Annotated in this window: 51 protein-coding genes and 1 tRNA gene (2 of these 52 cut by a window edge); 13 read left to right on the top strand and 39 right to left on the bottom strand. The window is 66.7% G+C overall.

Annotated elements, in window-relative coordinates:
- From nuoL to KVS69_RS04410, 16 genes are all read right to left on the bottom strand, one after another.
- On the bottom strand, positions 1-596 hold the beginning of the coding sequence (gene nuoL / locus KVS69_RS04485; protein WP_217537241.1) for an NADH-quinone oxidoreductase subunit L. 1615 nt of this gene lie to the left of the window's left edge; 596 of the gene's 2211 nt are visible here — the first part of the coding sequence; it begins with the start codon at positions 594-596; the stop codon falls past the left edge of the window.
- Between the two features lie 7 nt (positions 597-603).
- A complete protein-coding gene (gene nuoK, locus KVS69_RS04480; RefSeq protein WP_068853402.1) occupies positions 604-909 on the bottom strand; it encodes an NADH-quinone oxidoreductase subunit NuoK in 306 nt (101 codons plus the stop codon).
- The gene (locus tag KVS69_RS04475) at positions 906-1565 is read right to left on the bottom strand and encodes an NADH-quinone oxidoreductase subunit J (RefSeq protein ID WP_217537239.1); all 660 of its coding nucleotides are present in this window, start codon (positions 1563-1565) and stop codon (positions 906-908) included. Before KVS69_RS04475 ends, nuoK begins: the two co-directional genes overlap by 4 nt.
- Before the next feature lie 6 nt (positions 1566-1571).
- Positions 1572-2060: an NADH-quinone oxidoreductase subunit NuoI gene (gene nuoI / locus KVS69_RS04470; RefSeq protein WP_068853404.1), complete on the bottom strand. Its 489-nt coding sequence runs from the start codon at positions 2058-2060 to the stop codon at positions 1572-1574.
- A gap of 3 nt (positions 2061-2063) precedes the next feature.
- On the bottom strand, positions 2064-3155 hold the full coding sequence (gene nuoH, locus KVS69_RS04465) for an NADH-quinone oxidoreductase subunit NuoH (RefSeq protein WP_093532776.1): 1092 nt from the start codon (positions 3153-3155) through the stop codon (positions 2064-2066).
- Positions 3152-5395, bottom strand: coding sequence for an NADH-quinone oxidoreductase subunit NuoG (gene nuoG / locus KVS69_RS04460; protein ID WP_217537236.1), 2244 nt, complete (start codon positions 5393-5395; stop codon positions 3152-3154). The genes nuoH and nuoG overlap by 4 nt, the downstream gene beginning before the upstream one ends.
- Positions 5392-6732: an NADH-quinone oxidoreductase subunit NuoF gene (gene nuoF / locus KVS69_RS04455; RefSeq protein ID WP_093532774.1), complete on the bottom strand. Its 1341-nt coding sequence runs from the start codon at positions 6730-6732 to the stop codon at positions 5392-5394. The genes nuoG and nuoF overlap by 4 nt, the downstream gene beginning before the upstream one ends.
- A gap of 3 nt (positions 6733-6735) precedes the next feature.
- Positions 6736-7263, bottom strand: a complete 528-nt coding sequence (gene nuoE / locus KVS69_RS04450) for an NADH-quinone oxidoreductase subunit NuoE (protein WP_042614963.1) — start codon at positions 7261-7263, stop codon at positions 6736-6738.
- Between the two features lie 94 nt (positions 7264-7357).
- On the bottom strand, positions 7358-8665 hold the full coding sequence (locus KVS69_RS04445) for an NADH-quinone oxidoreductase subunit D (RefSeq protein ID WP_068853412.1): 1308 nt from the start codon (positions 8663-8665) through the stop codon (positions 7358-7360).
- On the bottom strand, positions 8662-9411 hold the full coding sequence (locus KVS69_RS04440) for an NADH-quinone oxidoreductase subunit C (RefSeq protein ID WP_068853414.1): 750 nt from the start codon (positions 9409-9411) through the stop codon (positions 8662-8664). Before KVS69_RS04440 ends, KVS69_RS04445 begins: the two co-directional genes overlap by 4 nt.
- Positions 9412-9443: 32 nt before the next feature.
- Positions 9444-9998, bottom strand: coding sequence for an NADH-quinone oxidoreductase subunit B (locus tag KVS69_RS04435; RefSeq protein ID WP_017354657.1), 555 nt, complete (start codon positions 9996-9998; stop codon positions 9444-9446).
- On the bottom strand, positions 9989-10345 hold the full coding sequence (locus KVS69_RS04430; RefSeq protein WP_026069699.1) for an NADH-quinone oxidoreductase subunit A: 357 nt from the start codon (positions 10343-10345) through the stop codon (positions 9989-9991). The genes KVS69_RS04435 and KVS69_RS04430 overlap by 10 nt, the downstream gene beginning before the upstream one ends.
- Before the next feature lie 112 nt (positions 10346-10457).
- Positions 10458-10542: transfer RNA gene (locus tag KVS69_RS04425), tRNA-Leu, on the bottom strand.
- Between the two features lie 61 nt (positions 10543-10603).
- A complete protein-coding gene (gene secG, locus KVS69_RS04420; protein WP_095363552.1) occupies positions 10604-11047 on the bottom strand; it encodes a preprotein translocase subunit SecG in 444 nt (147 codons plus the stop codon).
- A 22-nt stretch (positions 11048-11069) separates the two neighbouring features.
- The gene (gene tpiA / locus KVS69_RS04415) at positions 11070-11825 is read right to left on the bottom strand and encodes a triose-phosphate isomerase (RefSeq protein ID WP_217537233.1); all 756 of its coding nucleotides are present in this window, start codon (positions 11823-11825) and stop codon (positions 11070-11072) included.
- A gap of 484 nt (positions 11826-12309) precedes the next feature.
- Entirely contained in the window at positions 12310-13245 is a 936-nt protein-coding gene (locus KVS69_RS04410; protein WP_068853418.1) for a 2-oxoglutarate and iron-dependent oxygenase domain-containing protein, read from the bottom strand.
- 200 nt (positions 13246-13445) lie between these two features.
- On the opposite strand from KVS69_RS04410, the gene KVS69_RS04405 reads away from it, so the two are divergent.
- From KVS69_RS04405 to KVS69_RS04395, 3 genes are read left to right on the top strand one after another with little or no spacing between them, the layout of a single operon-like run.
- A complete protein-coding gene (locus KVS69_RS04405; RefSeq protein ID WP_217537230.1) occupies positions 13446-15311 on the top strand; it encodes a sulfatase-like hydrolase/transferase in 1866 nt (621 codons plus the stop codon).
- A 32-nt stretch (positions 15312-15343) separates the two neighbouring features.
- Positions 15344-16495, top strand: coding sequence for a glycosyltransferase family 4 protein (locus KVS69_RS04400; protein ID WP_217537227.1), 1152 nt, complete (start codon positions 15344-15346; stop codon positions 16493-16495).
- The gene (locus KVS69_RS04395) at positions 16482-17336 is read left to right on the top strand and encodes a polysaccharide deacetylase family protein (protein WP_217537224.1); all 855 of its coding nucleotides are present in this window, start codon (positions 16482-16484) and stop codon (positions 17334-17336) included. The genes KVS69_RS04400 and KVS69_RS04395 overlap by 14 nt, the downstream gene beginning before the upstream one ends.
- Before the next feature lie 33 nt (positions 17337-17369).
- On the opposite strand, the gene glmM is transcribed toward KVS69_RS04395, so the two are convergent.
- The 5 genes from glmM to trpB all read right to left on the bottom strand — a co-directional run bounded on the left by glmM (position 17370) and on the right by trpB (position 22457).
- Positions 17370-18725 (bottom strand): phosphoglucosamine mutase, encoded by a 1356-nt coding sequence (gene glmM / locus KVS69_RS04390; protein WP_217537221.1) that lies wholly within the window; start codon positions 18723-18725, stop codon positions 17370-17372.
- Positions 18725-19603: an acetyl-CoA carboxylase, carboxyltransferase subunit beta gene (gene accD, locus KVS69_RS04385; RefSeq protein WP_217537218.1), complete on the bottom strand. Its 879-nt coding sequence runs from the start codon at positions 19601-19603 to the stop codon at positions 18725-18727. Before accD ends, glmM begins: the two co-directional genes overlap by 1 nt.
- A gap of 139 nt (positions 19604-19742) precedes the next feature.
- Positions 19743-20552, bottom strand: coding sequence for a tryptophan synthase subunit alpha (trpA, locus tag KVS69_RS04380; protein ID WP_217537215.1), 810 nt, complete (start codon positions 20550-20552; stop codon positions 19743-19745).
- Between the two features lies 1 nt (position 20553).
- Positions 20554-21234, bottom strand: a complete 681-nt coding sequence (locus tag KVS69_RS04375; RefSeq protein WP_217537212.1) for a hypothetical protein — start codon at positions 21232-21234, stop codon at positions 20554-20556.
- A complete protein-coding gene (trpB, locus tag KVS69_RS04370) occupies positions 21231-22457 on the bottom strand; it encodes a tryptophan synthase subunit beta (protein ID WP_068853434.1) in 1227 nt (408 codons plus the stop codon). The genes KVS69_RS04375 and trpB overlap by 4 nt, the downstream gene beginning before the upstream one ends.
- Before the next feature lie 95 nt (positions 22458-22552).
- Here trpB and KVS69_RS04365 point away from each other — a divergent pair, with 95 nt between their 5' ends.
- A complete protein-coding gene (locus tag KVS69_RS04365) occupies positions 22553-23440 on the top strand; it encodes a LysR family transcriptional regulator (protein WP_095363462.1) in 888 nt (295 codons plus the stop codon).
- A 14-nt stretch (positions 23441-23454) separates the two neighbouring features.
- On the opposite strand, the gene KVS69_RS04360 is transcribed toward KVS69_RS04365, so the two are convergent.
- From KVS69_RS04360 to prmB, 12 genes are all read right to left on the bottom strand, one after another.
- Positions 23455-24555 (bottom strand): toxic anion resistance protein, encoded by a 1101-nt coding sequence (locus KVS69_RS04360; protein WP_217537209.1) that lies wholly within the window; start codon positions 24553-24555, stop codon positions 23455-23457.
- Between the two features lie 39 nt (positions 24556-24594).
- On the bottom strand, positions 24595-25299 hold the full coding sequence (locus KVS69_RS04355) for a hypothetical protein (RefSeq protein WP_217537206.1): 705 nt from the start codon (positions 25297-25299) through the stop codon (positions 24595-24597).
- Positions 25296-30653 (bottom strand): DNA repair ATPase, encoded by a 5358-nt coding sequence (locus KVS69_RS04350; RefSeq protein ID WP_217537203.1) that lies wholly within the window; start codon positions 30651-30653, stop codon positions 25296-25298. The genes KVS69_RS04355 and KVS69_RS04350 overlap by 4 nt, the downstream gene beginning before the upstream one ends.
- An 89-nt stretch (positions 30654-30742) precedes the next feature.
- Complete coding sequence (locus KVS69_RS04345) at positions 30743-32761, bottom strand: hypothetical protein (protein ID WP_217537200.1); 2019 nt, start codon at positions 32759-32761, stop codon at positions 30743-30745.
- Complete coding sequence (locus KVS69_RS04340) at positions 32758-33438, bottom strand: hypothetical protein (protein WP_217537197.1); 681 nt, start codon at positions 33436-33438, stop codon at positions 32758-32760. Before KVS69_RS04340 ends, KVS69_RS04345 begins: the two co-directional genes overlap by 4 nt.
- Positions 33439-33635: 197 nt before the next feature.
- Positions 33636-34292, bottom strand: a complete 657-nt coding sequence (locus KVS69_RS04335) for a phosphoribosylanthranilate isomerase (RefSeq protein WP_068853448.1) — start codon at positions 34290-34292, stop codon at positions 33636-33638.
- Positions 34289-35062, bottom strand: a complete 774-nt coding sequence (truA, locus tag KVS69_RS04330; RefSeq protein WP_068853450.1) for a tRNA pseudouridine(38-40) synthase TruA — start codon at positions 35060-35062, stop codon at positions 34289-34291. The genes KVS69_RS04335 and truA overlap by 4 nt, the downstream gene beginning before the upstream one ends.
- A 43-nt stretch (positions 35063-35105) precedes the next feature.
- Positions 35106-37007: a FimV/HubP family polar landmark protein gene (locus tag KVS69_RS04325; protein ID WP_217537194.1), complete on the bottom strand. Its 1902-nt coding sequence runs from the start codon at positions 37005-37007 to the stop codon at positions 35106-35108.
- 78 nt (positions 37008-37085) lie between these two features.
- On the bottom strand, positions 37086-38111 hold the full coding sequence (locus tag KVS69_RS04320) for an aspartate-semialdehyde dehydrogenase (protein WP_068853455.1): 1026 nt from the start codon (positions 38109-38111) through the stop codon (positions 37086-37088).
- A gap of 112 nt (positions 38112-38223) precedes the next feature.
- On the bottom strand, positions 38224-39279 hold the full coding sequence (locus tag KVS69_RS04315; protein WP_217537192.1) for a D-glycerate dehydrogenase: 1056 nt from the start codon (positions 39277-39279) through the stop codon (positions 38224-38226).
- The gene (gene aroC / locus KVS69_RS04310; RefSeq protein ID WP_184126516.1) at positions 39272-40375 is read right to left on the bottom strand and encodes a chorismate synthase; all 1104 of its coding nucleotides are present in this window, start codon (positions 40373-40375) and stop codon (positions 39272-39274) included. Before aroC ends, KVS69_RS04315 begins: the two co-directional genes overlap by 8 nt.
- On the bottom strand, positions 40372-41301 hold the full coding sequence (prmB, locus tag KVS69_RS04305; protein WP_217537190.1) for a 50S ribosomal protein L3 N(5)-glutamine methyltransferase: 930 nt from the start codon (positions 41299-41301) through the stop codon (positions 40372-40374). The genes aroC and prmB overlap by 4 nt, the downstream gene beginning before the upstream one ends.
- A 128-nt stretch (positions 41302-41429) precedes the next feature.
- Here prmB and KVS69_RS04300 point away from each other — a divergent pair, with 128 nt between their 5' ends.
- Entirely contained in the window at positions 41430-42080 is a 651-nt protein-coding gene (locus KVS69_RS04300; protein WP_068853463.1) for an SCO family protein, read from the top strand.
- Positions 42077-42919, top strand: a complete 843-nt coding sequence (gene asd / locus KVS69_RS04295; protein WP_145479861.1) for an archaetidylserine decarboxylase — start codon at positions 42077-42079, stop codon at positions 42917-42919. The genes KVS69_RS04300 and asd overlap by 4 nt, the downstream gene beginning before the upstream one ends.
- A 168-nt stretch (positions 42920-43087) precedes the next feature.
- Here the strand turns inward: asd and KVS69_RS04290 are convergent, their stop codons facing one another.
- Entirely contained in the window at positions 43088-43450 is a 363-nt protein-coding gene (locus KVS69_RS04290; RefSeq protein ID WP_184126513.1) for a ribonuclease E inhibitor RraB, read from the bottom strand.
- Between the two features lie 16 nt (positions 43451-43466).
- Entirely contained in the window at positions 43467-45077 is a 1611-nt protein-coding gene (locus KVS69_RS04285) for a transglycosylase SLT domain-containing protein (protein ID WP_093533390.1), read from the bottom strand.
- A 135-nt stretch (positions 45078-45212) separates the two neighbouring features.
- Between KVS69_RS04285 and KVS69_RS04280 the strand changes: the two genes are divergently transcribed.
- Positions 45213-46718 (top strand): helicase HerA-like domain-containing protein, encoded by a 1506-nt coding sequence (locus tag KVS69_RS04280; protein WP_184126511.1) that lies wholly within the window; start codon positions 45213-45215, stop codon positions 46716-46718.
- Positions 46719-46721: 3 nt separating this feature from the next.
- Positions 46722-47228 carry a transcription elongation factor GreB gene (gene greB, locus KVS69_RS04275; protein ID WP_217537187.1) on the top strand — a complete coding sequence of 169 codons (507 nt, stop codon included), beginning with the start codon at positions 46722-46724 and terminating at the stop codon, positions 47226-47228.
- A 195-nt stretch (positions 47229-47423) separates the two neighbouring features.
- On the opposite strand, the gene KVS69_RS04270 is transcribed toward greB, so the two are convergent.
- Both KVS69_RS04270 and rimO read right to left on the bottom strand, forming a co-directional pair.
- Positions 47424-48251, bottom strand: a complete 828-nt coding sequence (locus KVS69_RS04270) for a DUF3025 domain-containing protein (RefSeq protein WP_217537184.1) — start codon at positions 48249-48251, stop codon at positions 47424-47426.
- Complete coding sequence (gene rimO, locus KVS69_RS04265; protein ID WP_217537181.1) at positions 48248-49615, bottom strand: 30S ribosomal protein S12 methylthiotransferase RimO; 1368 nt, start codon at positions 49613-49615, stop codon at positions 48248-48250. The genes KVS69_RS04270 and rimO overlap by 4 nt, the downstream gene beginning before the upstream one ends.
- A gap of 210 nt (positions 49616-49825) precedes the next feature.
- Between rimO and KVS69_RS04260 the strand changes: the two genes are divergently transcribed.
- Genes KVS69_RS04260 through KVS69_RS04250 form a run of 3 tightly spaced genes read left to right on the top strand, consistent with a single transcriptional unit; the run spans position 49826 to position 51100 of the window.
- Entirely contained in the window at positions 49826-50497 is a 672-nt protein-coding gene (locus KVS69_RS04260) for a dienelactone hydrolase family protein (protein WP_217537178.1), read from the top strand.
- A complete protein-coding gene (locus KVS69_RS04255; protein ID WP_068853482.1) occupies positions 50494-50916 on the top strand; it encodes an HIT family protein in 423 nt (140 codons plus the stop codon). Before KVS69_RS04260 ends, KVS69_RS04255 begins: the two co-directional genes overlap by 4 nt.
- 16 nt (positions 50917-50932) lie before the next feature.
- On the top strand, positions 50933-51100 hold the full coding sequence (locus KVS69_RS04250) for a DUF5668 domain-containing protein (RefSeq protein ID WP_093533394.1): 168 nt from the start codon (positions 50933-50935) through the stop codon (positions 51098-51100).
- A gap of 48 nt (positions 51101-51148) precedes the next feature.
- Here the strand turns inward: KVS69_RS04250 and dcd are convergent, their stop codons facing one another.
- Both dcd and apbC read right to left on the bottom strand, forming a co-directional pair.
- Positions 51149-51721 carry a dCTP deaminase gene (gene dcd / locus KVS69_RS04245; RefSeq protein ID WP_068853484.1) on the bottom strand — a complete coding sequence of 191 codons (573 nt, stop codon included), beginning with the start codon at positions 51719-51721 and terminating at the stop codon, positions 51149-51151.
- A gap of 38 nt (positions 51722-51759) precedes the next feature.
- On the bottom strand, positions 51760-52578 hold the full coding sequence (apbC, locus tag KVS69_RS04240) for an iron-sulfur cluster carrier protein ApbC (protein ID WP_184126669.1): 819 nt from the start codon (positions 52576-52578) through the stop codon (positions 51760-51762).
- Positions 52579-53087: 509 nt separating this feature from the next.
- Between apbC and KVS69_RS04235 the strand changes: the two genes are divergently transcribed.
- Both KVS69_RS04235 and KVS69_RS04230 read left to right on the top strand, forming a co-directional pair.
- A complete protein-coding gene (locus KVS69_RS04235; RefSeq protein WP_217537175.1) occupies positions 53088-56066 on the top strand; it encodes a TonB-dependent receptor in 2979 nt (992 codons plus the stop codon).
- 94 nt (positions 56067-56160) lie between these two features.
- Positions 56161-57671, top strand: partial view of a prolyl oligopeptidase family serine peptidase gene (locus tag KVS69_RS04230; RefSeq protein ID WP_217537172.1) — the 5' portion only. 520 nt of this gene lie beyond the right edge of the window; the window shows 1511 of its 2031 coding nt (coding positions 1-1511); the start codon lies at positions 56161-56163; its stop codon lies beyond the right edge, outside the window.

The following is a 57671-nucleotide window of genomic DNA, read 5'->3' as shown; positions in this document are numbered from 1 at the left end:
CCGAACACCCACAGCACGCCGGCAATACCCAGGATGAAGCCGAAATCACCCACGCGGTTGACCAGGAACGCCTTCATGTTGGCGAAGATCGCGGTCGGGCGCTTGAACCAGAAGCCGATCAGCAGGTACGACACCAGGCCCACCGCTTCCCAGCCGAAGAACAGCTGCAGGAAGTTGTTGCTCATCACCAGGGTGAGCATCGAGAAGGTGAACAGCGAGATGTAGCTGAAGAAGCGCTGGTAGCCCGGGTCATCCTGCATGTACCCGATGGTGTACACGTGGACCAGGAAGGACACGAAGGTGACCACGACCATCATCATCGCGGTCAGCTTGTCGATCATGAAACCGACATGCGCCGAATACTGGCCGACCTCGAAGAAGGTGTAGACGTTCTGGTTGAACGGCTGCGCGCCGCCCCACAGCAGCTGGTAGAACACGTAGCTGGACAGCACGCAGCTGACCGCGACACCCAGGATGGTCACGGTCTGCGCGCCGATGCGCCCTACCTGACGACCGAACAGGCCAGCGATGATGCTGCCGACCAGCGGTGCAAGCACCACTGCGATCAACAGACTCTTGGAGAGAGTAATTTCCATCTACGGATCAGCCCTTCAGCGAATCGACTTCGCCGACATTGATGGTGCGGCGGGTACGGAACAGGGTTACCAGGATCGCGAGGCCGATCGCGGCCTCGGCCGCGGCCACGGTGAGGATGAAGAACACGAACAGCTGCCCGGCCGTGTCGCCCATTTCGCGCGAGAACCCGACGAAGTTGATGTTCACCGACAGCAGCATCAGTTCGATGGACATCAACAGCACGATGATGTTCTTGCGGTTGAGGAAGATGCCGGCGAGGCTGATGCAGAACAGCAGCGCGCCGAGTGCCAGGATATGACCGAGGGTGATCACGGGGCAGCCTCCTCGTTGCCGGACGGCTTGGTGTTGGTGTGGACCACCGGGGTTTCCGACGCCATCTTGACCACGCGCAGGCGGTCGCGGCCCTTGACCATGGTCTGCTCGGTCGGGTTCTGGGTCTTCAGGCCGGTGCGGCGACGCAGGGTCAGCATCACGGCAGCGACCACGGCCACGGTCAGGATGACGGCGGCGAACTCGAACGGCAGCAGGTATTCGGTGAACAGGCTGCGTGCCAGCCAGGTGATGTTGGAGCTGTCGGCGGCCAGAGCGGCGGCGTTGTCGGCCGGCAGCGGGTTGACCGCCCTGCCCTTCACGCCGATCAGGATCAGCATCTGCACCAGCATGGTGACCGCGACCACCAGGCCGAGCGGCAGGTAACGGACCCAGCCTTCGCGCAGGTTGGAGGCGTCGATGTCGAGCATCATCACCACGAACAGGAACAGCACCATCACCGCGCCGACGTAGACCAGCACCAGTGCCACGCCGAGGAACTCAGCCCCGACCAGGATCCAGATGCAGGCCACGGAGAAGAAGGTCAGGATCAGGCACAGCACGGCGTAGACCGGATTGCGCACGCTGATCACCGCCGCAGCGGAAATGCCCGCCACGATGGAGAAGACCCAGAAGAAGATATTTACCCAATCCATCATTCAACCTCAGCGGAAAGCGGCATCGGCGGCACGACGCTCGGCGATTTCGGCTTCAAGCCGATCACCGATGGCCAGCAGCTGCGGCTTGGTAACGATGTTTTCGCCACGGTTCTCGAAGTGGTACTCGAGAATATGGGTCTCGACGATCGAGTCCACCGGGCAGCTTTCTTCGCAGAAGCCGCAGAAGATGCACTTGAACAGATCGATGTCGTAGCGGGTGGTACGGCGGGTGCCGTCTTCGCGCTTGGCCGAATCGATGGTGATGGCCAGCGCCGGGCACACCGCTTCGCACAGCTTGCAGGCGATGCAGCGCTCTTCCCCGTTGGGGTAGCGGCGCAGCGCATGCAGGCCACGGAAACGCGGCGACTGCGGGAACTTCTCCATCGGGTACATCAGCGTGTACTTGGGCTTGAACGTGTACTTCAGGGTCAGCCACAGACCGCCGAGCAGCTCGAGCAGGAGCAGGCTTTTGAAGTAATGGGTAATTCGATTCATCACTTAGACGCCCTTCTGGATCACGCCGTAGAACACCATCACAGCCGTTACCGCAATCCACGCGATGGTGAGCGGGATGAAGACCTTCCAGCCCAGACGCATGATCTGGTCATAACGGAAACGCGGGAAGCTGGCACGGAACCAGATGTAGGCGCTGGCGAAGAAGAACACCTTCAACAGCAGCCACGGGGCACCGCCCTTCCAGATCCAGTCGATCCACGGCGAGATGTCCGCCGTGATCCAGCCCTGGAACGGGCTCAGCCAACCGCCGAGGAAGAAGATCGAGATCAGGAAGCTGATCAGGATCATGTTGGCGTATTCGGCCAGGAAGAACAGCGCGAACGCACCACCGGAGTACTCGACCATGTGGCCGGCGACGATTTCCGATTCACCTTCCACCACGTCGAACGGCGCGCGGTTGGTTTCGGCAACGCCGGACACCCAGTACACGATGAACAGCGGGAACAGCGGAATCAGGAACCAGTCGAAGAAGCCGGAGTTGCCGGCCTGCGCCATCACGATGTTGCTCAGGTTCAGGCTGCCGGCCGCGATCATCACGCCGACCAGGGCAAAGCCCATGGCGATTTCGTAACTGATCATCTGCGCCGAGGCGCGCATGGCACCCAGGAAGGCGTACTTGGAGTTGGACGCCCAACCGGCCAGGATGATGCCGTACACGCCCAGCGAGGTCATCGCCAGCAGGTACAGCAGGCCGGCGTTGGCGTTGGACAGCACCACCTGCGCATCGAACGGCACCACCGACCAAGCCGCGAAGGCCGGTGCCAGGGTGATCAGCGGCGCCAGCACGAACATCGCCTTGTGCGAGCTCGCCGGCTGGATGATCTCCTTGAACAGCAGCTTGAAGACGTCGGCGAAGGCCTGGAAGATGCCCATGCCCACGTACATCGGGCCGTGGCGGACGTGCATCCAGCCGATCAGCTTGCGTTCCCAGACCACGAAGAATGCCACCGCGATGATCACCGGCATGGCGATCACCAGGATCTTCAGCACGATCCACAGCAGCGCGCCGATCTCACCCAGGCCCAGGAGCCATTGGTGGAGCGGGTCGACCGCGTTCAACAGCAATTCGTTCATGCAGCCACCACCGTTACGCGTGCGGCACCCAGCGGTGCGGTTGCACCGTGGCCCGATTCAATCCAGACCGAGCCCGCGGCGACGCGGGCGTCGACCACCACCGGCAGCGTGGCGCGACCGGCATCGGTGCCGACCTTGGCCATCTGCCCTTCGACCAGCTGCAGGCGGGCGGCGTCATCGGCATTGAGCACGATGCGCGGCGCGGCGTTGAGCGGGTGCGACTGCAGCGCCTGGGCGCGGCGGACCACCGCATCGGTGCGGTAGATCGCAGCGGTGGACGCCACTTCCAGGCCGTCGCCGGTCACTGGCGTTGCCGCCGAGGTGGACACGGTGACGCTGACCGGAGCCAGGCTGGCCCGCAGGCCGGCCAGGTCGGTGAACTCGAAACCGGCCAGGGCCAGTTCGCCGCCCAGTGCGCGCAGCACGCGCCAGCCTTCACGGGCCTCGCCCGGCAGCTTGCCGCCGGCACGGGCCGACTGCTCGCGACCATCGAGGTTGGTCAGGGTGGCGTCGATTTCCGGCAGCGCGCCAATCGGCAGGATCACATCGGCCACATCGCGGGTCGAGGCGCAGGCGAACTGGCTGAACGCCACCACCTGGGCACCGGCCAGCGCCTTGCGGGCGGCGGCGGTATCGGCGAAATCCAGGCCCGGCTCGATGCCGTACAGGGCATAGGCCTTGCGCGGCTGGGCCAGCATGGCGCTGACGTCCTTGCCGGCCGGCAGCACGCCGGCGCGGGACAGGCCCACGGCATTGGCGCCCTGCGGAATGCGGCACAGCTTGGCGCCGGTGGCGGCGGCGAAGTCACGCGCGGCAGCGCGGATCGCGGCAGCCTGCGGGTGGTTTTCGGCGATGCCACCGACGATCAGCACGGCGGTGCCGGTCACGGCCTGGCGCAGGTCGGCGTTGCCCAGGGCCTCGACGAACTTCGACGGGGCCACGATCTGCTTGCCGGCCAGCTTGAAGGCGAAATCGAAATCGACCGGGTTGATCGCGTGGATCTTCGCGTTGCGCGTGGTCTGCGCCTTGCGCAGGCGGGCGTGCAGCAGCGGCAGCTCGTGGCGGATGTTGCTGCCGAGCACGACGATGCTGTCGGCGCCTTCGATCTCGGCCAGCGACAGGCCGAAGATCTCGGCAGTGGCGGCGTCGGAGAAGTCGCGGTTGTTGATGCGGTGGTCGATGTTGCCGGTGCCCAGGCCGCTGGCGAGACGGGCCAGCAGGGCACCCTCCTCGTTCGAGGCCGACGGGTGCACCAGCACGCCGAGGTCGTCGCCCTTGTTGGCCGACAGGATCTCGCGGGCAGCGGCCAGGCCTTCAGCCCAGCTCACTTCCTGCCATTCGCCATTGACCTTGCGCAGCGGCTTGACGGCGCGGTCGGCGCTGTACAGGCCCTGGTGCGAATAACGGTCGCGGTCGGACAGCCAGCATTCGTTGACCAGTTCATTGTCGCGCGGCACCGAACGCAGCACTTCGCCGCGGCGAACGTGCAGGAACAGGTTCGAGCCCATCGCGTCGTGGTAACCCAGCGATTCGCGCGCGGTCAGTTCCCACGGACGGGCGCGGAACTGGAACACCTTGTTGGTCAGCGCGCCGACCGGGCACACGTCGACGACGTTGCCGGACAGCTCGGTGGTCAGCGGCTTGCCGTCGTAGGTGCCGATCTGCAGGTTTTCACCACGATACATGCCACCCAGTTCATAGGTACCGGCGACGTCGGCGGTGAAGCGGACGCAGCGGGTGCACTGGATGCAGCGGGTCATTTCGGTGGCGACCAGCGGACCGATGTCCTCGTCGGGCACCACGCGCTTGCGCTCATTGAAGCGGCTCACCGAACGGCCGTAGCCGAGCGAGACGTCCTGCAGCTCGCACTCGCCGCCCTGGTCGCAGATCGGGCAGTCCAGCGGGTGGTTGATGAGCAGGAACTCCATCACCGAACGCTGGAACTTCAGGGCCTTTTCGCTGCGGGTGGCAACCTTCATGCCATCCATCACCGGGGTGGCGCAGGCCGGCGCAGGCTTGGGCGACTTTTCAACGTCGACCAGGCACATGCGGCAGTTGGCCGCGATCGGCAGCTTCTCGTGGTAGCAGAAGCGCGGGATCGAAATGCCCGCCTTGTCGGCGGCCTGGATGATCATCGAGCCCTTGGGCACGACCAGGGACTGGCCGTCGATTTCGACGGTCACATGCCCTTCCGGCACGATCGCCGGGGTGCCACCAGGATTGTTGGGTTGCGCGCTCATGCGGCGGCTGCCTCCACCTTCTTGCCGTCAACCATCGAATGACCGTTGACGATGTAGTACTCGAATTCGTCCCAGAACTGGCGCAGGAAGCCCTGGATGGGCCATGCCGCCGCTTCACCGAACGCGCAGATGGTGTGGCCTTCGATCTGGCCGGCCACTGCCTTCAACTGGTGCAGGTCTTCCATGGTGGCCTTGCCGGCGACGATGCGCTCGAGCACGCGGTGCATCCAGCCGGTGCCTTCACGGCACGGGGTGCACTGGCCACAGGATTCCTTGTGGAAGAACTGGCTGATGCGGCAGGCGAACTTGACGCAGCACACGCTGTCGTCGAGTACCACGATGGCACCCGACCCCAGGCCGGTGCCCAGGGCACGCAGGGTGTCGTAGTCCATCTGCAGGCCCTTGAGCTCTTCGGCCTTCAGCACCGGCATCGAGACGCCGCCCGGCACCGCGCCCTTGAGGGTGCGGCCCGGCTTGAGCCCGCCGGCCATTTCCAGCAGTTCGTCGAAGGTGGTGCCCAGCGGCACTTCGAAGTTGCCGCCCTTCTGCACGCAACCGGAGACCGAGAAGATCTTCGGGCCGCCGTTCTTGGTCAGGCTCAGGCCCTGGAACCACTCCGGGCCGTTGCGGATGATCGCCGGCACCGAGGCATAGGTCTCGGTGTTGTTGATCGTCGACGGCTTGCCGTACAGGCCGAAGTTGGCCGGGAACGGCGGCTTGTAGCGCGGCTGGCCCTTCTTGCCTTCCAGCGACTCCATCAGCGCGGTTTCTTCGCCGCAGATGTAGGCACCTGCGCCGAGCGCGCCATAGATGTCGATGTCCACGCCGCTGCCGAGGATGTCCTTGCCCAGCCAGCCGTTCGCATACGCGTCGGCCAGGGCCTGCTCGAAGTTCTCGAACGGCTCGTGGTGGAATTCACCACGCAGGTAGTTGTAGCCCACGGTGCTGCCGGTGGCGTAGCAGGCGATCGCCATGCCTTCCACCACCGAATGCGGGTTGTAACGCAGGATGTCGCGGTCCTTGCAGGTACCCGGCTCGGATTCGTCCGAGTTGCACAGGATGTACTTCTGCATGGTGCCCTTGGGCATGAAGGACCACTTCAGGCCGGTCGGGAAGCCGGCGCCACCGCGGCCACGCAGGTTCGACTGCTTGACCATCTCGATGACCTGCTCCGGCGAGATCTTCTCTTCGAGGATCTTGCGCAGGGCGGCATAGCCACCGGTCTTGAGGTAGTTCTCGTACGACCACGGGGTGTCGTAGTGCAAGGTGGTGTAGACCACCTGGTGCGGCAGCGGTGCGGGACCGACCGGACCCTGGGGTGCGTGATGATGTGCCATGTCTTACTCCAACCCGTCCAGCAGCTCGTCGACTTTCTCGACGGTCAGGCGCTCGTGGTAATGGCCGTTGATGACCATCATCGGCGCACCGGCGCAACCGGCCAGGCATTCTTCTTCACGCTTGAGGTAGATGCGGCCATCGGCGGTGGACTGGCCGGTCCTGCAGCCGAGCTTCTTTTCGGCATGCGCGACCAGGTCTTCGGCGCCGTTCAACCAGCAGCTGATGTTGGTGCAGAAGGCAACGTTGTGGCGGCCGACCTTTTCCAGCTCGAACATCGAGTAGAAACTGGCCACTTCGTAGGCCCACACCGGCGGCAGGTCCAGGTACTTGGCCACGCCGGCGATCAGCTCGTCGGTCAACCAACCGGCGTTCTGTTCCTGGGCGGCGTGCAGGCCCTGCAGCACCGCCGAACGCTTGCGGTCCGGCGGGAACTTGGACAGCCAGTGATCGATGTGCGCGCGCGTCTTGTCGCTCAACACCACCATCGGGTCGACGTCGCGCGCCGCCTCGAAATTACCCGTCGCCTTCATCGGCCGACCTCAGCGAATACCAAATCGTTAAAAACCAGAACCTGCAGCGCCGGCAGCAGCCGGCGGGTGTCAGGCATCGTGCATGCGGTGGCCATTACCGGTCCACCTCGCCGAACACCAGGTCGTAGGTGCCGATCATGGCCACCACGTCGGCGAGCATGTGCCCGCGCACGACCGAGTCGATCGAGGACAGATGGGCGAAGCCCGGCGCGCGCAGGTGCACGCGGAACGGCTTGTTGGCGCCATCGGACATCAGGTAGCAGCCGAACTCGCCCTTGGGCGCTTCAACCGCGGCGTAGGTTTCGCCGGCCGGGACGCAGTAGCCTTCACTGAACAGCTTGAAGTGATGGATCAGCGCTTCCATGTCGTCCTTCATGTCCTCGCGGCTGGGCGGGGCGACCTTGAAGTTCTTGACCATGACCGGGCCGGGGTTGGCACGCAGCCACTGCACGCACTGCTTGATGATGCGGTTGGATTCGCGCATCTCGGCCACGCGGACCAGGTAACGGTCGTAGCAGTCGCCTTCCTTGCCCAGCGGGATGTCGAAATCCACGGCATCGTACTTGGCGTACGGCTGCTTCTTGCGCAGGTCCCAGGCCACGCCCGAGCCACGCAGCATCACGCCGGTCATGCCCCAGGCATGCGCCAGTTCCGGGCTGACCACGCCGATGCCCACCGTACGCTGCTTCCAGATACGGTTGTCGGTGAGCAGGGTTTCGTATTCGTCGACGCGGCCGGGGAACTCGACCGTGAAGTTTTCCAGGAAGTCCAGCAGCGAACCTTCGCGCGAGGCGTTGAGGTTCTTCAGGGCCTTGCCCTTGTGCCAGCGCGATTCCTTGTACTTGGGCATCTGGTCCGGCAGGTCGCGGTAAACGCCGCCCGGACGGTAGTACGCCGCGTGCATGCGCGCGCCGCTGACCGCTTCGTAGCAGTCCATCAGCTCTTCGCGTTCGCGGAAGGCGTACAGCATCACCGCCATCGCGCCCAGGTCGAGCGCGTTGGAACCCAGCCACATCAGGTGGTTCAGGATGCGGGTGATTTCATCGAACATGGTGCGGATGTACTGGGCACGCTCGGGCGCTTCGATCCCCATCAGGGTTTCGATGGCGCGCACGTAGGCATGCTCGTTGCACATCATGGACACGTAATCCAGGCGGTCCATGTAACCGATGGACTGGTTGAACGGCTTGGATTCGGCCAGCTTTTCGGTACCACGGTGCAGCAGGCCGACGTGCGGGTCGGCGCGCATGATGGTTTCGCCGTCCATTTCCAGGATCAGGCGCAGCACACCGTGCGCGGCCGGATGCTGGGGACCGAAGTTCATGGTGTAGTTGCGGATTTCCTGGCGCAGTTCGGCCGGGTTGCTCGCAAACGCCTGGTGGGCTTGGTGGATCTGGCTCACTTGCTTGCCTCCGTCTGCGCGCTTTCGCCGGCAGCGGTCTGGAAACGGGCGTCGTCACGGATCACGCGCGGCACGCCGACACGCGGCTCGACCGAGGTGACCGGCTCATAGACAACGCGCTTCTTTTCTTCGTCGTAGCGGACTTCGACGTTGCCGATCAGCGGGAAGTCCTTGCGGAACGGATGCCCCACGAAGCCGTAGTCGGTCAGGATGCGGCGCAGGTCCGGGTGGCCTTCGAAGATCACGCCGAACAGGTCGAACGCTTCGCGCTCGAACCAGTTCAGGCCCGGCCACACGCTGGTCAGCGAGGCGACCACCGGCAGTTCCTCGTTCGGCGCAAAGCAGCGGATGCGCATGGTGAGGTTGTGCTGGTAGGAACGCAGCTGGGCGACCACGGCGTAGCGCTGCAGCGGCACCGGCTGTGGCTGGGCGCCATCGCTGGTTTCGCGGGTGGGGAACTCGCCCCAGGCGAAACGGCCGACGGACTTGCCCTCGACGCCACGGCTGAAGCCCTGCGAGGAGACATCGGAGGTGTCCCACTCGTCGCTGCCGTAGCCGAGGTAGTCCAGGCCGCACAGGTCAACGGCCTGCTCGAAACCGAATTCGTCGCGCAGCGCCAGAGCGGTGGCATGCCAGTCAGCGGCGGGCACTTCCAGCGTCACTTCGCCGCGGGGTTCGACCACGAAGACCTGCGCACCAGCGAAACGTGCGGAAAGTCGGTCGATGAAGGATGCTTGCTCTGCCATGGGGGCTTGGCGTGCTCTTGTCAGGAGGAATGTCAGCGGGCGATGGTCTGCGTACGCCAGATCTTCTTCTGCAGCTGCAGGATCCCGTACACCAGCGCTTCGGCGGTAGGCGGACAACCGGGGACGTACACGTCCACCGGCACCACGCGGTCGCAACCACGCACCACTGCATACGAGTAGTGGTAGTAGCCGCCACCGTTGGCGCAGCTGCCCATGGAGATGACCCACTTCGGGTCCGGCATCTGGTCGTAGACCTTGCGCAGGGCCGGGGCCATCTTGTTGACCAGGGTACCGGCCACGATCATCACGTCGGACTGGCGCGGCGACGGGCGGAACACCACGCCGTAGCGGTCAAGGTCCAGGCGCGCGGCACCGGCATGCATCATTTCAACCGCGCAGCAGGCCAGACCGAAGGTCATGGGCCACATCGAGCCGGTACGTGCCCAGTTCAGCAGCGCGTCGACGCTGGTGGTCACATAGCCCTTCTCGAGCAGCGGGTTGTCGCCTTCGGGGCGCAGGATGTCATCGACCCGCCCTTCCGGGACCGGGTTGTTCATCAGGCCATCGAGAGTCTGAATTACTCCCATTCCAGCGCTCCCTTCTTCCAGACGTAAATGAAACCGAGGAAAAGCATGCCCACGAACAGGCCCATCGTGACCAGCGAACGTGCGCCCAGCTCCATGAAGACCTGGGTCCACGGCACGATGAAGATGATTTCCAAGTCAAATACGATGAACTGGATGGCGATCAGGTAGTAGCGCACATCGAACTTCATGCGCGCGTCCTCGAAAGCCTCGAAGCCGCATTCGTACGGCGAGAGCTTTTTCAGATCGGGACGCCGGGGACCGAGGAACCGGCCGACCAGCATCAGCGCAACGCCGATACCGGTGGCAACAATCAGAAACAGCAGAGACGGCAAATATTCGGCCAGCACAGCGATTCTCTCTTGCCTCTGCCGCCACGCCTGCAGGCGTCTTGGCATGGGGGAGTGGACGGAAAACGCTACTGGCGCTTTGCGCGCCAGACGTATCCGCTTACAAACAAAATGGTGCCCAAGAGGGGACTCGAACCCCTACGACCTAAGTCGCTACCACCTCAAGGTAGTGCGTCTACCAATTCCGCCACCTGGGCTTACGTATCGCGCCGGGAGTTCCAATCGAATCCCCCAACGCGCCGCATATTGTAACCGTCTTCAGGGAGTCTGGGAGCCTTCCGAAGGCTTTTCTTCACCCGATTTCGGCGTTTCCGCCTGAGCCGGCACAGTAGCCTGCGGAACCGGCTGCTGGACAGCGGCTTCCGGGGCCTTCGGCACGGCCGGCAGCTCACCTGCGGGGACCGCCGGGGCGCTGGGCGCAACCGGGGCAGACATCACGCCGAGGTCCTGCTGGACCGCCGGGCGCGCGCCATGGCTGGCGTACCAGGCCATGAACAGGCTGATGCCGAAGAACACCACGGCCAGCCACTTGGTCGACTTGGACAGGAAGTTGGACGCGCCGCGCGCGCCGAACACCGTGCCCGAAGCGCCGGCACCGAAACCCGAGCCTGCGGCCGCGCCGGAACCACGCTGCATCAGGATGAGCGCGATCATGGACACCGCGACCAGCACGTAGACCACATTGAGGATCAACATCAGCATTTCGAATCCGCCCTCGGGCATGTCAAATAGCGGCCGCCGCATGGGCGATGGCCAGGAAATCCGCGGCCACCAGCGAGGCGCCGCCCACCAGCCCACCATCGACATCGGGCTGCGCGAACAGTTCCGCTGCGTTGTCGGGCTTCACGCTGCCGCCGTACAGGATGGGCAACGAATCGGCAATTCTAGCATCGAGCTTGGCCACTTCGCCACGGATGAACGCGTGGACCTGCTGGGCCTGCTCCTTGGTGGCGGTGCGGCCGGTGCCAATGGCCCAGACCGGCTCATAGGCCACCACGGCATGCTGGAACCCGGCCGGGCCAACCAGCTCCAGCACGGGCGCCAGCTGGCTGGCGATGACGTCTTCGGTCTGGCCAGCCTCACGCTGCTCCAGGGTTTCGCCCACGCACAGCACCGGCACCAGGCCGGCATGCACGGCGGCGGCGAACTTGCGGGCCACCAGCTCGCTGCTTTCATTGTGGTACTGGCGGCGCTCGGAATGGCCGACCAGCCCATAGCGGGCACCGACGTCGGCCAGCATGGCGGCGCAGACTTCGCCGGTGTAGGCGCCCTTTTCGTTGGAGCTGACGTCCTGTGAGCCAAAAGCGACGGCACGGCCCTCGAAGGCCTCGACCAGCTCGCCCAGGTACGGCAGCGGCGGCAGGATGACGACCTCTACCCCACCCTTCGGCAGGCTGGCGACGATATCGCTGACCAGGTCGGTCGCGAATTGACGGCTGCCGTGCAGCTTCCAGTTACCGGCGACGATCTTGCGGCGCATGGCGGGGCTCCTTTGGGGTATCAGCCGGCAATGATACCGGATGTAACGAATGCGCGTTTCCCGAAAACGCTTACATTTCAAATGGATATTGCAGGAGCCAGAGCCAGAGCAGATCTAGGTTACCGGCTCGTATGGGTTGCGGGGCCGGGCCGGGTGGGGTTACGGGACACGCCGTGAACCCATCCATGGGGGCTTGGCAAAAACATCCATGTTTTTGACAGTCCCTACACCCCACCCGCCCCGACCCCGCCCACGCATGGTCGGCGCGCACGCATTAGAGCGGTAAGGCGTACCGACCAACGGTCGGCACCTACCGGAATGATCGATCACCCATTGGTAGGCCACGACCGTTGGTCGTGGCGCTGTTTCCGTCCGGCATCGACCCACCTTCGGGGGCGAGGGCCGGTAGCAACCAATAGCCAGGCTGTTCGCGTATGAAACAAGCCACTAATAGAAAAGGCCACCTGATGGTGGCCTTTCCCAATCACTTCAGCTTGATCTCACGCAGCCGCTCTTCGAGGAAGCCATGCGCGGTGATCGGCTCCGGGTAACGGCTCGGGTTTTCCGGGGTGATGCAGGTCGGCAGCACGTCGATCAGGAAGTCCGGGTTGGGGTGCAGGAAGAACGGCACCGAGTAACGCGGCTGGCGGGCCTGCTCGCCCGGGGGGTTGACCACGCGGTGGATCGTGGACGGGTACACGTGGTTGGTCAGGCGCTGCAGCATGTCGCCGATGTTGACCACGATGGTGTCCGCGTCCGAGGTGAACGGCACCCACTTGCCCTCGTGCGACTGCACTTCCAGGCCGGCCGCGCTGGCGCCCACCAGCAGCGTGATGAAGTTGATGTCGCCATGCGCGCCCGCGCGCACGTTCGGGATGTCGTCGGCGGTGATCGGCGGGTAGTGGATCGGGCGCAGGATCGAATTGCCGTTGTTGGTCTTGTCCGCGAAGAAGTCGATCGGCAGGCCGATGTGCAGCGCCAGGGCCGACAGCACGCGCGAGCCCAGCTTGTCCAGTTCCTGGTACAGGCCGTAGCCCTTCTCCTTGAAGCCCGGGACCTCGGTCGGCCACAGGTTGGGGGCCATCACGTCACGGTACTTCGAGTCGTCCGGGATCTCACGGCCGATATGCCAGAACTCCTTCAGGTCGAAGTGCTTGGAGCCCTTCGCCGTTTCCACGCCGAACGGCGTGTAGCCACGCGCACCGCCGGTGCCCGGCAGGTGGTATTGCAGCTTGGTGGCTTCCGGCAGCGCGAAGAAGGCTTTGAATACGTCGTAGGCCGCGTCGATGTCCGCCTGCGGGATGCCGTGGTTGCGGATGCCCGCGAAACCCCATTCACGGTAGGCCGCCCCCAGCTCGGCGACGAAGGCATCGCGGTCACTGTCGAAACGGGTGATGTCGAGGGTGGGGATCTGGCTCACAGCGATTCCTGGCTTGTTCGTGGTGGGTATGCGGGGCCACGCCTGTGGCCCGGCTGAACATTGTGCCAGATCGGACAATCGACGCCGCCGATGCATTGATACAAACCGATACAATGCGCCCGCCCACCGCGTCGACGCGGCCGGGCGGCACAGGACGCCGCCGCCACGTCTTCCGATTCACCCTATCTGACCGACCCTGCATGGACGTATCGCGCCCCGCCTCCCCTTCGCCCGCACCCACGCGCTGGACGCGACTGGGTTGGCTGAGCCTGTTCACCGCCATCAACGCCTGCGTGGCCATTGCCATCGCCTTGGGCAACACGCCCCTGCACGACAACCCCGGTGGCGCATTGGGGCTGGGCTACCTGGCCCTTGCCCTTCCGGGTCATTTCCTTGCCTTCGGCAGCCTGGTGTCGCTGCTGCCACTGGCCGTGGGGCTGTGGCCGCGCTCGCCGCGGCCGCTGGTGGTCAGCGCCGTGCTGCTGCAGGGCCTGTGGCTGTGCCTGCTGCTGGTGGATGCAAAGGTCTTCGCGCTGTACCGCTTCCACCTCAATGCCATGGTGATGAACATGGTGTTCGGGGGCGCGCTGCAGGACCAGGTGGCCCTGTCCTGGCAGAGCTGGCTGCAGTCGCTGGGCGTGCTGGCGGCCGTGGCCACCGCCGAAGTCCTGCTGGCCTGGGCCTGCTGGAAACTGGTGCCCGACCGCACCCGGCGTCGCCCGGTGCTGTTGGCCTGGGCCGCCGGGCTGGCGCTGATGGCTACCGGCCAGATCGCCACGGCCTATTACGACGCCCTGGGCGAGCGTGCCGTGACCGGCCAGTGGGCCTACCTGCCGTGGGCGCAGCCGATCACCGCCAAGCGCCACATGCACCGCCTTGGCGTACGCAGCCTGCCGCAGGCCAACCTGCCCGATCCGCGCCACAGCCAGCTGCAGTACCCGCTGCAGCCGCTGCGCTGCCAGAGCCACACCCGACCCAATGTGCTGGTGGTGGTGCTCGAATCGCTGCGGCACGACGCGCTGGATGCCACCACCATGCCCAACACCTGGGCGCTGGCGCAGCAATCGGAGGTGTTCGACCACCACTACAGCAGCGGCAATGCCACCCGTTATGGCCTGTTCGGCCTGCTCTACGGCCTGCCCGGCGGCTATTGGTCCAGCATGCTCAGCGAGCAGCGCGGCTCGATCCTGTTCGACGTGCTGCAGCAACAGGGCTACGACCTGCACCTGTACGGCAGTGCACCGCTGTACAGCCCCGAATTCGACCGCACCGTGTTCGCCCAGGTACGCGACCAGCTGCATACCGCGCCGTCGTCGTTGGCGGTCGCCGCGCGTGACCAGCACATCGTCGATGCGCTCGGTACGGACATCCGCCAGCCCGGCGGCGGCCACTGGTTCGGCATGGTGTTCCTGGACAGCACCCACGCGCCGTACCACCTGCCGGAGGCCTACCCTGCGCTGGCCACGCCGATGGCCACGGAAGTGAACTTCCTTGCCTTCGACGACGAGCACGACGCCACGCCCGAGCGCAACCGCTATCGCACCGCCGTGCATTACACCGATGCCTTGATCGGCCAGCTGCTGGCGACCCTTCGCGAGAGTGGCCAGGCCGACAACACCATCGTGCTGGTCACCGGCGACCACGCCGAAGAATTCAACGACCTGGGCCTGAACTACTGGGGCCACAATGGCAACTTCTCGGACTACCAGATGCAGGTGCCGTTCGTGCTGCACTGGCCCGGGCGTGACCCGGCACGGCACGACGCCGCCAGCAGCCACGAAGACTGGGTGCCGACCCTGATGCGTCACGGGCTGGGCTGCGAGAACGCACTGGCCGATTTCAGCACCGGCCAGGACCTGTTCGACGCCACCCGCCCGGCGCGTCCCCTGCTGGTGGAAAGCTGGTCGCAGCGCGGCATCCGTGAAGGCAACCGCACCTACGTGTTCGACAAGTTCGGCAACGCCACCACCCTGGACGCCCACTACCTGCCCCTGCACGACCAGCCGCCGGACCCGGCGGCAGTGCGGACTGCCTGGAACGCGTTGACCCACTTCCGCAAGCAATGACGTTGATTGTCTAGACCCCTGGAACGTTCATGATGAACAAGCCCCTTAAAATCCTGCACACGGAAGCCGCCAAGGGATTCGGCGGCCAGGAGATCTACATCTACCGGCACATGCTGGCCATGCGCGAGCGCGGCCACGACGTGTCGCTGCTGTGCCAGCCCGGTGCACGGCTGGGCGAAGTGGCGCGCGAAGCGGGCTTCACCGTGCATGCGCTGAAGATGGGTGGGCCGCTGCGGTTGCTGCGCGGCATCTGGTCGGTGAAACGGCTGGTGCGCCGGCACACCTATGACGTGGTCAACACCACCAGCCGCCGCGACGCACTCATTGCCGCCGCCGGTGCGCGCCTGGCCGGCGCGCCGCTGGTGGTGCGCTCACGGCACCTGATGAGCCCGGTCAACTCCCTGCTCACCTACACCGGCCTGCCGCACCGGGTGCTGACCGTGAGCAGCTTCGTGAAGCAGCTGCTGGTCCACCGCGGCGTGGCCGACGGCCACATCGGCATCGTTCCGCCCATCGCCGTGCCACCGCAGTGGTCGCAGGCGCACAGCGATGATGCCTGGCAATGCCTGCAGGAAACCCGTGCCGAGGTTCGCCGCGAACTTGGCTTCACCGATGACCAGATCGTGGTCGGCTGCGTCGCGGTGCTGCGCGAAGCCAAGGGCCACGCCGACCTGCTGCGCGCCATGGCCCCGCTATGCCGCCAGCAGCCGAACCTGCAGCTGGTGATCGTGGGCGACGGCCAGCCCGTGCTGGATCAACTCAAGGCGCTGCGCGAAGCGCTCGGCATCGCCGCGCAGGTCCACCTGCTCGGCTACCGCCACGGCGCCTGCCGGTTGATGACCGGCTTCGACATCTTTGCCCTGGCCACCCACAAGGAGGCCGCCGGCACGGTATTCCTCGAAGCCGCCTACGTCGGCGTGCCGATCGTCGCCACCCGGGTCGGCGGCGTGCCGGAGATGCTTTTGGAAGGCAGCAATGCCCTGCTCGCCCCGCTCGGCGACCAGGCCGCGCTCACCCGCGCGCTGCAGACCCTGGTCGAGCAGCCAGAGCGACGCCGGCAGATGGGCCAGGCCGGGTGGGACTGGATGCGCAGCGCGCACCGCTTCACCCCGACCGGGCACACTGAAGCCACTGAACACTACTACCACCAGTGGTTGAAGGAACTGGGCCATGGCCAACGCTAGAACCGTGCCGGTGCTGATGCACCACCACGTGTCGCCCTCGCCGGGCATGATCACGGTGTCGCCGGAAAACTTTGAAAGCCAGATCGCCTGGCTGGCCGGCAACGGCTGGACCTCGCTCACGCTCGAGCAGTACGCCGGCTTCCTGGCCGGCAAGCCCGTCCCACGGAAGTCCATCGTGATCACCTTCGATGACGGTTACCTGGACAACTGGGTGTACGCGCACCCGATCCTGCAGAAGTACGGCATGCACGCCGTGGTGTTCGTGGTCACCGGCTGGATGGGCGAAGGCCCGGTACGGCCGCACGCCGGCCAGCCCGGCGCGGCACTGCCCCCCACGCCCGACCATCGCGGCTGTGAGGCGGCGATCCTGCGCGAGAACCGCCACGACGACGTGATGATGCGCTGGAGCGAAGCGCGCGCCATGATCGACGCCGGCACCTTCGAAGTGCACTGCCACACCCACACCCACACGCGCTGGATGAAGCAGGACATCAGCCGCGAACAGAAGCGCGAAGGCATCACCCGCGACCTGGAAATGGCGCGCAGCGTGCTGCAGGAACAGCTGGGCGAAGTGTCCGACACGCTGTGCTGGCCCTACGGCGATTTCGACGAGGACTACCTGCCCATCGCACGCGCGCAGGGCTTCCGCTACCTGCACACCACCCACCCGTTCGGCCGCAACGTGGTCGGCGGCGATCCGGAACACATCTACCGTTTCGCCATCCGCAACCGCCCTGCCAGCTGGCTGCGCAAGCGCATCGCGTGGAGTTACCACCCGTTGATCGCGCCGGTGTTCAACCGGTTCAAGGCCAGGCAGAAAAAAATGGTGCCGGGACCGTAACGCAAAAAAACCCGGCCGAAGCCGGGTTTTTCATTACGCTGCGGCTGCTGCTTTCACCGCGCTGGACAGGCTGTCCAGTGTGGCCTGCATCAGCTCGGCGGTATCTGCTTCAACCGTGACGCGCACCACGGGCTCGGTGCCGGAGGGGCGCAGGAACGCGCGGCCGCGGCCCTTGACCGCCTGCTGCGCAGCGGCAAGTGCCGACTGCACGCCTTCGGACTGCACGATCACCTTTGCTGAAACACCCGCCAGGCGCACGTTGACCGTCTTCTGCGGTACCCGGGTCAGCCCGACCAGCGATTCGCGCAGGCTCTTGCCTTCGCGACGCAGCACTTCCAGCACCTGCAGCGCACTGACGATCGCATCGCCCGTGGTGGCGCGATCCAGGCATAGCAGGTGCCCCGACGCTTCACCACCGAGTACCCCGCCACCTTCCACCAGCGCCTGGTGCACGTAGCGGTCGCCCACGTTGCTGCGCTGGAACGGCAGGCCCAGGCGTTCAAGCGCCTGCTCCAGCCCGAAGTTCGTCATCAGCGTGCCCACCACCGGACCGCGCAGGCGCCCGCTGCGCTGCCACGACGGGGCCAGCACATACAGCAGGTCGTCCCCGTCGACCGGGTTGCCCTGGTCATCGGCCATCAACACGCGGTCACCGTCACCATCGAACGCGATGCCCAGGTCTGCACCCACCTCACGCACCTTGGCCGCCAGGTTGTCGATGTGCATCGAACCGACGCCATCGTTGATGTTGACCCCGTTCGGCTCTGCACCGATGGCCACCACCTCCGCGCCCAGTTCCCGGAACAGCAGCGGCGCGATGTGGTACGTGGCGCCGTGCGCGCAGTCCAGCACGATCTTCAACCCGCGCAGGTCAAACCCGCGCGGCACGCTGGCCTTGCAGAACTCGATATAGCGGCCCACCGCATCACGACCGCGTGCCGCCTTGCCCAGCCGATCCGAATCTGCCGTGGTGAACTCGGTATCCAGCGCCGCTTCCAGCGCCAGCTCCGTTGCATCGTCGAGCTTCTCGCCATCGGCGGAGAAGAACTTGATGCCGTTGTCGTAATGTGGGTTGTGCGAGGCACTGATCACGATCCCGGCGTCTGCGCCCAGCGTACGGGTCAGGAACGCGACCGCCGGGGTCGGCATCGGCCCGAGCAGCTGCACGTCGGCCCCCGCCGCAACCAGCCCGGCTTCCAGCGCCGCTTCGAACATGTAGCCCGAAATGCGCGTGTCCTTGCCGATCACCACCACCGGCCGATGACCGTTACGCTCGGTCAGCACGCGGCCCAGCGCATTGCCCAGGCGCAGCACGAAGTCCGCCGAGATGACGCCCTGCCCGACCCGACCGCGGATGCCGTCGGTGCCGAAATACCTGCGCGCGCCCATCAAGCAGCAGCCTCCGGGGCGGGCTGGCGGCCCAGCATGGCCAGCAGGTCGGCCAGGCGGTCACGCATCTCGCGGCGGTCGCAGATCTGGTCGATGGCGCCGTGCTCGAGCAGGAACTCCGAGCGCTGGAAACCTTCCGGCAGCTTCTCCCGCACCGTCTGCTCGATCACGCGCGGGCCGGCGAAGCCGATCAGCGCCTGCGGCTCGGCGATGTTGATGTCGCCCAGCATCGCGAACGATGCCGACACGCCACCGGTGGTGGGATGGGTCAGCACCGAGATGTACGGCAGCCCCGCCGCGCGCAGGCGACCGAGCGCCGCCGAGGTCTTGGCCATCTGCATCAACGAGAACAGGCCTTCCTGCATGCGCGCACCGCCACTGGCGGAGAAGCACACGTACGGCGCGCCGATTTCCAGCGCCTTTTCCGCGGCCAGCGAGAAGCGCTCGCCGACCACCGAGCCCATCGAGCCGCCCATGAAGGCGAAATCGAAGGCCGAGGCCACCAGCGGCCGCCCCTTGAGCAGACCCTGCATGGCGATCAGTGCATCGTATTCGCCGGTGTTCTTCTGCGAGGCCTTGATGCGCTCGCTGTACTTTTTCTGGTCCTTGAACTTGAGCAGGTCGGTCGGCCCCAGGCGCGCGGCGATTTCAGTGGTGCTGTCAGCGTCGAACAACGACGCCAGGCGCGCCCGCGCGCGGATGGCCATGTGGTGGCCACACTTGGGGCAGACTTCCAGGTTCTCTTCCAGCTCAGGACCGTAAAGCGCGCTGCCGCAGCTGCTGCACTTCTCCCACAGGCCCTCGGGGACGCTGCGCTTCTTGCTGGGGACGTTGTCGGTGCGGATGCCCGACGGCATCAACTTGCTGAGCCAACTCATGCGGGATGACACTTCCGTTCAGGGCGGCCCGGGGGCCGCAAAGGCGGACAGTCTAGCTCACCCGTTCCACGGCCGGGACCCCCTGCCAGTGGGGTTATCCCGGCGTGAAAACCATGCTGGGCCGTACGTTGCGGCCTTCTCAGGCGTCCAGCGCGGCGCGCAGCGGCTGCAGGAAGGTACGCGCCACCTGGGCAGCGCCGGCGGCATCGACCGTCTCGGCCAGGGCCGCCACCAGCGCGCTGCCGACCACCACGCCATCGGCCTCTACGGCCATGGCGGCGGCGCTCTCTGCGTCCTTGATGCCGAACCCTGCTACCACCGGCACGGTCGAGCGGCTGCGCAGGTCACGCAGGCGGGTACCGGCAGCGCTGCTGTCGAGACGTTCCGACGCACCGGTGACACCGGCAAAACTTACGTAGTAGAGGTAACCCTTGGCCATCGACGAAACCAGATCCAGCCGGGCGTCCGCCGTGGTCGGCGATGCCAGCAGGATCAGGGCCAGGCCGGCAGCGGTGAAGATCTCCAGGGTTTCGGCCGCCTCTTCCGGCGGCAGGTCCACCAGCAGCACACCGTCCACGCCCGCCGCGATCGCCGCCTCGGCAAAGCGCGCCGTACCGTGGATCTCCACCGGGTTCAGATACCCCATCAGCACCACCGGGGTGGTGGTGTCGTCACGCCGGAACGCCTGCACCGTGTCCAGCACGTAACGCAGGCCAGCGCCGCGCGACAGCGCGCGTTCGGAGCTGCGCTGGATGGTCGGGCCGTCGGCCATCGGGTCGGAGAACGGCACCCCGAGTTCGATCACGTCCGCACCGGCAGCGGCCAGCGCATGCATCACCGGCACGGTTGCATCCAGGCCCGGATCGCCGGCGGTGATGAACGGAATCAGCGCCTTGCGGCGACTGGCACGCAGGCGGGCGAAACAGGCGTCGATACGGGCAACAGGCATTTCAGGCACATCCTTCTTTCAATTCAACGGCGCCACTGGCGCCCCAGTACAGCTTCGATATCACCCCGCCGAAGATCTCCAGCCGGATCGCCAGATCCGAACCGGGGTCCTGCCAGGTCAGGTACTCACCCACGTCCGGGTCGTAGGCATGCGGTGTGCGGGTGCTGCCAGGGGGCAGGCGTTTGAGCGCGTCGTCCAGCGACATGCCCAGGCGCAGGCCGAACGGCCCCGGCTGGACAATCGCCTCGTAGGAACCGTCGATGGTGTCGAGGTCGAAGCGCTGCACGTGGCCGTCATCGACCATCATCGACACCCCTTCGGGCAGGCTGCCACGCTCGTAGTACTCACAGGCGCGCGCACCATCGCCTTCGCTCAGGCCGGCCGAATGCCATGCGCCGTCCGCTTCGACTTCGCTGAAACGCTGGCCGATCAGCACGTCGCCGGCATGATCCAGCGCGACCGAGACCACGGCCGGCGCATCGGTTTGGTCCGCAGGCGGTGCGTCCTGTGGTGCATCCTCGAACGGGCGATCTGCCACATCATCATTGCTCGCCGGCAGCCGGGCCGGCGCAATGGCCGCCGGCGTCGCCGCAGGGGCCAGCACCGGCGGCTCGGGCGGCTTGCAACCAGCCAGACCGACCACGATCAGCAGCGCACGTCCCTGGCGCAGCACTGGATTCACAGAACCAGGCCCTCACGCGCGGCAATGGTGTGCACGTCCTTGTCGCCACGTCCGGACAGATTGCACAGCACCAGCTTGTCGCTGGGTAGCTCGCGCGCGATCTTGATCGCCTGGGCCACCGCGTGGCTGGATTCCAGCGCGGCCAGGATGCCTTCGCTGTGCGCCAGCTGGTGGAACGCAGCCAGCGCTTCATCATCGGTGATGCCCACGTATTCGGCGCGACCGGCGTCGGCCAGGAACGCGTGTTCCGGGCCTACGCCGGGGTAATCCAGCCCGGCCGAGACCGAGTGGGTTTCAATGATCTGGCCGTCGTCGTCGCAGATCACATAGGTGCGGTTGCCATGCAGCACGCCCGGGCGGCCTGCCGCGATGGAGGCCGCGTGGCGCCCGGTCTCGATGCCGTCACCGGCTGCTTCGGCGCCGACGATGCGCACGTCGCGATCGTTGAGGAAGGCATGGAACAGGCCGATGGCATTGCTGCCGCCGCCGACGCAGGCAGTGATCGCATCGGGCAGGCGACCGTAATCGGTGAGCATCTGAGCGCGTGCTTCGCGGCCGACGATGGCGTTGAAGTCACGCACCATGCGCGGGTACGGATCCGGGCCGGCGACGGTGCCGATGATGTAGAAGGTATCGCGCACGTTGGTGACCCAGTCGCGCATGGCTTCGTTGAGCGCATCCTTGAGCGTGGCCGAGCCCGATGTGACCGGCACCACCGTCGCCCCCAGCAGCTTCATGCGGTAGACGTTGATCTTCTGCCGCTCGATGTCGGTGGCACCCATGTACACCACGCATTCCAGGCCCAGCCGTGCGGCCACGGTGGCGCTGGCCACGCCGTGCTGGCCGGCACCGGTCTCGGCGATGATGCGCTTCTTGCCCATCCGCGCGGCCAGCAGGGCCTGGCCGATGGTATTGTTGATCTTGTGCGCGCCGGTGTGGTTCAGGTCTTCGCGCTTGAGCAGGATCTGCGCGCCGCCGACCTGCCGGCTCAGCCGCTCGGCGTGGTAGATCGGGCTGGGCCGGCCCACGTAATGGGTGAGGTCCTTGTCATACGCGGCGATGAAGGCGGGGTCACGGCGCGCTTCGTCATAGGCCGCCGCCAGCTCCTGCAGTGGCCCGATCAGCGTTTCGGCAACGAAACTGCCGCCGTAGCGGCCGAAGTGGCCGTTGGCGTCGGGATAGGCGTGGAAATCGGTGATGGGGGGGACGGGCGATACGGACATGACGCGACAGCCGTTGGAGACAGGCTGACAATTTAGCGCACATGTAGTGACCGGAATATCGATATTATCTGCACAGACCCGTCAGGAAAACTCACATGAGCCAGACGCCGTTGCCGCCCCTCAACGCGTTGCGCAGCTTCGAGGCCACCGCCCGGCTGGGCGGCGTGGCACGCGCCGCAGAAGCGCTGCATGTGACCCACGGGGCGATCAGCCGCCAACTGCGGCTGCTCGAGGAGCACCTGGGGCTGGCGCTGTTCGAGCGTGCCGGCCGCGGCCTGCGCCTGACCGCCGCCGGCCAGGCGCTGCAGGTTGCCTGCGCCGGGGCGTTCACCCAGATCCGCGAGGCGGTGGACACCCTGCAGCGTCGGCAGCGGCCGGAGGCGCTGGTCCTGGGCTGCAGCGGCAGCATCCTGGCGCGTTGGATGATTCCCCGCCTGCCCGCGCTGCAGGCCGACCTGCCGCAGGTGCCGCTGCACTGGTCGGCGCAGGACGGCAGCTTCACCGAACAGCAGCAGGCGCTGGATGCGGTGCTGCTGCTGGCGCAGCCGCCGTGGCCGCGTGGCTGGCAGGTGCGCGAACTGGCCCCGGAACGGGTCGGCGTGGTGGTCAGCCCGCAGCATCCGGCTGCGGTGCGCCTGCGCCAGCAGCCACCGCACGCACTGCTGCGCGAACCGCTGCTGCACACCACCTCGCGCCCGCAGGCGTGGCCGGACTGGGCGTTGTCGCATCAGCTGGATCCGGCGCAGCTGCAGCTGGGCACCGGGTTCGAGCACCTGTACTACCTGCTGGAGGCGGCGGTGGCAGGACTCGGCGTGGCGATCGCGCCGGAGCCCCTGGTGGCCGATGAGCTGGCGGCCGGGCGCCTGCTGGCGCCGTGGGGTTTTGCCGCAACCGGTGGCTTCTGGGTGCTGGCCACCCCGGAGGGTGGCCAGGATCCGCGGGTGGAATCCTTGGCCGGGTGGTTGGCCAAACAGCTGCGGTAGGGTCGTTCCCCCACTTACACAGCAGTGGGGGCCGCCAGGCGCTGCTGAACGTCGTCGCGCAGCTTGGCCAGTTCCACCTCGGCCTGCTGGCGTTGCTGCATGCCTTCGCGGTGGATGGTGCGGACTTCTTCCACGGTGGCGATGAGCTGCTCGTGGGTGTGGCGCAGGGTCGCCACGTCGATCACCGCACGCTGGTTCGCCTTGGCGGTGTCCACCGAGGTCTGCCGCATCAGGTCTGCGTTGCGCCGCATGAGCTCGTTGGTGGCGTCATCGATCGTGTTGGACAGTTCCGCCGCACGCTTCTGCTCGCTCAACGAGAGCTGGATCGCGAACTGGCGCTTCCACGACGGAATGGTGATGTCGCGGACGGTGTTGAATTTCTCGATCAGCTGGATCGCATTGGCCTGGATCAGGCGGATCATCGGCAGCGACTGATCGGCCGCATGCTGCATCACCACCAGGTCGCCCACCCGCTTGTCGAGCAGCCGGATCGCGTTGTCCAGCTCGCCCTGGCGGATGCGCACCTGCGGATCTTCACTGCCGGCACCGGCCAGCTGTTCACTGCGCAGGCCGGCCAGCCGCTGCTTGCCGGCGGCGATGTGCAGGCCCAGTGCATGACGTTCGTCGCGCACGATCTCGTGCATGCGGTCGAACTCGCCCACACGCTGGCCCATCAGTGCCTGCTGGCTGCCGACATCGCCGAGCAGCTGCTCGATCTGGCGGTTGGTGTCGCTGAACTTCTGCACCAGCTCGCCCTTGGAGGCGCGCAGCTTGTCGATCAGTCCCCCGATCACCGGCACCTTCGAACGCGGGGTGAGGCCATCCAGGTTGAGCGTGCGCGCGATGCGCACCACTTCGCCCAGCTTGTCGCCACTGGCGTCCAGGTCGCGGTTGCGCACCTGGTCAAGCAGCTGGCTGGAAAACGCCGCGGTCCTGGCCGCCGCTTCGCGCCCGAACACCTGCAGGTTGCCCGGACGGATGTCCTCCAGGCTGCGGCCGATTTCCGCGATGCGCGGCAGGTCATCAGCTACCAGCCCGAGGGCCTGCAGGGTGGCGTCGTCGACGGCGGCCGGTGCCACGGCAAGCGCGGTGCTGTCCTGCGGGTCCTGGGTCATGGCGTGATCTCCTTGAAGGGGGTCAATCGGGTATGAGGGTCAGTCGAGTCTAGCCTGCGCCGAGGCCAGCTCGGCGGTGATCTGTGCCTGCAGCTGCGCGGCCTGCTGGTTGCGCTGCTGCTGGTCACCGGCGCGGCGCGCCAGTACCGCCTGCCGCCAGGCCGGCAACAACGTTTCGGTGATGCGCTGGCTGCGCGCCAGCAGGGCGCGGTCCTGTTCGAACAACAGCTGCCACTGCCCCGCTTCGAGCTGCCGCACGGCGGCCAGCCGGCGCAGGTGGTCCACGCGCTGGGCCAGTACCGGTTGCAGCTGTGCGGGCAGCGTGGACAGCTGTGCGGCGCCGGCATCCGCCCACCGCTGGATGGCCCGTGCCGCATCGAGCGCGTTGGCCTGCGCGGTGGGATAGCTGCTGCTCTGTTCCCGCAGCGCCTGCGCTGCCACGTCGGTCTGGGCCAACAAGACGCCAAGGCGCGACTGCCAGTCGCGCGCGTCCAGCTCGCCTTCAACGTCGCGGCCAAGCAGACGCCCCCACCAGCCGGTCTGCCGGCGCACGCCACCGGGCGCGGTCGATTGCAGCACCAGTGCCAGTTGCCCCAACAGGTCCAGCAATGGGTGTGCTGCCCGTGCGGCTGCCGGGGTCGCTGCATCCCGCTGTCCCACGGCGGCCACCACCGCTTCTCCCCAATGCGCCAGATCGGCGGCATCGGGAGCCGGTGCTGTCGGCAGGGGCCAGCCCGCGCTCATGCGTGCGCGTCGTCCGCAGCGGCCGCGTCACGCGGTGGCCATGCCGATTCGCCGTAGAAATGGCGCATCAGCGCCTCATCCAGCGCGCGCTCTTCAGGCGTGCTGGCGCGGCGTACGCGCGGACGTGCGGCCGGTGCCGGCTCGCGCTCGGCCTGCTGGCGCACCCAGCTGGCCAACAACGCCAGCGTCTCGCCGGTGCGGGCCTGCTGCGCATTGGACTGGCCCAGCAGCTGCAGCAATGGCGCAAGGCCCTGCTGCAGCCCTTTCGACAGGGGTTCGGCAAGGGGCGCCTCGGCGGGCACGGCCGCAGGGGCCACGCTGGCGGCGTGGGCCTGGGCCAGCCGGTCCAGCGCGGCCAGCAGCGCGGGCCACGGTGCGGGTTCTTCCTCCACCGCCGCCGCCGGGGCAGCGCTGGGCTGCAGCGCACTGGCGATATCGGCCAGCTGCGCCACCACCCGGCCGCCCACATCGGCGTCGCCGGCGCCCATGGCCTTGTTGCGCAGAAAATCGCGCTTGATCTGGGCCCAGCGCTGTTGTTCTTCGTCGCCCTGCATCCCGCGCAGCTCAGCAAGCTTGAGCAGGTTCTCTTCCGCACCGGTGGTAAGCAGCTGGGCCTCGCCCAGGTAGTGATCGGAGACCAGCTGCTGCAGCTCGGCGTCGTTCATCACCGGCGAGATCTTCTCGGCCAGCTTGTTCATGTTGCGGTAGCTGCCCTGCAGGCGGAACGGCGGTTCGGTACGGTAGCGGTCGTCCTGCGCGGCACTGGCGATGTACTGCTGGTTGACCCGGTACACCACGTCGCGCACGCGCAGCATGCGCTGCAGGGTGGCGACGATCTCGTTGATCTCCGCACCGCTGTAGGCGTGGCTGAGCGCGTTGGTCGAGACCTCCTTGCCTGCAGCCCGCTCGGCAAGCAGGTACAGGTCGGCCATGTCGCGGGTGGCCAGCGGGGCCAGCACCGGGTTGGAGGTCAGGCTGTTCTCGATGTAGCTCAGGGTGAAAGCATCTTCCATGCCGCCCAGCACATCGCCCAGGTTGTAGATGTCGGCGCGGTTGGCCAGCATGTCCGGGATCTTGAACACTTCGCCGGACTCGGTGTACGGGTTGCCGGCCATCACCACGCAGAACTTCTTGCCGCGCATGTCGTAGGTGCGGGTGCGCCCGCGCCACACGCCTTCGATGCGGCGGGTGCCGTCGCACAGGGAAATGAACTTCTGCAGGAACTCCGGATGGGTGTGCTGGATGTCGTCGACATACAACATGGTGTTGTTGCCCATCTCCAGCGCCAGGTTGAGCTTTTCCAGTTCCTGCCGCGACGTGGCGTCCGGCGCCTGGGCCGGATCCAGCGAACGCACCTCATGGCCGAGCGCGGGGCCATTGATCTTCATGAAGACCAGCCCCAGCCGATGCGCCACGTACTCCATCAGGGTGGTTTTACCGTAGCCGGGGGGCGAGATCATCATCAGCAGGCCCATCAGGTCGCTGCGCTTGTTCTCGCCGACGGTGCCCATCTGCTTGGCGAGGTTGTCGCCGATCACGCCCAGGTACACATCGTTGATCAGCTTGTTGCGCACGAACGACGACAGCGGCCGTGCCTTGAATTCAGACAGGCGCAGGGCATCGCGCTCACGGCCGATGATGCGCTGGCGCACGCCCTGGTAGGCATGGAACGCCGGCACGAACACCTGCAGGTGGTCGCGCAGGCGGGCCAGGAAGTCATCCAGCGACAGCAGCAGGCGCCCCTTCCGCACGCGCGCGTGCTCACCCAGCAGGCCGTCAACCTGTACCAGCAGCGCCACGTCGCTGGGCCGGGTGCGCAACGTGCGCGCAACCAGCAGCAGCGCCGCCGCTTCATCGGCATAGGCGAGGTGGTCGGTGAACGCAGGCAGCTGGCACAACGCGCGCAGCCACTGCCCGGCCAGTGCCCAGCGCGCCGCCAGGCCATCCTGTTCGCGCTGCAGGGCACGGTCGAAGGCCTCGCGCTGGCCGGCGGCCTGCAGCTGCTGGCCCAGTGCATCCAGCAGCGCCTGCGCATGACGGCTGGTACTGAACACCGGCTCGCCGGCGCCCAGTTCCGCGGCGAGATACGCCGCCGCGGCCTGCACCTGGACCGGGTCGAACGGCAGCTTGCGCTCTTCGACGAAGCCGGACAGCGCAGCGTCGATCTCGGCCAGCAGCGCCAGCTGGCCTTCGCGTGACCCGAACAGGCGCACGATCGCATCGGCACCGGCCTGTCGTGCAGGCCACTGCATGACATCGTCGCGGCGTTGCTGCGCGGACCAGAACAGCATTGCCAACGCGCGGGCGCGTGGCGCGTACCGCAGGGTTCCTGCAGCCTGCTGCAGCGGCAGCAGTGCGTGCAGGATCAGGCTGGCGTCGTGGTCATGGATGCCGCGCTCGTACCCTTCGCGGTAACGCGGGGCGGCGAAGTCGCGCACGATCCGTTCCAGCGCGTCGGGCTCGGCGGCACTGCGTTGCAGGGTGGCCAACTCAAGGCCGTCGCGGCCTTCCATCGCCGCCTGCAGCAGGCTCCCGGCCAGGTACTCGCCCCGATACAGCTGCGCCGATTCGGACTCCAGCCCGACCTGCCAGTATGCCTTCAGGCCGGCCAGCTCCGGGTCGTGCAGTGTCTCCAGGAAGTCGGTGCCGGTCAGGTGGATGGCCAACTCATCCCCGCGCGGCAGCAGGGTCAGGTCCAGCGCCTGGGTGTTGACGCTGAAGCGGTGGCGCGGCCCCAGCCGGACCACGTTGCCCCCCTCCTCGAACAACTCGGTACGGTCGCGCAGCGCGCGCACGGCCTGGTCGCGCACGCCCTTCAGGCGCGCTTCGACATCGTCGGCCTTGACGCTGTCGCGCAGCTCGCGCAGGCGCCCGGCCAACTCGCGCAGCTTGAGCACCAGCGCGTCGCCGGCGAAGAAGGCGTTGAGCTCGTCGGCACTGGCAAAGCGCTCGGTGCGCTTGGCGAGGCCATCGAGGATGCGGGTGGCGGCGTCCAGCACCGAACGCGCTTTGCGCTGGCGCTCGTCCTGCAGCGCCTGCTTGTGCGTTTCGAAGGCTTCGATCAGTTCTTCGCGCTTGGCCAGGATGTCGCCCAGGAACTGCTCGTGCTCGCCGAACTGGCTTTCCAGTTCTTCCAGCTGCACCAGCAGGCGCGACATCTGCTCGTCGGCCCGCTCCGGGTCGGTGGCCATGGCCAGCGCGCTGGTGATGGCCTGGGAGAACAGCGCGAACTGCGCGGCAAACTGCGCCACCGCCTCGGCCGACCCCAGCGTGCGCCGACGCTGTTCGGCGCGCACCCGGCTCTGGTTGAGCCGGGCGTACACCGCGGAGATGGATTCCACCACGCGGGTGCGTGCGCTGGCGTCATCCACCTTCAACCCGGCCATCAGCGTCGAGAGCATGTCCAGGTCGGCCGCCATCGCACGCATGCCAGCCAGCTGCTCGTCCAGCACGCGGGCGCTCTCGGCCTGCTGGGCCGCTTCGTCGAGCACCTGCAGGCGCGCGCCCAGCGGCGCCAGTGCCTGCTCGCCGCCCAGGAACTGGCCGGTGGCCGTACCGATACGATCGTGGGCCTCCTGCAGGGCGGCGGTCATCGCATCGATCACATCGGTGTCGATGTAACGGTAATCGCGGATGGTCAACAGGTGCCCACGCTGGGTGGAGATCGCGTTCAGCGCCTCCACGAAGGCCTGCACTTCGGTCCAGTTCTCCGGCTGCAGGCGGGCCAGCAGGGCCTTCTGGCCGGCCTGCGCCTGGGCCATGGCCTGCGCCGACTGCTGCCGGATCGACTGTACCTTTTCGTACTCGTCCAGCACCGACTCACCGGTGGCGCTGATCTCGCGCAGCAGGCCCGCAGCTCCGTCGCACTGCGCGTCGTCCAGCCAGTGGTGGGCGTCGAACAGCCGCCGGGTGTCCTGCACCAGGCGCTGGTAGCGCTGCACCGACACATCCTGGCCTTCGATGGTGCGGGCCAGGTCGAACAGGTTGGAAATGCCGCGCACCAGTTCGGCATTGCCGATCCGGCCCATGAAGGTGTTGCCGGGTGGCCGGCTCGCGGCGAACTCGTCGCTGCTGAAGGGGGTCTGCCACACCTGCATCGGGTGGATGCGGGTGGGCTCGGTGCCTTCGGCATGGAACAGCACCATCCGTCCATCGTGCAGGAAGGCGTAGCCGTGGCCGAACACCGGCGTCTGCAGCACGCGCTGGATGGTGTTGTACACGAACAGCGCCGAGCGCCCGCCTTCACGCTCATAGAAGATGTACAGCACATCTTCGCCGTTCGGCGAGCGGATGGCGCGCTTGAACTGCATGCCCTGCATGGCCGCGTCGAACGCCTTGTGCTCGCCGTTCTGCAGGTAGTAGCCGCCAGGGAAGATGATGCCGTGGTCTTCGGGCAGCTGCACGCAGGCCTGCACGATCGCATCGTTGCGCGTGATGGTGCCGGTGAGTGTGTTGTAGATCAGCCCGCGCCAGGTGGTTTCGCGGTACGGCAACACCTTCAGCAGCACCAGCGAACCGACCCGGACGAAATCGAACTGCGCGTCATCCAGTGACTGGGTGCTGTCGTCGACCGGTTCGCTGTAGATGCCCTGCCCGCTTTCGGTGTTGTTCTCCACCTTGATGGTGAGGTCGCCACCGGTGGTCTCGACGAACAGGGTATCGAGGATGTTCAGGTGCGAATGGCGGCCACTGACCGCCATGTCGCGGGTGGCCCGGGTCCATTCGAAGTCGAACGGTGGCGGCAACGCGATATCGCGTTCGCCGCGGGCGTCCAGATAGGTCAGCGCGCCATCGCGGGCGACCGCCCAGCGGAACACGCGCACGTCGGTGCTGCGCTCGCCGATCTGGAAGGACGCCAGCAGCTTGTCGCCGACCTTGATCAGCTGCAGCAGGCGCGCGTGCTTGTAGTACGCATACAGTTCGCCGAAGTCGTGCACGAAGGCGGCCTGCGCCAGGAAGCTGCCCTTGGCTTCCACCGGCACCACGTCGTAGCCCTCGCCCGCCTGTACCAGCCGGTACAGCCCGAACACGTCTTCCACGCGGGTCTGGGTCTTCAGCCCCAGGAAAACGTTGTAACCGAACAGCAGCAGGTCGGGGCCGACCTGCACGATGTCGCGGCCCACGCAGTTGTTCTCGCTGCGGATGCGGAAGCGGCCGGTGACCTCCAGGCGGCTGTCGCCGAATTCGGCCAGGCGCTGCTGGTTGAGCGCATCGGCCAGGCCGCGCAGGCGGCCGCCCTGGTCACCCAACCGGCGGCGCAGCACTTCATAGGCACCCCCTTGGGCAACGGCCTGGTCGACGGTGGTGGTGGCTTCCGGCGGCGACGGCTCGGGACGTTGGGCGGTATCAGACATCGGCTTCCTTCCGGCTCACGGACAACCGGCCGGACAGGCCGGCCAGTGAGAGGGCGTCGACGGCGCGCGCACGGCGCGCCATCGGGGGCTCAGCGGGCGTCGACCACGGTGGCCGACACGGTTTCGACCTCGGCCACGTGCTGGTCTTCGATCTTCCGCGGGCTGTCCTCGCGCGGCGCGACCCCCAGGTAGCGCTGCATGAGGTCCTGCACGATCGGGCTCTTTCCGGCCAGCCCTTCGATCGACTTGCCCAGCGACACCGCCTTGATCAGGTTCTCGAACATGCCACCGTCGCCCCCTACCAGGTCGATGTCGGCATTGCGCAGCGCGCTGGCGATGACGCCGGCGTTCTCGCGCGAGACTTCCTTGCCCGCTTCGATCGAGGCCAGGGCCTGCTTGAGGCTGTTGTCGAGCATCATGCGGAACTCTTCGTGGCCGCGCGCGGTATCGCTCAGCGACGCGATGGCCTCGAACTTGCGCACCAGGCCTTCGGCCTCGGCCAGCAGCTTCTTCTGCACCACGCCCGCTTCGGCGCCGCCCACCGATTCGGTGGCGCTGGCGCGGGCACGACCCATCTGCTCTTCGCCCTGGGCCTGCGCCTGCAGGGTCTCGGCCAGCACGCGGGCGTCGTTGGTGCCCTGCTTGAGGCTCGCTTCGGCCTTGGCCTCGATCACGCGGGCCTCGGCGATACCCACCTTTTCGATGGCCAGCGCGGACGCTTCACGCACCTGCGCTTCGGCCAGACCGGGTGCGGCCTGTTCGGCGCGGGTACCGTCGGCCAGCAGGCGCTTGGCTTCGGCCTGCTTGCCTGCGGCTTCGTGTTCGGCCTGGGCCAGCGTGGTGATCTCCACCGCGCGGTGCTTGGCCGAGGTCTCGGCCGCCTGGGCTTCCTTGACCTGGCGCACCATCAGTTCCTGCGCCTTGGCTTCGGCCTCCAGGATCAGCACCTGCTTCTGGCGATCGGCCTCGGAGACTTCACGCACTTCCTTGATGCGCTCTTCTTCCTGCGCCACGGTCTTGTCGATGGCGATGCGCTCACGGGTGATGTTGGCCACGTCCATCTTGCCGGACTCGACCACCTTGTCCCGCTCCACGCCCTGCAGCTGCACTTCGCGCTGGGTGGTGACCTGTTCCAGCTGGCGCGCACGTTCGACCCGTTCGGCTTCGATGGCGACGGCGCGCTGGCGGTTCTGTTCGGCCACCTCGACCTCGCGCATGCGGTTCTGCTCGCGGATTTCGATGACTTCCTGCGCTTCGATGCGGGCCTGCTCGGACAACTGGCGCTGCTCTTCCTGCACCTTCGAGGTTTCCGCCTGCTCGCGGGCCTGGATGGTTTCAATCTCGCGCTTCTGGCGGGCTTCGGCTTCGGCCTGCTGGCGCTCCAGCGCCAGCAGCGCTTCACGCGCTTCCACGTTTTTCTTGGTGATGGCGAGCTTTTCGTTCTGTTCCAGCTCGTTGGTCACCACGTTCTGCGCGGCGGTGAGCTCGGTGATCTTGCGGATGCCCTGCGCGTCCAGGATGTTGTTCTGGTCCAGCAGCAGCTTGGGGGTCTGCTCCAGGTAATCGATGGCGACGTCTTCCAGCGCATAGCCGTTGAGGTCGTTGCCGATCACCGCGATGATCTCGTCGCGGAACTCCTGGCGCTTCTCGAACAGTTCGGTGAACTCGAACTTCTTGCCCACCGTCTTCAGCGCTTCGGAGAACTTGGCATTGAACAGTTCATCGACCGCATGCTTGTCCGAGGCGCGGTCGGCGCCGATGGCCTTGGCCACGCGCAGCACATCGGCCTGGGTTTCATTGACCCGCAGGTAGAACGCCACCGCGATATCGGCGCGCATGTTGTCGCGGCAGATCAGGCCTTCCTTGCCACGGCGGTCGATCTGCAGGGTGATCAGGCTGATCCGCATCAGCTCGGCGCGGTACAGCACGGGAATGATCAGGGCGCCGGTGAAATGCACCTTGGGCTGGGCGCTCATGTCGTTGACGATCAGGGCCACGCCCTGGTCCACCTTGCGGTAGAACGCCTTGAACAGGCCGGCCAGGCCAAGCATCAGCACCAGCAGGACGCCCACCCCGATCAGGAAGGGGGCCATGGTCGCAAAACTCATCGGTGGATCTCCTTATCGCCCGGAATCAGGCTGTCTTGGAACGAAAGCGCGGGGTGCCCGTGTTCACGGGCCACCAGGTAGTGGTTGCTCTCGGGCAGGTAGTCGAGCAGGACGATGCGTTCGCCGCGCGGCAGCGGCACGCCGTCGCGCACGCGCACCTGCAGGATGAGTCCGGCACCGCCGTCGTCGACGGTGGCATGGCCAGCCTCGCCGGTGACCTGCGGCGAGGCGACCACCCCGACCCGGCCGAGCAGCGACCGCTGCGGCACCGGGCGCAGCCGCAGGAGCAGGCGACGGATCGGGCGCAGCAGCCAGGCAGTGACCGGTACCGCCGGCACCAGCGCCAGCACCGCAGTGGCGCTGCCGGCCAGCCAGCGCATCGGCGCCGGCAGCGGCTGCAGCAGGAAGAGGTGGACGAAATAGGTGGCGGTCCAGCCGAAGAAGGCCAGCAGCGCGATTACCAGCATGACCGGGGCGCCGCCGAGGCCAAGCCGGGCGAACATGCCGGACAGGCCGTGCAGGCCGTCATCGCCCAGCTCAAGGTCCACGCCGTCGCCGCCGATGCCGTCGTCCACCACCCCACAGGCGGCCAACAGCCAATAGACCATGGCGAACGCCAGCACGATGCTGTAAGGCAACGTGGGAAACGTGAGCGCGACAGTGAGAAATTCCGCCATTCCACTACTTCCCTGCATCGGTGCCGCCCCCGCGGCGTCCTGCAGGAGACACTCCGGCCTCCCGCGACTACGCGCCGGGCTGGCCGCGTCCTGTCCTGTCGATGCTACGTGAAATCGGCGGATACGCACATAGGCGTTTCCGACGCAGAAGGGCTCCCGGCCAACGGTCGGGAGCCGTCGCGGATTGGCCCTTGGGCCTAATCGGCTTCGTGACAGTCCGCGCGGCGGACTTCTTCGACGAACTTGCGCATCTTGTAGCCGTCCTTGATGCCCGGCTCGCTTTCAATACCGCTGGAGACGTCCACGCCCCACGGCAGGGTGGCCACGATGGCGTCGAACACGTTGTCCGGGGTGATGCCACCGGCCAGCAGGAACGGGCGGTGCAGGCCGGTCGGCAGGCGGGTCCAGTCGAAGGCCACGCCGGTGCCGCCACCGCCGCCCGGGGCGTGGCTGTCGAACAGGAAGCCGGCTGCGCTGGGGTAGCGCAGCTGCAGCTGGCGGGCATTGACCTCTTCACGGCCGCCCATCGCCACCGCCTTCAGGTACGGCATGTTGAAGCTGCGGCAGAACGACTCGTCTTCGTCGCCGTGGAACTGAAGCAGGGTCGGCCGCACGGTGCGCAGCACTTCGCGCACTTCTTCCTTGGTGTTGTCGCGGAACAGCGCGACCACGTCGACCATCGGCGCGATCGCCTGGCGCATGGCGCGGGCTTCGGCCGGGGCCACGCGGCGCTTGCTTTCCCGGGCGAAGATGAAACCCACCGCATCCACGCCCAGTTCGCCGGCCAGTCGCACGTCGCCGGCGCGGGTCATGCCGCAGAACTTGATGCGGGTGCGGTAGAAGGAGCGACTCATAGGGTGACCTCGGCGGGCAGGTGCCAGTTGTCGGGGTACAACGGGCCAACGAATACAAGGCCCTGCGGCGGTGCGGTCGGGCCGGCCACGGTGCGGTCCTGGCCGGCCAGCAGCTCGGCCATCCACGACACCGGCTTTTCCCCACAGCCAATCAGGATCAATGAGCCGACGATATTGCGCACCATGTGATGAAGGAATGCATTGGCCTGAACGCAGACCTCCACGATCTCGCCCTGGCGGGTCACGCTGATCGCCTGCAGCTCGCGGCGGGCGTGCAGCGCCTCGCACTGGGCGCTGCGGAAGGCACTGAAGTCGTTCTCGCCGAGCAGGGCCTGCCCGGCCTGGTGCATCAGCGCGGCATCGAGCGGCCGGCGCTCCCAGCTGAGGGTCTGCCGGTGCAGTGCCGGGCGGATCTGCCGGTTGAGCAGCCGGTAGCGGTACCGTCGGGCGCGGGCAGAGAAGCGGGCGTGGAAGTCATCGGCCACCGGCACGCACCAGCGCACGGCGATCGAGCGTGGCAGCCGGGTGGTGGTGCCCAGGGTCCAGCCGCGTGGATCACGCGCCACATCGGTCTCGAAGTGCACCACCTGGCATTCGCCGTGCACGCCGGCATCGGTGCGCCCGGCACAGACCACCTGGATCGGCGCAGCGGCCACCGATGAAAGGGCGTCCTGCAGGCTGGCCTGCACGCTGGGGCAGCCGCTCTCACCGAGCTGCTGCCAGCCCTTGAACTCGCTGCCGTCGTATTCCACGCCCAATGCGTAACGCATGTTCAGGACTTCACTTCAAATGCGGGAGGGCGGCCGACGCGGCTCATCCGAGCCGCGACAGCAGCTCGTGCGCCTGCTGCTGGCTGTGCGGGTCGCCCGCCTGGGCAACCTCCATCAGCAGGATGCGGGCGGTTTCCGCATCGCCCAGGTCGAGGTAGGCGATGGCCAGCTCAAGGCGGTCGCGACCGGGTGCACCGAGCGGGGCCGGGTCGTGCTGGACCGGCACGGGTGCTTCGGCCGCCACAGCAGCGTCCTCGGGGAATTCAAACACGCCACGATAGGACGGCTGCGCCGCCGCTTCGAGCGCATGCGGCGGAACGACGTCTTCGGCGGCAACCGGTGCGGCCGGCACCACCGGGGGGGCAACCGCCTCCTCGACGTCCTGCACCGGGCGGCCCGGCTGCGGCTCCAGGGTGAACACCGGCTCGCGTCGCCCCGCGTCGAGCACATCCGGCTCGGCCAGCACGTAATCCGGCGCATCGCGCAGGTCGGGCTCGTCAACGGCCACGTCCTGCTGGGCCGCCAGTTCGTCCACGTAATCGGCGGCGGGAACGGCAGCGGCCAGGCTGGCTGCATCCAGTCCCTCGCGGCGCAGCGGCGGCAGCGGCGACGGCTTGCGCCGACGCGCCACGGCCCAACCGGCCGCGATCAACAGCAGCACCGCCAGCCCCAGCCAGGCCCAGCCGCCACTGCCCGCTTCGCGCGTGGCCGGGGCTTCGCCCAGGCGCTGCTGCGCGGCGGCCAGGTCCGTGTCTTTCATGGCAATCAGCGAGGCCTGCTGCTGCTTGAGCTTCTCGAGTTCGGCCACGCGGTTGCGCAGCTCCTGGATCTCGGCATCACGGGTTGCCACGTCTTCCTTGGCCTGCCGCAGTTGTTCGTTGCCCAGCATGTCACCCTCGCTGCCGGCAGCGGTGCCGGTGGTTGTACCTGCGTTGTCATCGGTAGCGGCGACCGCCGGGGCGATCTCCAGGCGTCCACCCGCGGCGGCTGCGGGAGCCGCAGGTGCAGGCGCCGCCGTGGCGGCCGGCGCGGCGGCAACGCCACTGGCAACCGGCTGCGGAATGGCCGAGCGCGACTGGCGCCATTGCGCCGCGTGCTCGCGCACCATGGCGGCGGCCTGGGCGGCATCGACCGGAGCGTCGGTACCGGCGCTGCGCAGCACGGCGCCCTGCTTGAGCAGGTTCACGTTGCCACGGATGAAGGCGTCGGGATTGGCACGCAACAGGGCGATCATTGCCTGGTCACGGCTGATGCCCTGCTCGCGGGCCACGCTGCCGGCAATCTGCGACAGGGTCTGGCCGCGCTGCACGGTGATGCTGCCATCCGCGGCGGTGGCCGCTGGCGCCGCGGACGAAGCGGAGCGCGATGGGGCGGCGGCGCGTGCGGGAACAGGCGCGGTGCGGGACGGCGTGGGCTCGGCCTGCGCTACCGGCGCCTGCACCGGTGCAGGTTCGGGCTCGCGCACGATGGCGTTGGACATCGCACCGGCCGGCGCGACGATCTCCGGTTCGGCCACGGCCAACGCACTGTCCGGCGCATCGACCAGCGCCGAATACTCGCGGACCAGGCGGCCCTGCCCCCAGTCGGCTTCAATCAGGAAGTTGAGCGACGGCGTGGTCACCGGCGCCTGCGAGCTCACCCGCACCACGGCACGGCCGTTGGCATCGCGGGTCAGTTCGAACTGCAGCTCACTCACCAGCCCGGTCGGGCGGTCCAGCCCGACACGCGCGAAGGTCACCGGCGAGGCCAGCGCAACGCGCAGGTTCTCGAGCTCGGCCGGATCGGCCGAAATGACCGGGATCTCCGCCAGCAGCGGTTGCCCGGGCTTGGACAGCACCCGGATGTCGCCCAGCCCGAGGGCCACGGCGGAGCTGCTGGCCAGGGCCAGCAGCAGGGTCGAGACATACTTGAGCGGGCGCGATGCGCCCGGAACCCGGTTCTTCATGCGGGCAATATAGCGATTCCCGACCAATACAGCCACGAAGGACGTGGCAGGTGCCACGCCCTGCGTGGCACCTCCATCTCAGCCTTCGGCCGCCACCAGCTCGGCCAGCTGCACCGCATTGAGCGCGGCGCCCTTGCGGATGTTGTCCGACACGATCCACAGGTTCAGGCCGCGCGGGTGCGACAGGTCTTCACGGATGCGGCCGACATACACCGCATCGGTGCCCGATGCGTGGGTGACCGGGGTCGGGTAACCGCCGGCTTCGTGCTTGTCCACCACTTCCACGCCGGGCGAACGCGACAGCAGCTCGCGCGCCGCATCCGGCGTCACCTTGTCGCGGGTTTCGATGGTGACTGCTTCGGAGTGGCCGTAGAACACCGGCACGCGCACGGCGGTGGGGTTCACCAGGATGCTGTCATCGCCGAGGATCTTGCGGGTTTCCCAGACCAGCTTCATTTCTTCCTTGGTGAAGCCGTTGTCCTGGAAGTCGTCGATGTGCGGGATCAGGTTGAAGGCGATCTGCACCGGGAAGCGCTGCGGGTCGATCTCCTGGAAGCTGAGCAGCTGGCCGGTCTGCTTGCCCAGTTCTTCCAGCGCCGAGCGACCACCGCCGGAGACCGACTGGTAGGTGGCCACGTTGATGCGCTGGATGCCGTACTGGCGGTGCAGCGGGGCCAGCGCGACCAGCATCTGCATGGTCGAGCAGTTCGGGTTGGCGATGATGCCGCGCGGGCGGTTCTTCAGCGCCTCGGGGTTCACTTCGGACACCACCAGCGGCACGTCATCGTCGTAACGGAAGGCCGAGGAGTTGTCGATCACCACCGCACCGGCGGCGGCGAACTTCGGGCCGAACTCCTTGGAGACGCTGCCACCTGCGGAGAACAGCGCGATATCCACGCCGTTCGGGTCGAACGTGGCCAGGTCCTGGACCTTGATCTTCTTCCCGTCGAATTCGATGTCGCCACCGGCCGAACGCGAGGAAGCGAGCAGGCTCAGGGTGGCGATCGGGAAGTTGCGTTCGGCCAGGATGGCCAGCATGGTTTCGCCGACGGCGCCGGTGGCACCGACGACTGCGACGTGGAAGCGACGGTCTTGATTGCTCATGGAATTCTCTTTGATGATGTACCGACCAACGGTCGGTACCTACCGTGGTGAAGAAGGGGACACGCGTTGCGGATTGGGCTCGGGGAACCTCACGTGATGGCCGCGCGGTTCCCTATCGTTTGGCGTCGTCGGTTTTTTTGCCGCCCACGGTGGCGGCGCCGGTTTTCACGGCGGCCACGGCGTCGGCGTTGATCGCGCTGGGCGGGTTGCCGGCGTTCGCGCCGAGGCCGAGCGCGGCCAGCAGGTTGTCCACGGCCAGCTGCACCATCGCCCGGCGCGTGGCCTGGCTGGCGCTGCCGATGTGCGGGGTAAGCACGATGTTGTGCAGGGCCAGCAATTCCGGGCGCACGGTGGGCTCGCCTTCGAACACGTCCAGCCCGGCGGCGGCCAGCCGGCCGTGGGCCAGCGCATCGGCCAGGGCCAGCTCGTCGACGATGCCGCCACGGGCGATGTTCACCAGCGTGGCGCTGGGCTTCATCTTCGCCAGTGCGGCGGCGTCGATGATGTGGTGCGAGGACGCGCTGTACGGCAGCACCAGCACCAGGTGGTCGGCCTGCGCCAGCAGCGTGTCCAGCTCGACATACTGCGCGCCTACCTCGGCTTCGGTGGCTTCGGGCAGGCGCGAGCGGTTGTGGTACAGCACGCGCATCCCAAAACCGAGCGCGCCGCGGCGGGCAATGCCCTGCCCGATCCGGCCCATGCCCAGGATGCCCAGCGTGCTGCCATGGATGTCGGCGCCCAGCATGGTCTGGAACGACCACTGGCCCCACTGGCCGTCGCGCAGCCAGCGTTCGGATTCGGTGATGCGCCGCGCGGTGGCCATCAGCAGCGCGAACCCGAGGTCGGCGGTGGTTTCGGTCAGCACATCCGGGGTGTTGCTGGCCAGGATGCCGGCCGCGCTGAGCGCGCCTACATCCAGGTTGTTGTACCCCACGCCGACGTTGGCGATCGCGCGCAGCTGCGGCGCGTTGGCGATCTCGGCCGGGCCGATGCGTTCGTTGAGGGTGATCAGCGCGCCATCGACCCGGGCCAGCTGTTCGGCCAGCATCGCGGGCGTGTAGCGGGTGACCTCGTGGGTCATCGCAAGCTCGACATGCTGCCCGAGCTGTTCGATGACATCATCGAACAGCGGTTGGCTGACCCAGACCCGGGGGCGCGTCTCAGCCATCGATGGCGCCGGGAATGCGTGGCGTGATCTCGCCCACGTCACCGCACTGGGCGCGGTGGCGCAGCGCCTGGTCCATCAGCACCAGCGCCATCATCGCCTCGGCGATGGGCGTGGCGCGGATGCCGACGCACGGATCATGGCGGCCGGTGGTGATCACATCGACGGCCGCACCGCTGGCATCCACCGTGGCGCCGGGCAGGCGCAGGCTGGAGGTGGGCTTGAGCACGATCGAGGCGGTGACCTGCTGGCCGGTGGAAATACCGCCGAGGATGCCGCCGGCATGGTTGCTGGCGAAGCCTTCGGGGGTGATCAGGTCACGGTGTTCGGTGCCCTTCTGGGCGGCGCTGGCAAAGCCGTCGCCGATCTCCACGCCCTTGACCGCGTTGATGCTCATCAGCGCCGAGGCGAGTTCGCCATCGAGCTTGCCGTAGATCGGCTCGCCCCAGCCCGGCGGCACGCCATCGGCCACCACGTTGACCCGCGCGCCGACCGAATCGCCGGACTTGCGCAGCGCGTCCATGTAGCTTTCCAGCGCGGGGACCTGTTCGGCCACCGGCCAGAAGAACGGATTGTCTTCCACCGCCGACCAGTCATGGCCGGTCGGGGTGATCTCGCCCAGCTGCGACAGGTAACCGCGCACGGTCACCCCGAAGCGCTGCAGCAGCCACTTCTTCGCAATCACGCCGGCGGCCACGCGCATGGTGGTTTCGCGCGCGGACGAGCGGCCGCCACCGCGCGGGTCGCGGATGCCGTACTTCTGCCAGTAGCTGTAGTCGGCATGGCCCGGGCGGAACTGCTGGGCGATGTTGCTGTAATCCTTGCTGCGCTGGTCGGTGTTGCGGATCAGCAGCGCAATGGGCGTACCGGTGGTGCGGCCCTCGTACACGCCCGAGAGGATCTCGACCTCATCGGCCTCGCGCCGCGCCGAGGTGTGCCGGCTCTTGCCGGTGGCGCGGCGCTGCAGGTCGTGGGCGAATTCGTCGGCACTGATCTCCAGCCCCGGCGGGCAGCCGTCGATCACGCAGCCGATCGCCGGACCGTGCGATTCGCCGAAGGTGGTGACCGAAAGCAGCTTGCCGAAGGTATTGGAACTCACGGCCGCTGCGCTGCCAGTTCGGTGATGCGGGCGCTGTGGGCGATCAGCTCGCGGCACTCGACCGCGAAGATGCCCATCTGGCCGACCTTGAATTCAATCCACGCAAAATCGACTTCCGGCAGCAGCTTGATCAGGTGCTGTTCGGATTCGCCCACTTCGCAGATCAGCAGGCCGTCTTCGCTCAGGTGCAGCGGCGCGTCGCGCAGGATCTTCAGCACCAGGTCAAGGCCGTCGTCGCCGGCACGCAGGCCCATTTCGGGCTCGTACGAGTATTCCTTCGGCAGCGCGTCGGTTTCGTCGTTGGTGACGTATGGCGGGTTGGTCACGATCAGGTCGTAGTGGCGGCCGGTGAGGCCGTTGAACAGGTCCGACTTGAGCAGGGTGACGTTGTGCGCCTGCAGGCGTTCCTTGTTCTCTTCAGCCAGCGACAGGGCCTCATCGCTGAGGTCCACGCCGTCCACTTCCCAGTTCGGGTAGTAGTGGCCCATGGCGATGGCGATGCAGCCCGAACCGGTGCACAGGTCCAGCGCGCGGTGTACGTCACGGCCGGCCAGCCACGGCTCGAAGCCGGTTTCGATCAGCTCGGCGATCGGCGAGCGCGGCACCAGGGCACGGCGGTCGCTCTTGAAGCTCAGGCCGGCGAACCAGGCTTCACCGGTCAGGTAGGCGGCCGGCAGGCGCTCGCTGATGCGGCGCTCGAACAGCGCCAGCACCTCGGTCTTCTCCGATGCGAGCACGCGGGCGGCGCCATAGGCCGGGCCGAGGTCGTGCGGCAGGTGCAGCGCGTGCAGGACCAGCTGGGTGGCTTCGTCCAGGGCGTTGTCGTAGCTGTGCCCGAAGGTCAGCCCGGCGGCGTTGAAACGGCTGGTGCCGTAGCGGATCAGGTCGATGATCGTATGGAGTTCGGCGGCCGTTTCGGCGGTCATGGCAGGGCAACAGACAAAGTGGCCCCAGATTATAGGCGCTGCGGCGCAGCACGGCATCCGTTGCAGCGGAAACGGAAACCGCCGCCCCCATCCCCTATCATGGAGGCCCCTTCGGGTACGGGCCTTTCATGTTCAATCGCAATGTCGGCATCATCCTGCTCATCGCGCTGGCCGCCGGGCTCGGCCTGGTCGTCGCCCAGAAGGTGTTCGCGCCGAAACCGGCCGGCAACCGCCCGGCCACCGAGTCGATCACCTTCTACCCGCAGCCGCGCCCGCTGCCGGACTTCAACCTGGGCCAGTCCGACGGTACCCGGCTGATTCCCGGCGAGCTCAAGGGCCACTGGACCCTGGTGTTTCTGGGCTTCCTGTCCTGCCCCGACATCTGCCCGACCACCCTGGCCGACCTGGCCCAGGCCCAGAAACAGTGGGAAACCCTGCCCGAGAGCCTGCGCCCGCGCCTGGTGTTCGTCTCGGTGGACCCCGAGCGCGACACCCCGGCACGCCTGGGCGAATACGTGCATGCCTTCCACAAGGACACCCTGGCGGCCACCGCCGACGTGCCTTCGCTGGAGCGCTTTGCCACTGCGCTGGGCTTCGTGTTCCAGAAGGTGCCGGGCAAGGGCTTTGAAGAAAATCCGCAGGACTACACCCTGGAACATTCGGCCAGCCTGGCCGTGCTGGACCCGGACGGCAGGCTGGCCGGCCTGATCCGCCCCCCTTTCAACCCGCAGGCCATTGCCCGCGACCTGAACCTGTTGACCGAGAAATCCGCCCCATGAGCCTGACCACCACGCTGAGCTACGTCCTGCCCCACCGCCTGCTGTCGTCGATGGCGCGGCGCCTGGCGTATTCCAGCAACCCGCGGATCTCGCGCTGGCTGATCGACACGGTGACCGAAAAGTTCGGGGTGAACCTGGCCGAGGCGGCCAATCCCGACCCGCGCAGTTATCCGACCTTCAACCAGTTCTTCACCCGCGCCCTGAAGCCCGGCGCGCGCGTGCCCGACGCCGGCGCCCGCACCCTGGTGATGCCGGCCGACGGCCGGATCAGCCAGCTGGGCGCCATTGAGGACGGCCGCATCTTCCAGGCCAAGGGACAGTCGTTCACCGCCGCCGAGCTGCTGGGCGATGCAGCCGACGCCGAGGTGTTCCACCACGGCCTGTTCGCCACCGTCTACCTGTCGCCGAAGGACTACCACCGCGTGCACATGCCGTGGACCGGCACCCTGCGCGAAACCGTGCACGTGCCCGGCCGCCTGTTCAGCGTGGGCCCGGCGGCAGTCAACAACGTCCCGGGGCTGTTCGCCCGCAACGAGCGGCTGGTCTGCCATTTCGACACCGACTTCGGCCCGATGGTGCAGGTGATGGTGGGCGCGCTGCTGGTGTCGGGCGTGGAGACGGTCTGGGGTGGCGAAGAGATTCCGGCCTATGGCGACACCATCACCCGCAAGGATTACCGTGGCAAGGGCATCACCCTGGAACGGTTTGCCGAGATGGCGCGCTTCAATTACGGCTCCACGGTGATCGTGCTGCTGCCGCCGGGCGTGGCCGATTTCGCCCCGCATCTGGATGCCGAGCATGCCGTGCAGCTCGGTCAGGCATTGGCTACCCTTCGTTGAGAAGCGGACACGCATGGCGTGTCCCTACGCAACGTGTGCCACCCACCATCAACATGCGACCCCAGCCCCAAGCGACCAAGGATCGTAGTGACACGCCATGCGTGTCAACGCCATGACCCTGCGCACGTACACGAAAAAAAACGCCCCGTTTCCACGGGGCGTTTTTTTTCAAGCATTACCCGGATCGTGCGCGAACTCGACGGGCCCTACATCCATCCCGTCGTAATCCTCGACCCCGTTGGCTTCGGCCAGCGCCTGCAGCTCGTGGTTGCGCTTGTCCAGCGACGCTTCGGTGTGGGTTTCCACCCGCTCCACGTGCAGCACGTGGTACTCCGCTTCGCCTTCTTCCAGCTCCGGCTCGAACACCTCGACCACGGTGTAGCCCTCCCCTTCCAGCACCCTGGCCAGCCCGTGCAGCGGCTCCGGCGTGGTGTTGACGAAGAAGTAACCCCACACCAGGTTGCCGTTGAGGTCCCAGTCGGTGTTTTCACGGATGTTGGCGAACATCTCGTTGATTGCGGTGATATCCATCAGTGTTCCCCGGAAGTTATTTACCGCAGCCCTGCAGCTTGATCGACTGGCCCTGACGCAGCGCATACGCGGGCGCCTTGAGCCCATTGGCCTTGGCCAGCTCACGCACATCGCAATCGAACTTGTCGGCGATCCGGCCCAGGGTCTCACCCTTGCCCACCTTGTGGCTGCGCACCGGCTTGGCCTTCGGCTTTGGCGCCGGTACTGCCACCGGCGCAGCCGGGGCGGTGGCCACCGGGGTGCTGGCCTGCAGGCCGGCTACCGGCACCACACTGCCCACCGCCACGTTGCCGGTGTAGCTGGCCACGGTCGGACGGACGATGGCCGCATTGAGATCGGCGGTGATCAGCGTGCGTGCCAGGTCCGCGCGCGGGCCGCTGACGCAGTAGCGGTTGTACAGCCCGGCAATGCGGGTGGTGGCGTTGATCAGCGTGCCGGCCGGGATCCAGCCGTCGGCCTCATAGCGCGGGTTGAGGTTGCGCAGCGCGCGCATGTAGCCGTCGCGGGTGCCGGTGCTGCCCAGGCAGATGGTCAGCTCATAGATGGTGGTGGACTTGGCCAGGCGGATGGTGGCCGGCTGCGCACTGACCTTGGGGAAGTCCACGCCGTACTGCTGCGGGTGCAGGTAGATCCACGCGGCGGCGATCACCATCGGCACGTAGTCCTTGGTTTCGGCCGGGAACTGGTTGTAGACGCTGTCCACCCAGAAGCTCTGCCCCACGTTCTGGCGATACACCCGCCCGGCACGGCCTTCGCCACCGTTGTAGCCGGCCAGCGACAGCTCCACGTTGTTGTTGAGCTCGCGCATGCGCTCGTTGAGGTAATTGGCACTGGCTTCGGCGGCGCTGCGCGCGTCGAAGCGGGTGTCGAAGCCGGTGCCGTCCGGACCCAGCCCGAAGCGGCGGCCGGTGGCCGGCATGAACTGCATCAGCCCGGCGGCGCCAGCGCGGGAGGAGGCGTGCACGCGGCCGTTGGACTCCTTGGCCATGATCCCGAACAGCAGCGCCTCCGGCAGGCCGCGCTTTTCCCACTCCGGCCACATCACCGCGCGCAGGCTCTGGTAATTCTCGTAGGAGTTCATCAACGCCGGGCGCATGTCGGTCAGCCAGCGGCGGATACCGGCCTGCACGGCCGGGTTGTATTCGACCATGCTGTCGAAGGCATGGCGCTTGTCGTTGAGCAGCGCGGCCGCACGCGCCGCTTCGGGCACATCGGCTGTCAGCGGGCCCACATGATCCGGGTCGGCCTCCAGCAGGCCGCCATCGACCGGGATCGCATCGCTGTCGTCACCATCGCGCGCGTCGGCGTTGTTCTTCAGCAGGCGCTTGTAGGTCACCAGCAGGTTGCTGACCTGGCAGCCCTTCTGCGCAATGCAGGCGCTGATGACATCTTCCATGTCCTCCAGCGCGGCATCGCCTTCGTTCTTGCCCTTGGGGTCGGCGTTGTTGACCAGCACCAACGCATCGGCATAGCGCTTTTCGGCCGCGGCCATGCGCTGCTCCAGGGCTTCGACCTTGACCTTGTCACGGGCGGAGACCCGCTGGGCATGGGCCTCGGGGACGAACGACAGCAGGGAAGCGAGCGCCAACAATGGCCAACCACGGGCAAGCAGGACAGGAACGGGCATTTTTGGCACTGTGGGCAAAAGACAGGGCAGAGTAGCCGTGCCACTCGCATCGGGGCAACCCGGTCAGGTGGCCGATACCCGCCGACGTTTAGAATCCTGCCCATTCACATAGCCCGTCCACAGAGCGAGTTGACCATGGATCCGATCCTGCTCGGCAAAGGCATCACCGACGATGTCCCCGTCACCCTGCAACCGAAACTGGGCAACCGCCATGGCCTGGTGGCCGGGGCGACGGGCACGGGCAAGACCGTGACCCTGATGACCCTGGCCGAAGGCTTTTCGCGCATCGGCGTGCCGGTGTTCCTGGCCGACGTCAAGGGCGATGTCTCCGGCCTGGCCGTGCCCGGCGCCGGCACCGAGGCGCTGCTGCAGCGCGCGAAGGAGATCGGCGTGGCCGATTACGCGCCGGCCGGCAGCCCCACGATCTTCTGGGACCTGTACGGCAAGCTGGGCCACCCGGTGCGCACTACGGTGAGCGAAATGGGCCCGACCCTGCTGGCGCGCATCCTGGAGCTCAACGACACCCAGTCGGGGGTGCTGGACATCGTGTTCAAGCTGGCCGACGACCGTGGCCTGCTGCTGCTCGACCTGGACGACCTGCGTGCCCTGCTCGGCCTGGTGGCCGACGAGCGCAAGGACATCTCCACCGAATATGGGCTGGTCAGCGCGCAGACGGTGGCGGCGATCCAGCGTTCGCTGCTGCGGCTGTCGCAGGACGGCGGTGAATCCTTCTTTGGCGAGCCGGCGCTGGAGCTGGCCGACCTGATGCGGGTCAATCACGACGGCCGCGGCGTGATCGGCATCCTGGCCGCCGACCAGCTGGTGCTCAAGCCGCGCCTGTACTCGACCTTCCTGCTGTGGCTGCTGTCGGAGCTGTTCGAGACGCTGCCGGAGGTGGGTGACCTGGACAAGCCCAAGCTGGTCTTCATCTTCGACGAGGCGCACCTGCTGTTCGACGACGCGCCGGCTGCGCTGGTGCAGCGCATCGAGCAGGTGGTGCGGCTGATCCGCTCCAAGGGCGTGGGCGTGTACTTCTGCTCGCAGTTCCCCGACGACGTGCCAGCCAACATCCTGGGCCAGCTGGGCAACCGCGTGCAGCACGCGCTGCGGGCGTTCACCCCGCGCGACCAGAAGGCGGTGAAAATCGCCGCCGAAACCTTCGTGCCGAACCCGAAGCTGGACGTGGTGGCGGCCCTTTCCCAGCTGGGTACCGGCGAGGCGCTGGTGTCCACGCTGCAGGACAAAGGCATCCCCTCCCCCGTGCAGCAGACCCGGATCGCCCCGCCGCGCTGCCGGATGGGCGCGATCACCGAGGCCGAGCGTGCGCAGGTACGCGCCGGCAGCCCGGTCGGCAGCCGCTACGACACCGCAGTGAACCGCGAATCGGCAGCGGAGCTGCTGGCCCAGCGCGCGGCCAAGGTGGTGGAACAGCCCGACGCGCCCAAGGCGCGTACCCGTGAGCAGGATGAGCAGCAGGAAGGCGGCTTCGGCCAGTCGATCAAGGATGCGATCTTCGGCACCAAGCGCCGCCAGGGCATGATCGAAACGATGGCCAAGCAGACCACCCGCACCATGGGCACCAAGCTGGGCAACCAGATCGTGCGCGGCATCCTGGGCGGCATTTTCGGAGGCAAGCGCTGACCGATGTCGCGTTGGCGTCCCCCTGCGGAAAAGAGCACGGCCCTGATCACCGCACAGGGCCACCAGCGGTTGAAGCGCGAGCTGGACGAGCTGTGGCGCGTGCGCCGGCCGGAGGTGGTCAAGGCGTTGGCCGCGGCTGCGGCGGAAGGCGATCGTTCGGAGAATGCCGAGTACACCTACCGCAAGAAGCAGCTGGGCGAGATTGACCGGCGCGTGCGTTACCTGACCAAACGGCTGGAGTCGCTGCGGGTGGTGGATACCGTGCCGACCGACCCGCAGGCGGTTTTTTTTGGCGCGTGGGTGGAGCTGGAGAACGTGGACAGCGGCGATGTCAGCCGGTACCGCATCGTGGGCCCGGACGAGACCGATGCGGGTGCCGGGTGGATCAGCATCGATTCGCCGTTGGCGCGTGCGTTGTTGAAGAAGCGCGTGGATGACGAGTTCGAGGTGGAACTGCCGAGCGGGCGGACCGGGTTTGCGATCCTGGCGGTGGAGTATCCGGTTGGGTGATGCGAAGGCGGTTACGACGTTGGTTGCAATGCGTTACCGGGCGTTGAACCGTCATGGGCGGTTGTTTGGGAACCAACCCTACCAGTGCATGCAGGGCTGGTAGGGTCGCATCCCGATCGACTGCCGTGGAACATGCCGCGTTCGATGGTGGCATGAACGTCGGCGGAGAGCGCGTTTGACGTTGATTCCAGTGCGCTACCGGACGGTTGAGGGGTACACCCTGCCCGCTCGGGCTGGCCGGAAATACTCGATCCGCTGATAGAACGCGTGGTCCTGATCGGCATGCCAACCGGGGATCCCCATCAACGGCAGTGGCCGCAGCTCCAGCGGATCATTGAGCACGTCGGCACGCGCGATGGCCTGCGCTACCTGCTCCACCACCTGCGCATCATCATCGCCTTGCACCACTACACACTTGCCCACCAGCAATCGCGACGGCAGCAGCGCCTGCTCCATCAACGCATGCCCGAACACGGCGGATATGGCGATGTCGCCGCTGCGCCACCGCGCCGCGCCGTCGACGAACAACGCGTGCCAGTCGTGGCGGCCCCATGCGTGCAGCAACGACGCATCGCGCACCCGCACGATCACGCCGGTTTCGTCGAACTGGGTCAGCGCGGCCTGCGCGCGGGTGCGCTGGCCGGGCGGGTTCCGCTCGATGTCCTGGCACTGGCGGGCATTGAGCGCGGCCTTCACTGCCGGGTAGCGCGCCCACACCAGTGCATTGAACAGGTCATGCCAGTTGCACGGGCGCGTGGCGATCTGCCCGCGTTCAATGCGCTGCTCGTAGTGCAGGCCGTCGGCCAGCAGTTCGTCGTCCTGCTCCACCAGCTGCTTTCCCGATAAAGCGAGCTGCCGGTTCAACGCGGAAAGGGTCGGCCAGTCGGCGGCCACCATCAGGCCCTGGTAATCCGCGAACGCGGCAAACAGCGGATGGGCGAAGCACGCCCGATCCACGTCCGCGCGCGCCGGCGCGATGAAACGCCGGCGGCCGACCGCCCCGGGGGCGGCCGCGTCGGTCACAGCACCTTGAGGTCGAGCAGTTTCTTTGCCGCACTCTCGTCGATCAACGCGTCGCCGTAGAGGTCGTGGTCGTCGCTCTCGGTGATTTCCACGTCCACGAACTGGCCCACGCGCAGCCTGGCTTCATCGGCGTTCTGGATGTGCACCAGGCCGTCGATCTCCGGCGCATCGGCCTTGGAACGGGCCACCGCGATGCCGTCTTCAATCGCATCGACCAGGCACTGCTGCACCGTGCCGATCTTGGCTTCCAGGCGCGCAGCGGAAATGTCGGCCTGGCGGGCCATGAAGCGCGCCAGGCGCTCCTGCTTCACTTCTTCGGGCACCGCGCCGGGCAGGTCGTTGGCGGTGGCGCCGGTGACCGGCGAATACGCGAACGCGCCCACGCGGTCCAGCTGCGCCTCATCCAGGAACGACAGCAGTTCCTCGAACTCGGCTTCGGTCTCGCCGGGGAAGCCGACGATGAAGGTCGAGCGCACGGTGATGTCCGGGCACAGCTGGCGCCAGCGCTGCACGCGTTCCAGGGTCTTGTCGACCGCACCCGGGCGCTTCATCAGCTTGAGGATGCGCGGGCTGGCGTGCTGGAACGGAATGTCCAGGTACGGCAGGATCCGGTTCTCGGCCATCAGCGGGACCACGTCATCCACGTGCGGGTACGGGTACACGTAGTGCATGCGGGTCCAGGCATCGAGCTCGGACAAGCCTTCGCACAGCGACTTCATGCGGGTCTGGTAGGCCTTGTCGCGCCACATGCGCTCGGCGTACTTGACGTCCACGCCGTAGGCCGAGGTGTCCTGCGACACCACCAGCAGTTCCTTCACGCCGCCACGCACCAGCCGCTCGGCTTCACGCAGCACCTCATCGACCGGGCGCGAGACCAGCCTGCCGCGCATCGAGGGGATGATGCAGAAGCTGCAATGGTGGTTGCAGCCTTCGGAAATCTTCAGGTAGGCGTAGTGGCGCGGCGTCAGCTTGATGCCGTAGTCCGGGACCAGGTCCACGAACGGGTCATGCTTGGGCGGCAGCGCGGCGTGCACCGCCTCCATCACGCTGGTGTAGTCCTGCGGGCCGGAGACGGCCAGCACGTCCGGGTAGGCCTTGCGGATCTCTTCCGGGCGCTTGCCCAGGCAGCCGGTGACGATCACCTTGCCGTTGGCGTTCATCGCCTCGCCGATCGCGTCCAGCGACTCGGTCACCGCCGAATCGATGAAGCCGCAGGTGTTGACTACCACCACGTCGGCCGAATCGTAGGAAGGAACGATGTCGTAGCCCTCGGCCCGAAGCTGGGTGAGGATGCGCTCGGAATCGACGAGGGCCTTCGGGCAGCCAAGGCTGACGAAGCCGACTTTGGGGTTCAGCTGGGACATGGATCGCGGGACTCTGGGGGCCTGGGCCCACGCCGGAATGGCGCGGGGACCTGGGGCCGGAAACGGCGGCAAGTATACCGGCGTTGTGGCCCCGGCCCTGAATGCATCGGCGGCTCCGGCAACGCCAACCGCCAATCCCGGCATGCCCGCGACACCCCGCTAACCTGCGGCGCGCCGATAATGAACGCCTGAACCAACAGGAGTCTGGCAATGGGTGAGTGGGTCACGCTTGATACGCATCACGGTCCGGTCCGGGCCTGGCAGGCCACGCCGGAGGGCAAGCCGCGCGGGGGCCTGGTGGTCATCCAGGAGATCTTCGGCACCAACGCGCACATCCGCGAGGTGGCCGAGGGCTTTGCTGCGAAGGGCTACGCGGTGCTGGCCCCCTCCTTCTTCGACCTGGTCGACGAGGCGGATTCCGACCCGGATGCCCTGCCCTATGACCCGGACGGGGTGAAGCAGGGGCTGGAACACGTCAATGCACTGGGCGTGGAGAAGGCGCTGGAAGTGGTGCGCGCGGCGGCCTCACGGCTGGCCCCGGCCGGCAAGGTCGGCACGGTGGGCTACTGCTGGGGTGGCACCATCGCCCTGCTCTCCGCCCTGCGCCTGGGCCTGCCCTCGGTGAGCTACTACGGCGCGCGCAACGTGCAGTTCCTGGATGAGACGCCCAAGGCGCCGGTCATGTTCCACTTCGGCGCGCAGGACAAGAGCATTCCGCCCGAGGCCATCCAGGCCCACCGCGAGAAGCTGCCCAAGATGGCCACCTTCGTCTATCCGGCCGACCACGCCTTTAACCGCAGCGTCGGACATGCGTATGATCCGGACAGCGCCGAGCTGGCGCTGACACGCACCCTGGACTTCTTCTCGGAGCATCTTGGATGAGCGATTTTGAACTGGATTCACGCCTGGCCGCCAACAGTGTGCTGGTGGACCAAGGCCCGTTGTCGCAAGTGCGGCTGATGAACGACGAACGGTTCCCGTGGCTGGTGCTGGTGCCGCGCGTGACCGGCATCACCGAATGGCTGGAGCTCGACGGCAACCAGCAGGACCAGCTGCGTACGGAATTGAACCGATGCTGCCGGGCGCTGAAGGGCACCGACGGGGTCGAGAAGATCAACTTCGCCACGCTGGGCAACATCGTGCCGCAGCTGCACTTCCACGTGGTCGGCCGACATGTGGGCGATCCGGCGTGGCCGGCACCGGTGTGGGGGCATGGCCAGGCCCATCCGTTCGATGCGGCCGTGCTGCAGGAGCGTGTCGCGATGTGGAAGGAACGGCTAGGATATTCGCCCCAGCCCTAAGCGGACCCTGCCCCTGATGCGCTCCAACCTTGTCGCCGCCATCGTCCTGATCCTCGTCGGCCTGTTCCTGCTGGCCAGCAACCTGGGCTGGACCAACATGAACCTGGGTCGCCTGATCCTTACCTGGTGGCCGGTGATCCTGGTGGCAGTGGGGATCGGGTTGTTGTTCGGACGCGGGAAATAACCAAAAAAAAGCGCGGAGCGATCCGCGCTTTTTCATTTGCCCCGCCGCTCAGGTGCGCGGCAGGGTCACGCCGGTCTGGCCTTGGTACTTGCCGCCGCGATCCTTGTACGAGGTCTCGCAGATGTCGTCGCTGTCGGCCTGGAAGAACAGCATCTGGGCCACGCCTTCGTTGGCGTAGATGCGCGCCGGCAGCGGCGTGGTGTTGCTGAACTCCAGGGTTACGTGGCCTTCCCACTCCGGCTCCAGCGGGGTCACGTTGACGATGATCCCGCAGCGCGCGTAGGTGCTCTTGCCCAGGCATACCACCAGGGTGTCGCGCGGAATGCGGAAGTACTCCACGGTGCGCGCCAGCGCGAAGCTGTTGGGCGGGATGATGCACTCGTCGCCCACGATGTCCACGAAGCTGCCCGGGTCGAAGTGCTTGGGGTCGACGATGGTGGAGTTGATGTTGGTGAACACCTTGAACTCGCGCGAGCAGCGCACGTCGTAGCCATAGCTGGAGGTGCCGTAGCTGACGATGCGCTGGCCGTTGGCCTGCTTGACCTGGCCGGCTTCGAACGGCTCGATCATGCCGTGCTGTTCGGACATGCGGCGGATCCAACGGTCACTCTTGATGCTCATGGGGAGTCCTGGGTGCGGGAATGGGCGATTCTAGGCGATCAGAGCAGCGAGGACAGGATCGGAATGCTGGCGCGCGGGCGCTTGGCCACTTCCTCCACCAGCCGCTCGGCGGCGCGCAGGTAAGCCTGCGCGGCCGGCGACTCCGGCGCGGCGGCGGTGATCGGGGTGCCGGCATCGCCCTGCTCGCGGATGCCGATATCCAGCGGCAGCGAGCCCAGCAGGGGCACGCCGTACTGCGTGGCCATGCGTTCGCCGCCGCCATCGCCGAACAGGTGTTCGATGTGGCCGCAGTTGCTGCAGGTGTGCACGGCCATGTTCTCGACGATGCCCAGCACCGGCACCTCGACCTTTTCGAACATCTTCAGCGCTTTCTTCGCATCCAGCGTGGCGATGTCCTGCGGGGTGGTGACGATGACCGCGCCGGCCAGCGGAATCTTCTGGGTCAGGGTCAGCTGGATGTCGCCGGTACCGGGCGGCAGGTCGATCAGCAGGTAGTCCAGGTCATCCCAGAGGGTGTCGTTGAAGAACTGGGTCATGGCCGAGGTCGCCATCGGACCGCGCCAGATCATCGGCGTCTCGTCCTCGATCAGGTAGCCGATCGACATGGTCTCCACGCCGAACGCGCGCAGCGGCTCGATCGACTTGTTGTCCGGGCTTTCCGGGCGGCCGCTCAGGCCCAGCATCATCGGCACGCTGGGGCCGTAGATGTCGGCATCCAACAGCCCGACCCGCGCGCCCAGGCGGGCCAGCGCCACGGCCAGGTTCACCGCCGTGGTGGATTTGCCCACCCCGCCCTTGCCTGACCCGACCGCGATCACGTTGCGGACGCGCGGATGAAGGGTCAAGCCCTTCTGCACCTGGCTGGCATGGGGACGTCGAGACGGGCTGGCACTCACTGCGGGAACTCCGGAAAAGCCGAACGGGACAGCCCGCCACTATACAGGGCGTCCCTGCGCTGCCAGGCCGTTGTCCTGCCCTGTCCTGGGGCTGTCCCGTAAACGATTTTCACGACATTCGCACGTCAGGAACGGATTCCGTGGTGCGGTGCGGCCAAAAAGTGAACCGTGCATCCGTCACGGTACGGAGGGAATGGTTTCATCACAAACCATTATTAAGTCATTACTTTTCAACATGTTGCAACACAGATGAGAACGAAAGCATGGCTTTGCGTATCTTGTCTTTATGACCTCTTGATGAACAGTTGACAGGGCGCGTTAAGCCCGTGTTAACCTCGAATCATCAGCTCGTGAAGCTGGTGAACAGGGGGGCAGCCATTGCCAAGACCTGATCCGAGGGCACACGGAGACGCCTGCTGGTCCATGTCACCGGTGTTTGACGCAATCGATCGTTCCAAGGGGATCCACACATGATGAATCGCAAGTCGCTCAGCCGGAATCCGCTGAGCTTCGCCCTGGCTACCGCGATGGTGTTCGCGGCCGCGCCGGCATTCGCGCAGGACACCACTTCGACCAAGACGGCCGAAGAAGTCGCCGCCGAGAAGGCCAAGGCCACCACGAACTTCGACACCGTGACCGTGACCGGTTCGCGCATTGGCCGCGACACCTTCAACTCGGTGTCGCCGGTGCAGGTCGTGACCCGCCAGGAGTCGGTGCTCGCCGGCTTCAACTCCACCACCGACGTCCTGCAGAGCACGGCGGTGACCACCGGCAGCTCGCAGATCAACAATGCGTACGGCGGCTACGTCACCGACGGCGGCCCCGGTGCCAACACCCTCGGCCTGCGCGGCCTTGGCCCGACCCGCACCCTGATCCTGCTCAATGGCCGCCGCGTGGCGCCGGCCGGTTCGCGTGGCGCGGTCGGCTCGGCCGACCTGAACGTGCTGCCGAACTCGATCGTGGACCGCATCGAAATCCTGAAGGACGGTGCCTCGTCGATCTACGGCTCCGACGCCGTGGCCGGCGTGATCAACATCGTCACCAAGACCAAGGTCGACGGCGTCTCCTTTGAAGGCCAGCACAACGCCACCGACGGTGGCGGCGGTGACCAGCGCCGTTACTCGATCATGTTCGGCACCACCGGCGAGCGCTCGCACTTCTCCGGTTCGTACGAGTACTACACCCGTAACGACCTGAGCCTGCGCGACCGCGACTGGACCCGTTGCGCCACCGACAAGTACCGCGACATCGACGTGGGCGACTACTGGGGCAGCGGCGACTTCATCGACCCGCTGACCGGCAAGTCCAAGTGCTACACCCTCGATGCGGGCGGCGTGACCATCAACACGATCGGCACCAACACCCGCACCGGCGTTGCTGCCCCGGGTGGTGCCGGTACGCGTTTCAACCGCTGGCGTCCGAACGCGGCCGTCACCACCGGCCTGGTCGGTTATGAAGGCGTGGACACCTATACCCGCGATACCTTCGACGACGCGATGCTGAACCAGTCGCTGATCTCGCCGGCCAAGACCCACACCCTGTTCCTGCAGGGCGGCTTCGACACCGGCGTGCTGGGCGACGCCGAGCTGTACTACGAGTTCCTGGGCAACAAGCGCAAGTCGACCCAGACCGGTTACCGCCAGCTGTCGCTGGACTATGCAGTGGGCAGCCCGCTGATCCCGGCCAACCTGCGCGACAGCGTGGCCGGCCCGGCGACCAACCTGACCAACGGCGCCAACATGGGCGTGCGTGCGTTCATCGGCTTCGGCAACGACCAGAACAAGCAGAACGTCGACTACTACCGCTTCAACGCCGGCCTGCGGGGCAACCTGACGGCGGACTGGAAGTACGACTTCAATGTCATGCACTCGGACAATGACGCCGACTACACCTTCCAGAGCTTCCTGACCAGCCGCCTGGCGCAGAGCCTGAACGTGGTCTCCAACGGTGCCGGCGGCTATTCCTGCGTCGACCCGTCGAACGGCTGTATCGCCGCACCGGCGCTGAACTCCAACACCATCGGCGGCAACCTGCCGGCGGACTGGAAGAACTGGGTGTTCGTGCCGGTCACCGGCAACACCATGTACAAGGAAGACACGGTCAACTTCAACGTCAACGGCCCGCTGTTCGACATGCCGCACGGCACGGTCCGCGGCGCGTTCGGTGCCGAATACCGCAAAGCCAAGATCGACGACAGCCCGTCGCAGTACTCCATCGACGGCGACCTGTTCAACCTGACCTCGGCGGCGCCGACCCGCGGCAGCGACTCGGTCACGGAAGTCTACGGCGAACTGGAATTCCCGCTGCTGTCGGGCGTCACCGCTGCCGAAGAGCTGACCCTCAACCTGTCCGGCCGCTACACCGACTACGAGTCGTACGGTTCGGATGAGACCTACAAGATCGGTGGCCTGTGGACCCCGGTGAAGTGGCTGTCGTTCCGCGCGTCCTACGGCACGTCCTACCGCGCCCCGGCGCTGTACGAACAGTTCCTGGGCGGCACCACCGGCTTCCTGGGCAGCACCTCCGATCCCTGCAACGAGTACAGCGACCGCGATCCGTCGTCGATCCGTTACCAGAACTGCGCTGCAGAAGGCCTGCCGGCCGACTACATCGCAACCCAGGGCGTGACCGTGATCACCCAGGGTGGCGCGGAAACCGGCCTGAAGGCGGAAACCTCCACTGCCAAGACCCTCGGCGTGGTGATCCAGCCGGAGTTCGGCAGCGGTTTCGGTGACCTGTCCTTCGCCGCCGACTACTTCGACATCAAGGTCGAGAACGGCGTGCAGGCCGCAGGCGGCGCCGGCATCCTGAACGCATGCTACGGCAGCGCCACCGCCGACTTCCTTGCCGGCAACGGCCTGTGCCGCCTGGTCGACCGCAACCCGCTGAACAACGCACTGACGGTCACCAACGGCTTCATCAACGTCTCCACCGACAAGGTGCGCGGCGTGGACCTGACCCTGCGTTATGTCCGTGACATCGGGCCGGGCGAGTTCCGCACCACCACCCAGTTCACCCACTACATCGAACAGTCCAGCAAGATCTTCCAGGACGATCCGCTGGTGAACTACGCCGGCATGCTGGGCACCCCGGCGAACACCGCCACCTTCGACATGGCCTACAAGTGGAAGGAATGGCAGGTCCGCTACGGCCTGGACTGGATCGACAAGATGGACAGCTACGCGTACTACGAGGAGCGCAACCCGGGCCTGTTCGAGCCGGACACCTCGCCGTACAAGATCTACACCCCGAACTACTTCCTGCAGTCGTTCTCGGTGCAGTACGAAGCGGACAAGTGGTCGGCCACCGTCGGCGTGCGCAACCTGGCGGACAAGGAACCGCCGACCATTTCCCAGGGTGTGTACAGCACCGTCGGCAATGCGTTGCTGTACAGCGGCTTCGACTACTGGGGCCGCCAGTACTTCGCAAACGTCACCTACTCGTTCTGATCCCGCTTCGCGAGCCGCCGCCCTTCGGGGCGGCGGTCTCGTTTCCGGCCCTGGTAAACCGGTGGCCGGCCCGCTCCACGAACAGAGGTCATCAATGAAACGGATTCTTCTGCTGGCCGCCCTGGCCAGTGCTTCCTCGCTCCTGCACGCCAAGCCGGTGGCACCGACCATCGAGCAGATGGCCGCCTTCCCGGCCATTTCCAGCCTGTCCCTCTCGCCCGACGGCAAGCACATCGCCGGCCTGCGCGCCAACGGCGAAGAACGCGTCATCGTGGTCTGGGAAACCAACGCCCTGGACAAGGCGCCCACCGTCATCGGTGCCGGCCGCATGAAGTTCCAGAGCGTGAGCTTCATCAAGAACGGCCTGCTGGCCGTCACCCTGTGGCAGCCTTACGACCTGCGTACCGACCGGGTCAACAAGACCTTCATCAGCAAGTTCTTCATCACCGACATCGAAGGAAAGCAGTGGAAGGAGCCGATCAGCCCGGCCCGTGCCACCAGCCGCAACGAAGAACTGGAGCAGGCCCTGTCCAACTCCACCGTGCTCGATACCCTGCCCAATGACCCGGACCACATCCTGGTGGTGAACGGCTCGGGCAGCAATTCCGGTGACGTGTACAAGGTGAACCTGCGCAGCTTCACCTCCCAGCGCATCCAGAAAACCGAAGAGCGCGTGGCCGGCTATGTCACCGATCTCAACAGCGAACTGCGCGCGCGCCTGCGCCAGGACGTGGATGGCACCGGTGCGTATATCGCCACTGAATTCCGCAACCCCGCTACCGGTTCCTGGGAAGAACACTTCCGCTCGCACGTGAAGGATCGCGACATCAACCAGGTGGTCGGCTTTGCCGATGACCCGAACATCGCCTTCATCCAGAGCAACGTGGGCCGCGACAAGACGGTCATCTACGAATACGACATCGCCGCGCGCAAGCAGAAGGAAGTGCTGTTCGAGCACAAATTCTTCAATGCCGGCACCGTGGTGCTGAACCGCTACAAGAACGTGGACGGCGTGCCGTTCGGCGCACTGCTCGGCGTTGGCTACAGCGGCCCGCGCGAGAACGAGATCGAGTGGACCGATCCGACCTTCAAGGCGCTGGAACAGGGCCTGCGCCAGGCCCTGGGCATCCAGGCAAGCGAGGTCACCCTGGTCGATCCCGGCACCGGCCAGCGCGCCACCACCCAGCTCGACGGTGGCAGGTCGATCCGCCTGCTGGACTACAGCGCCAACCTCAAGACCTTCCTGGTGGTGGTGTCCGGCCCGTCCGACCCGCCCACCTACTACCTGTTCAACAACGGGCAGCTGACCGAGCTGGCCAAGTCCTACCCGCAGATCGACCCGGCCGCGCTGGGCACGACCAAGCTGGTCTATTACAAGGCACGCGACGGGCTGGACATTCCCGCCTTCCTGACCACCCCGAACACCGAACTGTGCGGTGCCGGTCCGTGGAAGGCCGTTGTGCACCCGCACGGCGGCCCGTGGGCGCGCGATGGCATGGACTTCGACGGTTCCATGTGGGTGCCGCTGATGGCGTCGCGCTGCATGGCGGTGCTGCGCCCGCAGTTCCGCGGCTCGGCCGACTGGAGCCGCAAGCTGTGGATGGC

Source organism: Stenotrophomonas sp. GbtcB23, assembly GCF_019091045.1.
Lineage (GTDB): Bacteria > Pseudomonadota > Gammaproteobacteria > Xanthomonadales > Xanthomonadaceae > Stenotrophomonas > Stenotrophomonas rhizophila_A.
Note: the sequence above shows the minus strand (reverse complement) of the source record. Positions and strands in the feature narration are given on the sequence as shown.

Excerpts from the sequence above, each read along its gene's own strand:
- KVS69_RS04475 (WP_217537239.1), bottom strand. The coding sequence starts at position 1,565 with ATGATGGATTGGGTAAATATCTTCTTCTGGGTCTTCTCCATCGTGGCG.
- dcd (WP_068853484.1), bottom strand. The coding sequence starts at position 51,721 with ATGAGCATCAAGAGTGACCGTTGGATCCGCCGCATGTCCGAACAGCAC.
- prmB (WP_217537190.1), bottom strand. The coding sequence starts at position 41,301 with ATGACCGCCGAAACGGCCGCCGAACTCCATACGATCATCGACCTGATC.
- KVS69_RS04405 (WP_217537230.1), top strand. The coding sequence starts at position 13,446 with ATGGACGTATCGCGCCCCGCCTCCCCTTCGCCCGCACCCACGCGCTGG.
- KVS69_RS04365 (WP_095363462.1), top strand. The coding sequence starts at position 22,553 with ATGAGCCAGACGCCGTTGCCGCCCCTCAACGCGTTGCGCAGCTTCGAG.
- KVS69_RS04340 (WP_217537197.1), bottom strand. The coding sequence starts at position 33,438 with ATGGCGGAATTTCTCACTGTCGCGCTCACGTTTCCCACGTTGCCTTAC.
- KVS69_RS04320 (WP_068853455.1), bottom strand. The coding sequence starts at position 38,111 with ATGAGCAATCAAGACCGTCGCTTCCACGTCGCAGTCGTCGGTGCCACC.
- nuoF (WP_093532774.1), bottom strand. The coding sequence starts at position 6,732 with ATGGCACATCATCACGCACCCCAGGGTCCGGTCGGTCCCGCACCGCTG.
- KVS69_RS04255 (WP_068853482.1), top strand. The coding sequence starts at position 50,494 with ATGAGCGATTTTGAACTGGATTCACGCCTGGCCGCCAACAGTGTGCTG.
- nuoI (WP_068853404.1), bottom strand. The coding sequence starts at position 2,060 with ATGAATCGAATTACCCATTACTTCAAAAGCCTGCTCCTGCTCGAGCTG.
- secG (WP_095363552.1), bottom strand. The coding sequence starts at position 11,047 with ATGCTGATGTTGATCCTCAATGTGGTCTACGTGCTGGTCGCGGTGTCC.
- tpiA (WP_217537233.1), bottom strand. The coding sequence starts at position 11,825 with ATGCGCCGCAAGATCGTCGCCGGTAACTGGAAGCTGCACGGCAGCCGT.
- KVS69_RS04400 (WP_217537227.1), top strand. The coding sequence starts at position 15,344 with ATGAACAAGCCCCTTAAAATCCTGCACACGGAAGCCGCCAAGGGATTC.
- glmM (WP_217537221.1), bottom strand. The coding sequence starts at position 18,725 with ATGGGCGCGCGCAGGTATTTCGGCACCGACGGCATCCGCGGTCGGGTC.
- nuoH (WP_093532776.1), bottom strand. The coding sequence starts at position 3,155 with ATGAACGAATTGCTGTTGAACGCGGTCGACCCGCTCCACCAATGGCTC.
- KVS69_RS04325 (WP_217537194.1), bottom strand. The coding sequence starts at position 37,007 with ATGAAGAACCGGGTTCCGGGCGCATCGCGCCCGCTCAAGTATGTCTCG.
- KVS69_RS04395 (WP_217537224.1), top strand. The coding sequence starts at position 16,482 with ATGGCCAACGCTAGAACCGTGCCGGTGCTGATGCACCACCACGTGTCG.
- KVS69_RS04345 (WP_217537200.1), bottom strand. The coding sequence starts at position 32,761 with ATGAGTTTTGCGACCATGGCCCCCTTCCTGATCGGGGTGGGCGTCCTG.
- nuoG (WP_217537236.1), bottom strand. The coding sequence starts at position 5,395 with ATGAGCGCGCAACCCAACAATCCTGGTGGCACCCCGGCGATCGTGCCG.
- asd (WP_145479861.1), top strand. The coding sequence starts at position 42,077 with ATGAGCCTGACCACCACGCTGAGCTACGTCCTGCCCCACCGCCTGCTG.
- trpA (WP_217537215.1), bottom strand. The coding sequence starts at position 20,552 with ATGCCTGTTGCCCGTATCGACGCCTGTTTCGCCCGCCTGCGTGCCAGT.
- KVS69_RS04280 (WP_184126511.1), top strand. The coding sequence starts at position 45,213 with ATGGATCCGATCCTGCTCGGCAAAGGCATCACCGACGATGTCCCCGTC.
- KVS69_RS04250 (WP_093533394.1), top strand. The coding sequence starts at position 50,933 with ATGCGCTCCAACCTTGTCGCCGCCATCGTCCTGATCCTCGTCGGCCTG.
- KVS69_RS04260 (WP_217537178.1), top strand. The coding sequence starts at position 49,826 with ATGGGTGAGTGGGTCACGCTTGATACGCATCACGGTCCGGTCCGGGCC.
- KVS69_RS04300 (WP_068853463.1), top strand. The coding sequence starts at position 41,430 with ATGTTCAATCGCAATGTCGGCATCATCCTGCTCATCGCGCTGGCCGCC.
- trpB (WP_068853434.1), bottom strand. The coding sequence starts at position 22,457 with ATGTCCGTATCGCCCGTCCCCCCCATCACCGATTTCCACGCCTATCCC.
- KVS69_RS04435 (WP_017354657.1), bottom strand. The coding sequence starts at position 9,998 with ATGGGAGTAATTCAGACTCTCGATGGCCTGATGAACAACCCGGTCCCG.
- KVS69_RS04335 (WP_068853448.1), bottom strand. The coding sequence starts at position 34,292 with ATGAGTCGCTCCTTCTACCGCACCCGCATCAAGTTCTGCGGCATGACC.
- nuoE (WP_042614963.1), bottom strand. The coding sequence starts at position 7,263 with ATGAAGGCGACGGGTAATTTCGAGGCGGCGCGCGACGTCGACCCGATG.
- rimO (WP_217537181.1), bottom strand. The coding sequence starts at position 49,615 with ATGTCCCAGCTGAACCCCAAAGTCGGCTTCGTCAGCCTTGGCTGCCCG.
- greB (WP_217537187.1), top strand. The coding sequence starts at position 46,722 with ATGTCGCGTTGGCGTCCCCCTGCGGAAAAGAGCACGGCCCTGATCACC.
- KVS69_RS04290 (WP_184126513.1), bottom strand. The coding sequence starts at position 43,450 with ATGGATATCACCGCAATCAACGAGATGTTCGCCAACATCCGTGAAAAC.
- KVS69_RS04285 (WP_093533390.1), bottom strand. The coding sequence starts at position 45,077 with ATGCCCGTTCCTGTCCTGCTTGCCCGTGGTTGGCCATTGTTGGCGCTC.
- KVS69_RS04235 (WP_217537175.1), top strand. The coding sequence starts at position 53,088 with ATGATGAATCGCAAGTCGCTCAGCCGGAATCCGCTGAGCTTCGCCCTG.
- accD (WP_217537218.1), bottom strand. The coding sequence starts at position 19,603 with ATGAGTTGGCTCAGCAAGTTGATGCCGTCGGGCATCCGCACCGACAAC.
- KVS69_RS04350 (WP_217537203.1), bottom strand. The coding sequence starts at position 30,653 with ATGTCTGATACCGCCCAACGTCCCGAGCCGTCGCCGCCGGAAGCCACC.
- KVS69_RS04315 (WP_217537192.1), bottom strand. The coding sequence starts at position 39,279 with ATGGCTGAGACGCGCCCCCGGGTCTGGGTCAGCCAACCGCTGTTCGAT.
- KVS69_RS04360 (WP_217537209.1), bottom strand. The coding sequence starts at position 24,555 with ATGACCCAGGACCCGCAGGACAGCACCGCGCTTGCCGTGGCACCGGCC.
- truA (WP_068853450.1), bottom strand. The coding sequence starts at position 35,062 with ATGCGTTACGCATTGGGCGTGGAATACGACGGCAGCGAGTTCAAGGGC.
- KVS69_RS04440 (WP_068853414.1), bottom strand. The coding sequence starts at position 9,411 with ATGGCAGAGCAAGCATCCTTCATCGACCGACTTTCCGCACGTTTCGCT.
- KVS69_RS04355 (WP_217537206.1), bottom strand. The coding sequence starts at position 25,299 with ATGAGCGCGGGCTGGCCCCTGCCGACAGCACCGGCTCCCGATGCCGCC.